Origin of the sequence: Nostoc favosum CHAB5714 (assembly GCF_020829495.1) — a bacterium.
GTDB classification, from domain to species: Bacteria; Cyanobacteriota; Cyanobacteriia; order Cyanobacteriales; family Nostocaceae; genus Nostoc; species Nostoc favosum.
The window spans coordinates 1-52584 of sequence record NZ_JAIVFQ010000053.1; the positions used below are offsets into that span (position 1 = coordinate 1).

General features: G+C 42.0%; 43 protein-coding genes and 1 pseudogene. 21 read left to right on the forward strand and 23 right to left on the reverse strand.

Annotation, left to right across the window (positions count from 1 at the left end; translation table 11 throughout):
• A partial coding sequence (locus LC586_RS25950; RefSeq protein WP_229488116.1) for a transposase occupies positions 1 to 180 on the forward strand: 180 nt, incomplete at its 5' end.
• Positions 181 to 195: 15 nt separating this feature from the next.
• The gene (locus LC586_RS25955) at positions 196 to 408 is read left to right on the forward strand and encodes a type II toxin-antitoxin system HicB family antitoxin (RefSeq protein WP_229488153.1); all 213 of its coding nucleotides are present in this window, start codon (positions 196 to 198) and stop codon (positions 406 to 408) included.
• 210 nt (positions 409 to 618) lie between these two features.
• Here the strand turns inward: LC586_RS25955 and LC586_RS25960 are convergent, their stop codons facing one another.
• Entirely contained in the window at positions 619 to 2220 is a 1602-nt protein-coding gene (locus LC586_RS25960) for a peptide ligase PGM1-related protein (RefSeq protein WP_229488117.1), read from the reverse strand.
• Between the two features lie 867 nt (positions 2221 to 3087).
• On the opposite strand from LC586_RS25960, the gene LC586_RS25965 reads away from it, so the two are divergent.
• Both LC586_RS25965 and LC586_RS25970 read left to right on the forward strand, forming a co-directional pair.
• Positions 3088 to 3951, forward strand: coding sequence for an SDR family oxidoreductase (locus tag LC586_RS25965; RefSeq protein WP_229488118.1), 864 nt, complete (start codon positions 3088 to 3090; stop codon positions 3949 to 3951).
• A gap of 228 nt (positions 3952 to 4179) precedes the next feature.
• Positions 4180 to 4437: a hypothetical protein gene (locus LC586_RS25970; protein ID WP_229488119.1), complete on the forward strand. Its 258-nt coding sequence runs from the start codon at positions 4180 to 4182 to the stop codon at positions 4435 to 4437.
• A gap of 313 nt (positions 4438 to 4750) precedes the next feature.
• On the opposite strand, the gene LC586_RS25975 is transcribed toward LC586_RS25970, so the two are convergent.
• Both LC586_RS25975 and LC586_RS25980 read right to left on the reverse strand, forming a co-directional pair.
• Positions 4751 to 4936: a CBS domain-containing protein gene (locus tag LC586_RS25975; RefSeq protein ID WP_229488155.1), complete on the reverse strand. Its 186-nt coding sequence runs from the start codon at positions 4934 to 4936 to the stop codon at positions 4751 to 4753.
• 411 nt (positions 4937 to 5347) lie between these two features.
• Positions 5348 to 5891, reverse strand: a pseudogene (locus LC586_RS25980) (magnesium transporter MgtE N-terminal domain-containing protein); the annotation flags it as partial.
• Between the two features lie 1758 nt (positions 5892 to 7649).
• On the opposite strand from LC586_RS25980, the gene LC586_RS25985 reads away from it, so the two are divergent.
• A complete protein-coding gene (locus tag LC586_RS25985) occupies positions 7650 to 11108 on the forward strand; it encodes a PA14 domain-containing protein (protein ID WP_229488120.1) in 3459 nt (1152 codons plus the stop codon).
• A gap of 239 nt (positions 11109 to 11347) precedes the next feature.
• On the opposite strand, the gene LC586_RS25990 is transcribed toward LC586_RS25985, so the two are convergent.
• Positions 11348 to 12898, reverse strand: a complete 1551-nt coding sequence (locus LC586_RS25990) for a mercuric reductase (protein ID WP_229488121.1) — start codon at positions 12896 to 12898, stop codon at positions 11348 to 11350.
• 353 nt (positions 12899 to 13251) lie between these two features.
• Positions 13252 to 14361, reverse strand: a complete 1110-nt coding sequence (locus tag LC586_RS25995) for an S-(hydroxymethyl)glutathione dehydrogenase/class III alcohol dehydrogenase (RefSeq protein WP_229488122.1) — start codon at positions 14359 to 14361, stop codon at positions 13252 to 13254.
• Between the two features lie 425 nt (positions 14362 to 14786).
• On the opposite strand from LC586_RS25995, the gene LC586_RS26000 reads away from it, so the two are divergent.
• The 5 genes from LC586_RS26000 to LC586_RS26020 all read left to right on the forward strand — a co-directional run bounded on the left by LC586_RS26000 (position 14787) and on the right by LC586_RS26020 (position 18839).
• Positions 14787 to 16037 carry an RNA-guided endonuclease InsQ/TnpB family protein gene (locus tag LC586_RS26000; RefSeq protein ID WP_229488123.1) on the forward strand — a complete coding sequence of 417 codons (1251 nt, stop codon included), beginning with the start codon at positions 14787 to 14789 and terminating at the stop codon, positions 16035 to 16037.
• Between the two features lie 141 nt (positions 16038 to 16178).
• On the forward strand, positions 16179 to 17462 hold the full coding sequence (locus LC586_RS26005; protein WP_229488124.1) for a valine--pyruvate transaminase: 1284 nt from the start codon (positions 16179 to 16181) through the stop codon (positions 17460 to 17462).
• Positions 17463 to 17538: 76 nt separating this feature from the next.
• The gene (gene rimM, locus LC586_RS26010) at positions 17539 to 18105 is read left to right on the forward strand and encodes a ribosome maturation factor RimM (protein WP_229488125.1); all 567 of its coding nucleotides are present in this window, start codon (positions 17539 to 17541) and stop codon (positions 18103 to 18105) included.
• Positions 18106 to 18225: 120 nt separating this feature from the next.
• Complete coding sequence (locus tag LC586_RS26015) at positions 18226 to 18480, forward strand: hypothetical protein (RefSeq protein ID WP_229488126.1); 255 nt, start codon at positions 18226 to 18228, stop codon at positions 18478 to 18480.
• A complete protein-coding gene (locus tag LC586_RS26020; RefSeq protein ID WP_229488127.1) occupies positions 18480 to 18839 on the forward strand; it encodes a type II toxin-antitoxin system PemK/MazF family toxin in 360 nt (119 codons plus the stop codon). Before LC586_RS26015 ends, LC586_RS26020 begins: the two co-directional genes overlap by 1 nt.
• A gap of 18 nt (positions 18840 to 18857) precedes the next feature.
• Here LC586_RS26020 and LC586_RS26025 read toward each other — a convergent pair whose 3' ends face one another.
• Positions 18858 to 18998 carry a hypothetical protein gene (locus tag LC586_RS26025; protein WP_229488128.1) on the reverse strand — a complete coding sequence of 47 codons (141 nt, stop codon included), beginning with the start codon at positions 18996 to 18998 and terminating at the stop codon, positions 18858 to 18860.
• A 28-nt stretch (positions 18999 to 19026) separates the two neighbouring features.
• On the opposite strand from LC586_RS26025, the gene LC586_RS26030 reads away from it, so the two are divergent.
• A complete protein-coding gene (locus LC586_RS26030; RefSeq protein ID WP_229488129.1) occupies positions 19027 to 21408 on the forward strand; it encodes a phosphoketolase family protein in 2382 nt (793 codons plus the stop codon).
• Positions 21409 to 21738: 330 nt separating this feature from the next.
• Here LC586_RS26030 and LC586_RS26035 read toward each other — a convergent pair whose 3' ends face one another.
• Positions 21739 to 22035 (reverse strand): hypothetical protein, encoded by a 297-nt coding sequence (locus LC586_RS26035; RefSeq protein WP_229488130.1) that lies wholly within the window; start codon positions 22033 to 22035, stop codon positions 21739 to 21741.
• Between the two features lie 200 nt (positions 22036 to 22235).
• Here LC586_RS26035 and LC586_RS26040 point away from each other — a divergent pair, with 200 nt between their 5' ends.
• On the forward strand, positions 22236 to 23882 hold the full coding sequence (locus LC586_RS26040; RefSeq protein WP_229488131.1) for a DUF1565 domain-containing protein: 1647 nt from the start codon (positions 22236 to 22238) through the stop codon (positions 23880 to 23882).
• A gap of 281 nt (positions 23883 to 24163) precedes the next feature.
• Here LC586_RS26040 and LC586_RS26045 read toward each other — a convergent pair whose 3' ends face one another.
• The 8 genes from LC586_RS26045 to LC586_RS26080 all read right to left on the reverse strand — a co-directional run bounded on the left by LC586_RS26045 (position 24164) and on the right by LC586_RS26080 (position 34449).
• Positions 24164 to 24940: a Uma2 family endonuclease gene (locus tag LC586_RS26045; RefSeq protein WP_229488132.1), complete on the reverse strand. Its 777-nt coding sequence runs from the start codon at positions 24938 to 24940 to the stop codon at positions 24164 to 24166.
• Positions 24941 to 25329: 389 nt separating this feature from the next.
• Entirely contained in the window at positions 25330 to 27780 is a 2451-nt protein-coding gene (locus LC586_RS26050; protein WP_229488133.1) for a hypothetical protein, read from the reverse strand.
• Between the two features lie 715 nt (positions 27781 to 28495).
• Positions 28496 to 29233, reverse strand: coding sequence for an SDR family oxidoreductase (locus LC586_RS26055; protein ID WP_229488134.1), 738 nt, complete (start codon positions 29231 to 29233; stop codon positions 28496 to 28498).
• Positions 29234 to 30108: 875 nt separating this feature from the next.
• The gene (gene fghA / locus LC586_RS26060) at positions 30109 to 30951 is read right to left on the reverse strand and encodes an S-formylglutathione hydrolase (RefSeq protein ID WP_229488135.1); all 843 of its coding nucleotides are present in this window, start codon (positions 30949 to 30951) and stop codon (positions 30109 to 30111) included.
• Between the two features lie 74 nt (positions 30952 to 31025).
• Positions 31026 to 31592 (reverse strand): SCO6045 C-terminal-like domain-containing protein, encoded by a 567-nt coding sequence (locus LC586_RS26065; RefSeq protein ID WP_229488136.1) that lies wholly within the window; start codon positions 31590 to 31592, stop codon positions 31026 to 31028.
• Positions 31583 to 32416 carry an MbnB/TglH/ChrH family RiPP precursor modification enzyme gene (locus tag LC586_RS26070; RefSeq protein ID WP_229488137.1) on the reverse strand — a complete coding sequence of 278 codons (834 nt, stop codon included), beginning with the start codon at positions 32414 to 32416 and terminating at the stop codon, positions 31583 to 31585. The genes LC586_RS26065 and LC586_RS26070 overlap by 10 nt, the downstream gene beginning before the upstream one ends.
• Before the next feature lie 5 nt (positions 32417 to 32421).
• The gene (locus tag LC586_RS26075) at positions 32422 to 33489 is read right to left on the reverse strand and encodes a TIGR04222 domain-containing membrane protein (protein ID WP_229488138.1); all 1068 of its coding nucleotides are present in this window, start codon (positions 33487 to 33489) and stop codon (positions 32422 to 32424) included.
• Between the two features lie 159 nt (positions 33490 to 33648).
• On the reverse strand, positions 33649 to 34449 hold the full coding sequence (locus tag LC586_RS26080) for an ion transporter (protein WP_229488139.1): 801 nt from the start codon (positions 34447 to 34449) through the stop codon (positions 33649 to 33651).
• Between the two features lie 266 nt (positions 34450 to 34715).
• On the opposite strand from LC586_RS26080, the gene LC586_RS26085 reads away from it, so the two are divergent.
• Positions 34716 to 35111: a nucleoside deaminase gene (locus LC586_RS26085; RefSeq protein ID WP_229488140.1), complete on the forward strand. Its 396-nt coding sequence runs from the start codon at positions 34716 to 34718 to the stop codon at positions 35109 to 35111.
• A 207-nt stretch (positions 35112 to 35318) separates the two neighbouring features.
• Here LC586_RS26085 and LC586_RS26090 read toward each other — a convergent pair whose 3' ends face one another.
• A complete protein-coding gene (locus tag LC586_RS26090; protein WP_229465944.1) occupies positions 35319 to 35981 on the reverse strand; it encodes a response regulator in 663 nt (220 codons plus the stop codon).
• A complete protein-coding gene (locus LC586_RS26095) occupies positions 35981 to 37246 on the reverse strand; it encodes a sensor histidine kinase (protein ID WP_229488141.1) in 1266 nt (421 codons plus the stop codon). Before LC586_RS26095 ends, LC586_RS26090 begins: the two co-directional genes overlap by 1 nt.
• Before the next feature lie 399 nt (positions 37247 to 37645).
• On the opposite strand from LC586_RS26095, the gene LC586_RS26100 reads away from it, so the two are divergent.
• The 3 genes from LC586_RS26100 (at position 37646) to LC586_RS26110 (ending at position 39184) form a co-directional block, all read left to right on the forward strand.
• Entirely contained in the window at positions 37646 to 38122 is a 477-nt protein-coding gene (locus tag LC586_RS26100; protein WP_229488154.1) for a Spy/CpxP family protein refolding chaperone, read from the forward strand.
• A 204-nt stretch (positions 38123 to 38326) separates the two neighbouring features.
• Complete coding sequence (gene sipA / locus LC586_RS26105; RefSeq protein ID WP_100900296.1) at positions 38327 to 38569, forward strand: regulatory protein SipA; 243 nt, start codon at positions 38327 to 38329, stop codon at positions 38567 to 38569.
• A 57-nt stretch (positions 38570 to 38626) separates the two neighbouring features.
• Positions 38627 to 39184, forward strand: coding sequence for a peroxiredoxin (locus LC586_RS26110; RefSeq protein WP_229488142.1), 558 nt, complete (start codon positions 38627 to 38629; stop codon positions 39182 to 39184).
• Between the two features lie 367 nt (positions 39185 to 39551).
• On the opposite strand, the gene modA is transcribed toward LC586_RS26110, so the two are convergent.
• Complete coding sequence (gene modA / locus LC586_RS26115) at positions 39552 to 40346, reverse strand: molybdate ABC transporter substrate-binding protein (RefSeq protein WP_229488143.1); 795 nt, start codon at positions 40344 to 40346, stop codon at positions 39552 to 39554.
• A 304-nt stretch (positions 40347 to 40650) separates the two neighbouring features.
• On the opposite strand from modA, the gene LC586_RS26120 reads away from it, so the two are divergent.
• The gene (locus LC586_RS26120; protein WP_229488144.1) at positions 40651 to 42306 is read left to right on the forward strand and encodes a B12-binding domain-containing radical SAM protein; all 1656 of its coding nucleotides are present in this window, start codon (positions 40651 to 40653) and stop codon (positions 42304 to 42306) included.
• A 304-nt stretch (positions 42307 to 42610) separates the two neighbouring features.
• Here LC586_RS26120 and LC586_RS26125 read toward each other — a convergent pair whose 3' ends face one another.
• The 3 genes from LC586_RS26125 to LC586_RS26130 all read right to left on the reverse strand — a co-directional run bounded on the left by LC586_RS26125 (position 42611) and on the right by LC586_RS26130 (position 44141).
• A complete protein-coding gene (locus LC586_RS26125) occupies positions 42611 to 43066 on the reverse strand; it encodes a cupin domain-containing protein (RefSeq protein ID WP_229488145.1) in 456 nt (151 codons plus the stop codon).
• A 147-nt stretch (positions 43067 to 43213) separates the two neighbouring features.
• Positions 43214 to 43342, reverse strand: coding sequence for a hypothetical protein (locus tag LC586_RS40830; protein ID WP_267921730.1), 129 nt, complete (start codon positions 43340 to 43342; stop codon positions 43214 to 43216).
• Between the two features lie 4 nt (positions 43343 to 43346).
• On the reverse strand, positions 43347 to 44141 hold the full coding sequence (locus LC586_RS26130; RefSeq protein WP_229488146.1) for a cysteine hydrolase family protein: 795 nt from the start codon (positions 44139 to 44141) through the stop codon (positions 43347 to 43349).
• An 81-nt stretch (positions 44142 to 44222) separates the two neighbouring features.
• On the opposite strand from LC586_RS26130, the gene LC586_RS26135 reads away from it, so the two are divergent.
• The 3 genes from LC586_RS26135 to LC586_RS26145 all read left to right on the forward strand — a co-directional run bounded on the left by LC586_RS26135 (position 44223) and on the right by LC586_RS26145 (position 47857).
• A complete protein-coding gene (locus LC586_RS26135; RefSeq protein ID WP_229488147.1) occupies positions 44223 to 45623 on the forward strand; it encodes an amidohydrolase in 1401 nt (466 codons plus the stop codon).
• Between the two features lie 377 nt (positions 45624 to 46000).
• Positions 46001 to 46351: a hypothetical protein gene (locus tag LC586_RS26140; RefSeq protein ID WP_229488148.1), complete on the forward strand. Its 351-nt coding sequence runs from the start codon at positions 46001 to 46003 to the stop codon at positions 46349 to 46351.
• Between the two features lie 297 nt (positions 46352 to 46648).
• Positions 46649 to 47857, forward strand: coding sequence for a NupC/NupG family nucleoside CNT transporter (locus LC586_RS26145; RefSeq protein ID WP_229488149.1), 1209 nt, complete (start codon positions 46649 to 46651; stop codon positions 47855 to 47857).
• Between the two features lie 419 nt (positions 47858 to 48276).
• On the opposite strand, the gene LC586_RS26150 is transcribed toward LC586_RS26145, so the two are convergent.
• Positions 48277 to 48444, reverse strand: a complete 168-nt coding sequence (locus LC586_RS26150) for a hypothetical protein (RefSeq protein WP_229488150.1) — start codon at positions 48442 to 48444, stop codon at positions 48277 to 48279.
• 729 nt (positions 48445 to 49173) lie between these two features.
• Here LC586_RS26150 and LC586_RS26155 point away from each other — a divergent pair.
• Entirely contained in the window at positions 49174 to 50892 is a 1719-nt protein-coding gene (locus LC586_RS26155; RefSeq protein ID WP_229488151.1) for a fasciclin domain-containing protein, read from the forward strand.
• 499 nt (positions 50893 to 51391) lie between these two features.
• Here LC586_RS26155 and LC586_RS26160 read toward each other — a convergent pair whose 3' ends face one another.
• Positions 51392 to 52057 (reverse strand): class I SAM-dependent methyltransferase, encoded by a 666-nt coding sequence (locus LC586_RS26160; RefSeq protein ID WP_229488152.1) that lies wholly within the window; start codon positions 52055 to 52057, stop codon positions 51392 to 51394.
• Positions 52058 to 52584: the final 527 nt, after the last annotated feature.

Consider the following 52584-nt stretch of genomic DNA (forward strand, 5'->3'; position numbering starts at 1 on the left):
TCCATCTCTCAAATAGTTAATGCTTTGAAAGGTGTTTCCAGTCGTAGATATGGACAAGCCGGATATAAAAAACCCCAGAAAGAAGCTTTATGGAGTCCTAGTTATTTTGCTGTGTCCGTAGGGGGCGCGCCAATAGAAGTCTTGAAGGAGTACATCAGAAATCAAGAAAAGCCGTCGTAGAACGACGGGGCTTGTATCCCATTCTTTTGGTCAGAGGACGATCAACTCTTCCTAGTGCATTTGCCTGAGTTCCCCTGGCTGGAGTTTCATACACATGGCAAAACCTACGAAGAAGCCGCTAAAAATGGACAAGAAGTGATTGAGGCGTTTGTTGAGATGCTCCAAGAAGAGGGTAAGCCACTACCAGAACCCAGGATGCTTCCTACACGACCATTACAGGTTGCTTAGTCAATTGTCAAATTATACAATCTGTCTATTACATAGGAGTAAAAATGACGTAGGCACAATTCATGAATTGTACCTACCAAGGATTTAGGGCAACGCATAATCAATTTGACCAGATGTTTAGTGGCGATCGCTATCGACTTAAGTGGAAATTATTCGGCTAATGCCTGAGGACTTGGATGGCGATCGCTAGTTGATTTAACTCTAGTTGATTTAACTATATTCATCCCAAGCCACGGGAAAAGAGTAATCTGAAAACTCCGATAAATCACGATTTTCGCTGCGGGTTTCTTCATCCAGAACTTTGACGACTTTGTTATAAATATCTTGTGCTTGTTGCGGGGAATCACCGATGCTGGTTAATCCCAACTTGCCAAACTGCGAAAGGCAACCCATAAGATGAAACACTGTACCCGTTTCTGTACCACTGTCAAAGTGCAGTCTGTGATGAGCGATGATATCCATCAAATCATTAGGTAATAATCCTTGATAGCGCTCTTTTTGCAGATTATCAGTGGCAATGTAATATTTTGGACGACCTTGCTGACTATAAAATAAACCCGTGGAAAGGTCATAGCGACCATTCGTTAATAATTTCAAGGTCATGAATGGATGAGTTGTACCGCCTTTACGCAGGTTAATTTCGATCGCCTGAATATCCCACTCACCGTTACCCTTGTCAACGGCGATAAAATCTACGCCAAATCGCTCTAAAGTGCCTTTTTCTGCTAACTTTCTGCCAACTTGTAGCCCCAATTGCTGTAATTGCAATCGATATCTTTCATCAGCCGGAAAGCTACAACCAAGATAAATCTGACCGTCTGGGCCTCCAAGAATTTGGTCGTGGGTTGAAAGGATTTCCACTTCGCCTGTGGGTGTGATCCGTCCTTGGACGCTGGGCGATCGCTTAATTTCCCCTTCCACAAATGCTTCAACAATTGCCCCCAACTCAGGGATTCTTCCCGAAAAATTGTCCCAAGTTTCTTGTTTGGCTTGAAAGCGCATTGTTGAAAAGCGATCGCTAATTGCTGTTACCCTTTCGGCATGAGTCCCTTTACCCGGTGCTACATTCTCAATCGGTCTAAAATCTAGCAGCGCATTTCCCTCTCCCGAAATGCCTTCATTGAGTTTTACCACTACCCGTTTTAAAGTCGGTTGTCGTTCCCATAAATCACTGGTAGCTTCTGCCAAATCTGTGTGGTTCCAAATTTTTTCGCTGCCATCTGGATGCGGTACTCCGCTTTCCTTGAAGATTTGCCGACTGCCACTTTTTGTCCCCCAAATCTGTAAATCTGGTGCAGCAGCATAGAGTGGTACACCCAATTTTACAGACAATTCGCCTTCCCAGTGCGAAGAGTTGTAGCAGATCATAAATGATTTGTCTAGCCTCAAAGCTTGATGAATCCGCTTTAGCAGGCGGGGGCGTTCTAAAATCTTTTGACTCAGGGGCTTAAGCGAGGAATCGTAAGTAGAAAGTAGCAGCAAACGGTTGCGAGCATGAGAAAAGGGAATTCCTGGCAACAGTTGCAGATAATAATCAATGATACTAGGATGCAACGGTACTGATGTTACATAAACCAGCCGAGTCCGGGGATTCTGCAACCGAATTAAGGAAAATAGTAATCTTTCTTCATAATGCTCACAGCCTTCAATCTTTCGGAGTTCGCGCTGGTCGAGACTCAGGGAGGGAATAATTAAAATATCCGCTTCATTATTGTCAAATGACTCGCTCGTTTTCCAGCGATCGCTCAGGGTTAATTGTAAGTGGTGAAACTTTTCAACCTGCTCTGACTCAGAAATATTTAGTATTGCCATAACCCCTACCCTCTAATGATCTCAATGTAGCGCACCACGCAGGCTTTTGGGTTATTATGCAAACTAGTCTTCAGATACTTGTGCAAGGAATTTAGTCTGCAAGAAGGCAACTATGCAGATATCAGCCTAAATAAATATTAACATTAACAAAAATCAATGGTATTGAAGTAAGTATTTTTGCAACCACGAAGTGAGAAAGTAGAAATCTTGATTTTCATTTAGCGAAAATTGCTCAATTATTGAGGCACAGCAAATGATTATAGACTAATTTAGTAACTCTAATTTATTTAATTTATTTTACGTCTTAAGGTTGAGTAAATTTCAGCTTGTTTTACCTCTATGGAGCGATAAAGTACAGCGACATAATAGCTAATTTAAAAGCAGATGAGAACGAGAAATCCTTTATTGCATGAGAGTTATCTACTTATTTTTCGTGGTCAGGTAAAGAGCGTGTGTCAGGTGTAAGGAGAAATAATGTGACCAAATAATTACTAATTCGTAATTCGTAATTCGTAATTTATGGTTTCAAGCCCCTTAATTTATTAATGGAGAAACGAAAATGCGTAGCACCATATTTAAAGCCCCCGATTAAAATCTGGGGGTAACAATTACGAATTACGAATTATCAATTACGAATTGCAGCTACGCTGCTTAACCCGCGTACAATTGCCAGTCATAAGTACGTTTGGTAAGCATCGAGGGTATAAACGCCTAAAGTTGCAAATGGCTAGTGGGAGCCAAAGCAAAAAATAAACCTTGGGTTGAAGTTTCGATCCAAGGTTTACTTTTGAAATGGGCACTAGAGACTGGAAACGGCTTTTTCCAACATCCAATTACATTCAATATTAAATTACCGAGACAAAACCTATGGCTGAATCAAAAGAGCAACAATTACAACCGCCACAGCAGCAACAACCACCAGGTGTTGAATCAGAAATGACGCCAAAACCCAAGGCAGATGATGCCCAATATCGTGGTAGTGGCAAGTTACAAGATAAAGTAGCATTGATTACGGGTGCAGATAGTGGTATAGGTCGTGCTGTAGCGATCGCATTTGCTAAAGAAGGTGCAGATGTGGCGATTCTTTATCTCAATGAACACGACGATGCCAAAGAAACAAAACAATTGGTAGAAAAACAAGGGCGTCGTGCAGTAACCATTGCAGGTGATATTGGGGATGAAACTTTTTGTCAGCAAGCTATCCAACAAACGGTTGGTGAGTTTGGCAAACTCGATATTCTCATCAACAACGCCGCCGAACAACATCCGAAAGAAAGTATCGAAGAAATCACCGAAGAACAACTAGAGCGGACTTTCCGCACTAACATATTCTCGATGTTTTTCATGACTAAGGCTGCACTCAAGCATTTGCAAGCAGGTAGTTCTATCGTCAATACCACATCGGTAACAGCTTATAAAGGTAGCCCACAGTTACTAGATTATTCCTCTACAAAAGGTGCGATCGTTGCTTTTACTCGCTCCTTATCAAAAAATTTAGTATCCAAAGGAATTCGCGTTAATGCTGTCGCGCCAGGGCCAATTTGGACGCCTTTAATTCCCTCAACTTTTCCCGAAGAGAAAGTTGAAACTTTTGGTAAACAAGTACCAATGGAACGAGCCGGACAACCAGAAGAAGTTGCTCCTAGCTACGTATATTTAGCCTCTGATGATGCTTCTTATGTCTCTGGACAAGTGTTACATGTCAATGGTGGAGATGTTGTTAATGGTTAAGTGAAATAGTTAGGAGTAGAGACGCGATTAATCGCGTCTGTGCAGGAGTTAGGAGTTAGCAGTTAGGAGTTATAACCGATATATTCTTAATTTATAACTGTTAACTTTTAACTCCTAACTCTCAACTTCTAACTCTACCCTGATGGTCTTCCATTGGAGGGATGAGTAAATATGGTAATATTGATAGTCTATCTAGCAGCAAACATTTAAGAAGTAATAAGTACGTCTATGGCATCTCCTACACCACTGAATGGCACGGAACTAGTAGATTGTGCTAGAGCAAATGCCAAGGAAGGAATTGAAACTGCTGCTTATCAATGTGGCTATGGTCAAGACCTCAACAAATTTGCACGAGAACTCAGACAAGCTTGTGAAGACATGAATTTACAAGTAAAAGAACTTAGTGGATTGATTACTGAGCAAGACTTGATCCTGCAATTGGGTACTGGCGAAATTGTTGCTCCAGATACGGAATCAGAATTGTAAAAGTTAGTCATTTGGACTTTATTCTTCACTAATGACCAAATAATTACTAATTCGTAATTCGTAATTCGTAATTCGTAAATTTTGAATTCATTAAGGAGAAATTAATAATTAATTCATTAAGGATACAGAGCAACTTAATTTATTAATGGAATCAATAAATTCATTCCTTATTCAGAGCAAGCGACTGAAGTCGGTTGCTCTGAATTACGAATTACTGTCTTCGCAACGTTAGCGAGTCCTCGAGCGTCATTATCAATTACGAATTATGTTGACTAATGACTAATGACTAATGACTAATGACTAATGACTCTTTTCATAACTTTAAAATTACCCGATCACGCGTCATAATTTCGCCAATAATTTGCTCAGGCTGAGATGTCACCAACTCCCGCAACGATACAATCCCCGTTAAGCGCCTTTCCGCATCCATGACATAAAGATAATAAACAGTAAACCACAAACTTTTAAAAACCAACGTAAAAATCAGGGTTTCAGCCATTGTGAATCTGGAGTATTCACCATTCGTTTTAGAGGGATCTTAGAGCGATCGCTTAAAGGTAACTTGAGGTATCGTCTGAAATGCTCAACAAAACGTTGTTTTGTGATCTCGCTGGATTTAGCTGAAATGTTTGCTTGGTAAAGCTTCTAAAAAACTTTTTGGTTTACTGATAAATCATCTCACTGGCATTAGCTAAGGGACTTCCAAATAAAAAAATACCCAATAAATTTACGAAAAAGCTCTCTCTCCTCATTCCTCTGTGTTCTCTGTGTCTGGAGTGGTAGCCTGCGGCAAGCCCTCCGGCTTGGTGCAGTCGCTCATGGGGGAAACCCCCATGCGCTAAAGCGTCTCCCCTTGGGAGAAGACCGCGCTGCTTCACCGCTTTGCGTCTACGTTTATTTGGGTAATTTATTTCTTGGAAGTCCCTAAGTTGCGAATTCGCTCTAGGGCTTGAGATACTATAAAGTTTTCTTTCAGCGAAATTAACTCTAGCGTCATGATTCGCCCAGCAGTATCAGCTTCATAACCCAATAGTTGGGCTGTAGCTTGGCGTTCTGCTGGACTCAGTTGTTCTAGCAGACGATTAACGACTTTTGCAGGTAATTCATCAAATAACCTAGCTCGGTCATCTGACAACATTTGATCGACAATATCGCGGACTTCCTGGCTTTTAAGTTCCTCGATTAACCGCTCTTGAACACTGTAGTCGAGATATTCATAAACCTCGATAGCCTCATCCTTAGAAAGCAAGCGAAAAGCCAAAGCGTGCATCGCTTCTGGCAAACCCTCAATCGCCTCGGCAATATCCGCAGGCTGCACAGGTACGAGAATAGCTTTTGCTAGAGAGCAAGTCTCCTGTTTCTAGGAGCATTTGCAGCTGAGTCCGCACTAAATCTCGCAATTCCCTGCGTGAGACATTCTGGATGGTAGAGTTTAAATTGTTTGTCTCAGTCAAAGTCCACTTTTCTCAGCCAGTTTGAACAAGGTTGCTGCCCTTAGTCTAGGGGAAAGTGGGAATGTGCAGCGTTAAACTTGTGATTTTGTAAATTGAAAAGTTTTGTAAATAAATAAATAATCAGGGTTTCGGACGCTGATTATTCCTTGTTGTTCAGCGCACCCCATAGGGGATCTCGCTACGCAAAGCGTCTCTAAGAGTTGCTCTAGCAAAGCGATTCGCTCGACAGTCCACCGACAACAGGTTTACTCGAAAAGTAGGATAATCTCTTAATTCCAGCAGATTGTGTTCTCTAGCTTAAATACATGACTGGTGAGACTTTTGCAAAACTTTTCGCTTCACTGACTTGCTTGTTAGTACTATACAGCAGTTTTCTTTTGCATGAAGTACAAAGCTATGGGTTTTGAGACAGGAGGCAGAAGTTAGAAACTATTTATGTCTGATTTTAATTCTTGCATTTTATACCTTAGTTACTTCCAAACTGCTGTATATCTGCTGGGTCTTATAACAAAGATATGAATTGACACTCAAGATGAAGTATAGATAAATAATACTTTTTCAAATCTTTAAAGAGTAAAAAACTTCTTTATTCAATTTTCATATAATTAATAACTATGTAAAGACAAAACATAAAGGACATCCGCTATATTAGTAATTATTATTTAAAAATCATCAAAACTTTTATATTCCTTTAAAAAAGCATATATCAATGTGAATCTTTAAACAAAGTTCCATAAAGAAGATAGACATAACACCCTGATCTATTGTCAAATGGGAAATTGATTGATACTATAAGGGTACTTAAGGGTAATATGTGAAAATGTAACTTTAACTAATTAAGTATGTACCTGCCCCGATTGGGATTGCTTCACCTCAACTTCATGCACCTGCACATAAGTGAGATTAGAAGCTATCAAGAGAGGTGATTTATAATTTTTGATCAAATTCACCAAACTTAATTTATATTCATCAAAACTCAAAAATTTGTCGAAAGAAAACAAAGATTTCTAAGAGGTTGTTTGAAAAGTGGTTGGCTGTGATTTTAGGTACTTATTGATCCCCCCTAACCCCCCGATAAATTGGGGGGAACCGGAATCAAAGTCCCCCTTATTAAGGAGGATTTAGGGGGATCTAGAACGTTTCACTACCGAGAAGAGGACTTTTCAAACATCCTCTAAGGACTAATATGCCCTTAAGGTAATCTCTAGTATTTCTTGTTTACACATTTTTCTATATACCTGCTTTTAGGGAAGATAAAGCAAGGTATATCACTTCATACTGTTTGATTTTAAGGTTGATACAAATAAACAGCATAGATAGTAGTAAAGCAAATTAGCAAAGGAGTAGACAGAAAAAATGTATTAGTTAGTAATTCAGTGAAAAATATCAACATTAACAGACATGCTAATCAGCTAATTATTATTTGTCTGTTAATACCCCTCTTCGGCCACTCTCCGAAAAATTTTGCAATTTCTGAATTCTAGAGCTTTTGTATACGGAGCGATCGCTTTGCCCGCCGCAGGCATTGCAAGATTTTTTTCTAATAACAAATACAACAACCAAGTTTTTGTAACAGCATAGCTGGTATTGATTGACTGATAAAGCTTCTAGAGATTTACCTCTCGGATAGTGGCAGAACAGGGGTCTATTGACAGCCAAAATTATTACGAGTTTTTTTGAAAATATTCAATATAAAACCGAATTCTGGAACATTGATTGTGGAATTACTTTTAGCACTATTATGAGGCATATATCTCAATGACTGATTCAAAAAATCAACAGTTGTCAACATCTCCAAGTCCAATAATTAATGCTCAATCATCTCTACAAAGCATTGATCTGGCACAACCCAGTATTTCTGCTAGCGCCAGCTTGCTATCTCAAGGAGATGGACTCAAAGGCGAATACTACGACAACATCGACTTCACCAACTTGAAGCAAACTCGCACAGATCCGACAGTCAACTTTAACTGGGAGCGTAGTACTCCAGATCCATCCATTGATCCAGAGACCTTCTCAGTGCGTTGGACAGGTCAGGTAGAAGCCAAGTACAGCGAGAATTACAACTTCTACACCACTACTGATGATGGTGTGCGGTTGTGGGTCAACGATCAACTACTCATTGATAAGTTTGTCAATCAAGCGGCCAAAGAATACAGTGGGGCGATCGCACTGGTTGCAGGTCAAAAATACAATATTAAACTTGAGTATTACGAAAATAAATCCGATGCCGTTTCTCAACTGGCTTGGTCAAGTTCCTCCCAAACCAAGGAAATCATTCCCCAGTCCCAACTTTATAGTGTAGCTAGTAATGGCAACGGACTCAAAGCAGAGTACTACGACAACATCGACTTCACCAACTTAAAGCAAACTCGCATAGATCCGACAGTCAACTTTAACTGGGGTCGTAGTACTCCAGATCCATCCATTGATCCAGAGACCTTCTCAGTGCGTTGGACAGGTAAGGTAGAAGCCAAGTACAGCGAGAATTACAACTTCTATACCACTACTGATGATGGTGTGCGGTTGTGGGTCAACGATCAACTACTAATTGATAAGTTTGTCGATCAACCTGCCAGAGAATACAGTGGGGCGATCGCACTGGTTGCAGGTCAAAAATACGATATTAAACTTGAGTATTACGACAATTTGAGGAGTGCCGTTTCTCAACTGGCTTGGTCAAGTTCCTCCCAAACCAAGGAAATCATTCCCCAGTCCCAACTTTATAGTGTAGCTAGTAATGGCAACGGACTCAAAGGCGAATACTACGACAACATCGACTTCACCAACTTGAAGCAAACTCGCACAGATCCGACAGTCAACTTTAACTGGGAGCGTAGTACTCCAGATCCATCCATTGATCCAGAGACTTTCTCAGTGCGTTGGACAGGTCAGGTAGAAGCTAAGTACAGCGAGAATTACAACTTCTACACCACTACTGATGATGGTGTGCGGTTGTGGGTTAACGATCAACTACTCATTGATAAGTTTGTCGATCAACCTGCCAGAGAATACAGTGGCGCAATCGCACTGGTTGCAGGTCAAAAATACGATATTAAACTTGAGTATTACGACAATAAATTGGATGCCGTTTCTCAACTGGCTTGGTCAAGCTTTTCTCAAATCAAGGAAATCATTCCTCAATCCCAACTATATTCACCAGATATTCAGACCGCTATCACCTTAGGATCATCTTCCACGACTGTGAACGAAGGTGCTGGTAGTGTGACCATAACGTTGTTGAAAACTGGTGATTTAAGCAGCACATCTTCAATCAAGTATGCAACCATAGCTGGTACTGCCACAGCAGGAGTTGACTACGGAAGTGAAGGCACCGAAAGCGCTGGAACACTTATTTTTGCGCCAGGACAAAGCAGCAGAGAGATATCCATTCCGATCAATGACGATTCCTTAGCAGAAGCAGATGAAACCTTTAGTTTCGTTATTGATCAGGCAGGGGGGGCAACACTAGGACTCCAAAGAACTATCGGAATTACGATTCAAGATAACGATCGCTCAAGCCTCGATTTTACTCAGCCAGTAGTTAATGAGGGTGACGGTACTGCTACGGTGACAGTTACACGGGGTAACATTTCGGATGCTGCTAGCCTGGACTACATAACCGTGGATGGGACTGCTCAAGCTGGATCTGACTACCAGGCTGTATCTGGAACCTTAGCCTTTGCAGCCGGACAAGCCAGCAAGACCATTTCTATCGCCCTTAAGAATGACACCGTTGGAGAGGTAAATGAAATATTTACTTTGAAGTTTAGTAACGCAGTTGGAGTGCAGCTAAATACTCAAGAGACAACTATCACTATTATTGATGATGACAATGGTAACTTTGCTTTAGAGAGGGTAGCTTCTGGTTTGAATCAACCCACAGCTTTTGACTGGACATCTGACAGTAAGAGCATGTTCATTGCCCAGAAAAATGGGGTAGTGCGAGTATTGAACAACGGCACTTTATTATCAACACCATTTATCGATATTTCTAGCGAAGTTAATAATACGCGCGATCGCGGTCTTTTAGGCATTGCCGTACATCCAGATTTTGGCAAAGCCACAAATCCCAAAAACTACGTTTACCTGTTGTATACCTACGATCCACCAGAAACCAATCCAAACAACCCTAAAAACAATCCCAATAGCACATTAGACAATCCCGATCAGAATGGGAATCGGACTGCACGGCTAATTAGGGTAGAAGCTGATCCCAACACTAATTACACTACTGCTATTGCAGGCAGTGAAGTTGTGCTGCTGGGTACTAATGGCACTTGGGAGAATATTAGCCGCCCAGATGGAAATAGCACAAATGTCTCACTTGGCTACGCACCATCAGGAATTCTTAACAAAGATACTGGTAAACCGTTTACCAGCTTAGAGGATTATCTCAATAATCTTGATAAAGTCCAAAATCTCGAAAATTTTATAGCTAACGATAGTGAATCTCACTCAGTTGGTTCTGTGCGCTTTGGCACCGATGGTTCTCTGTTTGTGAGCTTAGGAGATGGCACTTCCTACAACGGAATAGATCCGCGATCAATTCGCGTCCAGGATGTCAATAATCTGTCCGGCAAGATGCTGCGGATTGATGCGATTACCGGTCAAGGCTTATCAAGTAATCCTTTTTACAACGGTGATCCTAATAGCAATAGTTCCAAAGTTTATAACTTAGGTTTGCGTAACCCCTTCCGTTTCACAATTGATAAAAACACCAATACCCCCGTAATTGGTGATGTTGGCTACTATCTTTACGAAGAGGTAAATATCGGAAAACCAGGAGCTAACTTTGGCTGGCCGTTCTATGAAGGTGGCCTTGATGCAAATGGCAATATCGTCAGCCTGAAACAGCGAAGCTATTCTAACCTAGATGCAGCAAAAGACTTCTATAGTAGTGGCACAACTGTTACAGCACCAGCTTACACTTACAAGCATACTGGTTCTAATTCGATTACTATGGGTGACTTTTACACAGGCAGTACTTTCCCCTCAATCTATCAAGGTGCCTTATTCGTTGGTGATTTCAGTTTAGGAACTATCGATGCTTTGACATTCGATAGTCAGGGCCAACTTGTCTCAGTTAAGCGGTTTACTTCCCAGGAAGACAGACCAAATTTAGGAGTGCCTGTACAAATCACCACTGGAAAGGATGGTAATCTGTACTACGCAAACTTGACCGGGGGTGAGATTGATCGCTTCCGACCTATTTAGATAACAATTATTAGTTATCAGTTTAGGACTTACGCATTGACAAGAAATAAAAAATATGCATTAAGGTTAAAAACCATATCTTTCGTAAGGGCACAGCATGGTCTATTTACGATCGCAGGATAATTAAGAAAAGCCTGAAAACTTCCTCAAGATAGGTAATGCACATCACGATGCATTTGTACAGTGCGTAAGTCCTACAGTTATCAGTGAACAGTCAGACAACTGTTCACTGATTTTGGTTAAGATAACTTTGTTAAAAATCCCAACAATTTTTTGGTATTTGATGTCAGGAGGGTTCGACGATAAGCATCAGCTGCTTTTTTAATAGCTTCGGCTTGAGTGGGATAAGGATGAATTACATTGCTTAACTTGCTCAAACCGATTTTATTCACCATTGCCGTAGTTACAACTGATATCATCTCACCCGCGTGACTGGCGACAATCGTTGCACCGATAATTTCATCAGACCCCTTTTTATGGTGGATTTTGAGAAATCCTGATTCTTCACCATCTGCGATCGCTCGGTCTACACTACTAAAAGGTATGTTGATGGTCGTCACCTCAATACCCAATTTCTGCGCCTCGTGTTCGTACAACCCTACATGGGCAATTTCTGGGTCAGTATAAGTTACCCACGGCATCACCAGACTACTGAGTTTCGAGCGTCCTATGCCAAAGGGAGAAAACAGCGTATTCTTAATCACAATCCGCGCCGCAGCATCAGCAGCATGGGTAAACTTCCAGTTCATGCAGATATCACCAGCTGCATAAATTTTGGAATTCGTCGTCTGGAGATAATCATTTACCTTCACACCTTGGCGCAAGTCATATTCTACACCCACTGCTTCTAAATTCAAACTTTCGACATTTGGCGATCGCCCCGCACCGACTAAAATTTCATCTACTGTCACCGAATCTCGATGACCATTGGAGGAAAAGTAAAGCCGTTTCCCCTCGGTAACAGTTACCACTTCTTCCAACTTGGAATTCAGCACCACCCGAATTCCTTCGCTAATCAAAACCTTTTGCAGAATTTTGGCAGCCTCAGCATCTTCTTTATTCAAAAGATGAGAACCGCTATGGAAAAGTACCACCTCAGAACCCAAACGCCGGAAAGCTTGCGCCAATTCGCAACCAATGGGGCCGCCACCAATCACCGCTAAACGTTCCGGTCGTTGAATCAGAGAAAAAACCGTCTCATTAGTTAGATAACCCGCCTTTTCAATTCCCGGAATCGACAATTGTGCAGCTCTTGTGCCTGTAGCAATTACAGCTTTTTTAAACCGGAGGGTTTTGTCGCCAACTTCCACGGTATTTTTAGTTGCAAATCGACCGCTACCCAAAAAGACATCTACACCCAAGTTTTGAAACCGCTCCGCCGAGTCGTTATGGCTGATACCAGCTCTTACCCGCCGCATCCTTGCCATGACTTTGGGAAAATCAACATCAATATTAGGTTGGGGAATATTAACTCCCAAGTTTTGAGCATCCCAGATTTCGCCAACAACGCGAGCAGACCGAATAATAGTTTTAGATGGTACACAACCAAGATTTAAGCAATCTCCACCCATGAGATGCTTTTCAATCAACGCCACTTTTAAACCCAAATCCAAACCCGCAGCACCCGCAGCCACCACTAATCCCGCCGTACCAGCACCAATTACTACCAAATCGTAAACATCGGCAGGTTGAGGATTAACCCAATTTGGCGGATGGACGTAAGACACCAACTTTTGGTTATACTCATCCATTGGGCGAACCGTAACTCTCTCTAAATCTGAATTGGTCATTGGCGAAACCTCTTTTAAGAATTGAAAATACTAAATTCACTTGAGCTAACTTTTCACTCTTATCTAGAAAACCTCATCCCCAACTCCTCTCCCCTTTTTAAGCTATGCATTAGTCACATCTTTCTTAATATTGCTGTAAATAAGTCAGGAAAAGGATTGTACAACAAGGTGATATGCAGAGACTTGACAAAACCAGAAGAATGTGAATAAGAAAAATTTTCTAGGCGATCGCTAACTACAAACTAGAGAATTTGAGTGGAGTAGTTTCTAGCTTGCGGGGGATCTAAAAGTGCCTAGAGTCACAGTGAAAAACTTTTCAAACAACCTCTCAGGTACAAATTACGGATTACGAATTAGAAAGTCACCACACTCCGAATTGATTCACCTTTGTGCATCAATTCAAAAGCATCATTAATTTGCTCAATGGGCATTACATGGGTAATCAAATCATCAATATTTATCTTACCTTCCATATACCAATCAACAATTTTCGGCACATCTGTACGTCCTCTAGCGCCACCGAATGCTGAACCTTTCCAAACGCGCCCAGTTACTAGTTGAAAAGGACGAGTACTGATTTCTTGTCCAGCACCAGCAACACCAATAATCACACTGACGCCCCAACCTTTATGGCAGCATTCTAATGCTTGACGCATAATTTTGACATGACCGATACATTCAAAACTGTAATCAGCGCCGCCTTTTGTTAAATCAACCAGATAGGGAACTAAATCACCCTCTACTTCCTGGGGATTGACAAAATGCGTCATGCCAAACTTTTGGCCTAAAGCGCGTTTGTTGGGATTAATATCCACCCCGACAATCATATTTGCCCCTACCATCCGTGCTGCTTGGATGACATTTAAACCAATACCACCCAAGCCGAAAACCACAACATTTGCTCCCGGTTCTACTTTGGCAGTATTGATGACTGCACCAACACCAGTAGTCACCCCACAGCCAATGTAACAAACCTTATCAAATGGCGCGTCTTCCCGAATTTTTGCCAAGGCGATTTCTGGCAGCACCGTATAGTTGGCAAAAGTGGATGTACCCATATAATGATGAATCATTTGCCCATCAATGCTAAAGCGACTAGTGCCATCGGGCATGACACCGCGTCCTTGAGTTAAGCGAATGGCTTGACAAAGATTAGTTTTGAAACTTAGACAATATTCGCACTGGCGGCATTCGGGAGTGTATAGGGGAATTACATGATCCCCTGGTTTGAGACTGGTGACACCAGCGCCTACCTCCACTACCACACCAGCGCCTTCATGCCCCAAAATTGCCGGAAACAAACCTTCGGGATCGTCACCAGATAGGGTAAAGGCGTCGGTATGGCAAACCCCGCTTGCTTTCACCTCAACTAACACTTCGCCAGCTTGTGGCCCCGATAGTTGAACGGTTTCAATTGTCAACGGCTTACCTGCGCTGTAAGCTACTGCTGCTTTAATTTGCAACTTCAGCCCTCCTATATAGTTTTGTCAATGGGCTTATTTGAGTTTATATCGGGGAGTGCTTTAAGAGCATGGGGCATTGATTATTCCTCTTGTCCCCAGGCTCCTCATAGCATTGAGGGCATGATACACTTTTGTATCACTTAATCGTATTCAGGACTGACGCAAAAATCGCCAAAAGCTTAATTTATCGAACCGCCTTCTGGTGCGTTGGCTTCCGCCAACGCGCAGCGTCTCGTTGGCGTAGCCTCTCGTAGAGAAGAGACAGGAAAAAGATGTACGATAGATAGCGCCACAAAGAGCGAGTCAGACGCTCAAGGATTCGCTACCGCTACGCTATCGAGCGTCGCAGTAGCCAAACATTTTATTTATGCTGTTACTGCAATATATATATAATAGTAATAGGTCGATGTTTGGGAGAAGTATAGATGAGACGGCAAGCCGTAAAGGTCAGGATATACCCCACTGATGAGCAGGTTAAAATACTTGCAGAACATTTTGGTTGTGCACGTTGGTGGTGGAATCATGGTTTGAATAAATGTATCGAAACCTATAAAGCAACTGGTAAAAGCTTGTCTCAGTCTGGTCTAAATTCTTTATTGCCAGCGCTCAAAAAAGATAAGGAGACTGAATGGTTGGGTGAATGTTATTCACAGATTTTGCAATCTGTGAGTCTTAATCTGAGCCGTGCGTATCAAAACTTTTTTGATGGTAAAGCAAAATATCCAAGATTCAAATCAAAGCATCATCGTCAATCAATTCAGTATCCGCAGAAAGTGAAGCAGGTTGATGAATGCTTGAAGTTCCCCGGTAAATTGAGTATAGTCAAAGCCAAAATACACCGACCTCTTGATGGAACTATCAAAACTGTCACTGTTAGTAAATGCCCATCGGGTAAGTACTATGCTTCTGTGTTGATGGAATATGAAAGCGAAGTAGCGTCTTTGACAGGAGAGGGTGAGCATCCAATATCAAATGCCAATGGCAAGGTTATTGGAATTGATTTGGGCATCAAAGATTTTGCAATTACTTATGATGGCAAGAAAGTTTCTAAGTATCCAAACCCCAAACACTTAGCCAAATATGAGAAGAAATTAGCCAAAAAACAAAGCATTGCTGCACGTAAAGTAAAAGGCAGTAATCGACGTAAAAAGATAAACAAAATTGTCGCTAGGGTATATGAACAAGTTAGCAATGTCCGCCAAGATTACTTACACAAACTGTCTAGAAAGATAGTTGATAACAACCAAGTGGTAGTAGTCGAGAACTTAAATGTCTTGGGCATGGTTCGTAACCACAAACTAGCAAAAGCAATTTCTGATATAGGATGGGGAACCTTCGTCAATTTCTTAGGTTACAAATTAGAACGTGACGGCGGGAAGTTGGTAGAAATAAATCGATGGTTCCCCAGTTCCAAACTTTGCTCTAATTGTCATTATCAAATATCGGAACTACCGCTAGATGTAAGGACTTGGATTTGCCCAAGTTGTGGGACTCATCATGATAGAGATGGCAATGCTGCAATAAATATTAGAGCAGAAGGTATCAGAATGCTGTCCTCCTCTGGAACGGGGGAGGCTAACGCCAATGGAGAGGAAGTAAGACCAATTCGAGGACGCAAGTCTAAGATGCGGCATTCCTCCGTGAAGTTGGAAGCCCCAGCCTCTAGCAATGCTTAGGTGGGGTAGTTCACAATATCATTCTCTAGCTAGATTGGTTAAAGGCGGCAACAGCTGTTTTGACAACGATGTAAACTGGATATCAGCAGCAATCCCCAAATAATTTGTCCACCCCTCGATTAATACACTTTGTCACAGCTTATGAACCCTGCCCTAACTCAAATTGGCGCTCAAATGTCCAACCTGACTGGCGTCAGAGCAATCATGAAGGATATTATCGAAACATTACGAGCGGGTGCAGGGCAGCAGTTTATTAATTTGAGTGCTGGTAATCCGTTGATTTTGCCAGAGGTAGAACAATTATGGCGGGATTGTACTGCACAGCTTTTGGCTAGCCCCGAATATGGTGAGGTAGTTTGTCGCTACGGCTCAAGTCAGGGCTATGCACCATTAGTTGAAGCGATCGCCAACGACTTCAACAAACGTTACGGGTTAAACTTAAGCGAACGCAATATCCTCATCACCCCCGGTAGTCAAACCCTCTACTTCTACGCTGTGAATAGCTTCGGTGGCTACACCCCTAGCGGCGAGTTAAAACAAATCGTTTTGCCCCTCAGCCCTGACTACACAGGTTACGGCGGCCTCTCCTTAGTTCCAAAAGCCTTAACTGCCTACAAACCGACTCTCGATATTGATGAAGCCGCCCACCGATTTAAATATCGCCCCGACTTCAGCCAACTGGAGATTACAGAAAATACGGGTTGTATCCTCTTCTCTCGCCCTTGTAATCCCACTGGTAATGTCCTCACTGAGGATGAGGTGAAAAAGATTGCTGCCCTAGCTGCACCTTACAATCTGCCCGTGTTAATTGACTCGGCTTATGCGCCTCCCTTCCCAGCATTGAACTTTACCGAAATGACACCAGTGTTTGGTGATAACATCCTCCACTGCATGAGTTTATCGAAAGCGGGATTACCAGGAGAAAGGGTTGGTATTGCCATTGGCGATGAAAAGTGGATTGAAGTGCTGGAGTGTTTCCAAGCAAATATTGGTCTCCATTCTTCACGTTACGGCCAAGCGATCGCAGCTCTTGCAATCAACTCTGGCGCTTTAGTGGAAATTTCTCACACTGTCATCCGTCCTTTTTACCAAAATAAGTTTACCGTTTTAGAAACCAGCCTAGAACAAGCGATGCCCAAGGATTTACCTTGGTTTCTCCATCGCGGTGAAGGAGCAATTTTTGCTTGGTTGTGGTTACAGGATTTACCCATCAGTGATTGGGAAGTTTACCAGCAACTTAAGCAAGTAGGTGTGATTATTGTCCCAGGAAGTAGCTTCTTCCCCGGTTTAGAGGAAGAATGGCCGCACAAGCATCAATGCTTCCGCATCAGCCTTACAGGTACGGATGAAGAGATAGCCACTGCTATGCAACGTTTAGCAAAAGTGGCTGAAGAAGCTTATAAAGGTGCGGCGGTAACTGCCTGATTAATCGCGTCTGTACAGGAGTTAGGAGTTATAAGAACGCTTTCCCCAATACCCAATGACAAATGACAAATGACAAATGACAAATGACAAATCAGATAATTGGCTAGAAATTGGTAAGATTGTTTCCCCTCAAGGATTGTCTGGAGAATTACGGGTTTATCCTGTATCAGACTTCCCCGAAAGGTTTGAGGTGCCGGGAAAACGTTGGTTGTTGCGTTCAGGTGACACAGAACCGCAACCAATCGAATTATTAACAGGACGTTATATCAGTAATAAAAACTTGTATGTGATCAAATTAGCTGGCGTAGAAAATTGCGATCAGGCGGAGGCGTTGCGCGGTTGTAAGTTAATGGTTCCAGCAAGCGATCGCCCCCAGTTAGGCGAAGATGAATATCATGTCCTCGATTTGATTGGCTTGGAAGTCTTCATGCAAGCATCTGGCGAACTCGTCGGTACAGTGGTAGATATCATCCCGGCTGGCAATGATTTGTTAGAAGTCAAGTTGCATGAATCATTTGCTACTGACAAAAAGCAAAAGACTGTTTTGATTCCATTTGTGGAAGCGATCGCACCAGTAGTAGACTTGATATCTAATCGCATTGAAATCACGCCACCGCCTGGGTTGTTGGAAATTAATAATTAGATCGTTAATTGATCTGCCTGTAGCTATTTTTGCTGTACTGGATACTTCAAGGGAAAGCAAAGCTTAAGGCATGAGAAAATTAGACTACACACTCTATCTATCAATCCAGGAAATGTGGCAATGCCAGAAAAACCAACAGCAACTATTCACAGGCAACTGCTAGAAATATTGTCCCAATTGCCCAAGTCTAGTCAAGAAGAAGTATTAGATTTTGCTATCTCTCTCCAGAAAAAAAAACTAACTCAGCATTGGGATGCTATTTCTGATGTCGATGCTGCTGCACTGAAAACTGAGTTTGCTAATGAAGATTTAGCTTTTGCAGAATCCGTTTTAACTGATTATCTCTCCCAGCTTCAGCAAGAGGACGCAATTTGATGCGAGGAGATGTTTATTTAGCTGATTTGAATCCGAGTAGAGGCTCAGAGCAAGCAGGTATCCGACCAGTTATCATTGTTCAGCGAGATCGACTAGCTCAGTTTACAACAACATCTGTAGTAGTTCCTTTAACCACTAATCTGCGACGCGCTATTATACCAGGTACAATTGTCATACCTTCAGGTGAAGGCGGTTTAACGCAAGAGTCAGTGGTACTTTCTTATCAAATAGTTGTTATCGATAGGCAGCGATTAATCCGAAAATTAGGAACTCTTTCTACTAATTATTTATTAATGCTAAAAGTGGCATTAGATTACACTTTACAACTAGATAATTATGACGAAGAAAATGCCGATTGATAGTATTAATCAATAGCTTTAGATGTAGCCCATAGTAGACATCACTTTCCATCCTGTGCCCAAAACCAAGGAATTTAGCCACAAAGGCTGAAAAAATTTATCATCGGTTAGATGGCCATCATCTGGAAAACAGGTACAATTGCTTACTGATGAATCCATCAAAATCCTTTTGTAATGGAGTGTCGAAATGACATTAGCAACGACTCCACAAACAAAGCCTTTAACAGATGAAGAATTACGTAAGATAAATGCCTACTGGCGTGCAGCTAACTATCTTTCGGTTGGGCAGATATATCTACTCGACAATCCGCTACTGAGAGAACCGCTAAAGCTGGAACACGTCAAACCCAGACTTTTAGGGCACTGGGGAACAACGCCAGGGCTGAACTTTATCTATGTTCACCTGAATCGGCTCATCAAAAAATATGATCTAAACACGATCTATATTGCTGGCCCTGGTCATGGAGGCCCAGGACTGGTAGCCAATACCTACCTAGAAGGCACTTACACCGAGTATTATCACAACATCTCCCAGGATGCTGAAGGAATCCAGAAACTCTTCAAGCAATTCTCTTTCCCCGGTGGTATTCCCAGCCACGTTGCACCGGAAACCCCTGGTTCGATCCACGAAGGCGGGGAACTAGGTTATGCCCTCGTCCACGCTTTCGGTGCTGCCTTTGATAACCCTGACTTGATCGTTGCTGCTGTTGTGGGTGACGGCGAAGCGGAAACAGGTGCTTTAGCAACTAGCTGGCATTCCAATAAGTTTCTTAACCCCGTGCATGATGGGGCTGTACTTCCGATCCTGCACCTGAATGGATATAAAATTGCTAACCCAACAGTACTGGCACGCATCAGCCATGAGGAATTAGAAAGCTTATTTGTAGGCTATGGCTACAAGCCATACTTCGTCGAAGGTGATGATCCCGCAGATGTCCACCAGCAGATGGCGGCGACTCTAGATATAGCGATCGCCGAAATTCAAAGCATCCAAAGAGAAGCCCGCGTACATGGTTTCAGCGAACGTCCCCAGTGGCCAATGATTGTCTTGAAAACCCCCAAAGGTTGGACAGGCCCCAAGGAAGTCGATGGCAAAAAAACAGAAGGTTCTTGGCGATCGCACCAAGTTCCCTTTGGCAACATAGCCAAACAGCCAGAACATCTGAAACTCCTAGAAGATTGGATGAAGAGTTACAAACCAGAAGAACTCTTCGACGCTAACGGCACACTGATTCCCGAACTAGCAGAACTGGCTCCCAAAGGTCATCGACGCATGGGTGACAATCCCCACGCTAACGGCGGTCTTTTGCTGCGCGACCTGAAGATGCCCGACTTTCAAAAGTATGCCGTAGATGTTCTCAAACCAGGGCAAGCGATCGCTGAAGCTACCCAAGTTGCAGGAAAATTCCTGCGGGATATCATGCAACTTAACCAAGAAAGCCGCAACTTCCGCATCGTTGGCCCTGATGAAACGGTATCAAATCGCTTAGGCGCTGTGCTAGAAGTCACAGACCGGGATTGGGCAGCACAGATCCTCCCAGAAGATGACCACCTTTCCCCCGACGGTCGGGTGATGGAAATTCTCAGCGAAACTAATTGTCAAGGATGGTTAGAAGGCTACCTCCTCACAGGACGCCACGGGTTTTTCTCTTGCTACGAGGCGTTTATCCACATCATTGACTCGATGTTCAATCAGCACGCCAAATGGCTGAAAACGACCAGACATATTCCCTGGCGTAAACCAATAGCTTCCCTCAATTATCTACTCACCTCCCACGTTTGGCGGCAAGACCACAACGGTTTCTCTCACCAAGACCCCGGTTTTATTGACCATGTAATCAACAAAAAAGCAGAAATCGTTCGCGTGTATTTGCCCCCCGATGCCAACACTCTGCTATCGGTAACTGACCATTGTTTAAGAAGCCGCAACTATGTCAACGTCATCGTTGCCGGAAAGCAACCAGCATTGCAATACCTAAATATGGATGCTGCTATCAAGCACTGCACCAAAGGCATCGGTATTTGGGAATGGGCAAGCAACGACCAAGGCGGCGATCCAGATGTAGTGATGGCTTGTGCTGGGGATATTCCCACCTTAGAAACTTTAGCGGCTGTGGACATTCTGCGCCAGCACTTCCCTGAGTTAAAGGTGCGGGTAGTGAACGTAGTCGATTTGATGACACTACAGCCAAAAAGCGAACATCCGCACGGTTTGAGCGAAAAAGACTTTGACACGATTTTCACCACCGATAAACACATTATCTTCGCCTTTCATGGCTATCCCTGGTTGATTCATCGCTTAACCTATCGCCACACTAACCACAATCAACTGCATGTGCGTGGTTACAAGGAAGAAGGAACTACCACTACCCCCTTTGATATGGTTGTGCTTAACGAGCTTGATCGCTTCCATCTAGTAATGGACGTAATTGATCGTGTACCAAAGCTAGGATATAGGGCAGCTTATGTCAAACAGCAGTTGCAAGATAAGCTGATCGAACACAAACATTACATTGAGAAGTACGGCGACGATATGCCGGAAATTCGTGATTGGAAGTGGCCCTATTAACTAATTACTAATTCGTAATTCGTAATTCGTAGTGAAGAATTCAATTACGAATTACGAATTATTTTAACCTCTTCTCTCTGTGTTCTCTGTGTCTCTGTGGTTGAAATAATTACTGTTTAACCGCAGAGGCAGAGAGAACGCTGAGAAAAACAATCTTATTTTACATTCCTAACTCAGGCGTAGGTTGGGTTGAGGAACGTAGACCCAAAGGGGCTTCCCGCAGGGTAACCCAACATTATCAAGCCTTTGTTGGGTAACGCTTATGCTCACCCCAACCTACTATTCTTCTTAACCCAAGCGTATTGGCTTATATGGGCCAATATACTTAGGTTAATGGAATTTATCTGTTAAGGTAGGCTGTTCTTGAGTAAGAGGAGAAGTTAAAATCTTGTGTATCCACCTCAAATACTCATTCATCCACCTCAGATACTCATTCATCCACCTCAGATACTCATTCATCCACCTCAAATACTCATTCATCCACCTCAAATACTCATTCATCCACCTCAGATACTCATTCATCCACCTCAGATACTCATTCATCCACCTCAAATACTCATTCATCCACCTCAGATACTCATTCATCCACCTCAAATACTCATTCATCCACCTCAGATACTCATTCATCCACCTCAGAACTCCTCACTCTTAATTCCTAACTCAGCACTCAGCAATTTTGGGTTGGTCGAGTACTAGTGAACCCTAAAAGCATTTGCATAAATTTTTAACCTTCCAGTGAAAAATACCTTAAGTTACTTAATGCATCAAACGCTACCCACTTTTATGGTTAGCGCTAAGATAGCTATGTATTTTTTGGAAGTATAAATATGGCTCAGACTTTTTATGTAAATCCAGTATCAGGCAAAGATACCAACCTTGGTAGCCAACAAGCCCCATTCAAAACTATTACGCAAGCCCTTAAGGTATCTACAGATAACACCAAGATTCAACTAGCAGAAGGTAATTACAATGCTGCTAGCGGTGAAGTCTTTCCGCTAACGGTTCCATCTGGCGTGACTGTGGTTGGTAATGAAACCAATAAAGGCAATGGTATTTTGATTGAAGGGAGTGGTAGCTACCTGAGCCGTACTTTTGCTGGTCAGAATGTAACATTTGTGCTACTGGATAAAGCCGAAGTGCGGGGGGTGACTGTAACAAATTTGGCTAGCCGTGGTAGTGGTGTTTGGATTGAATCAACTGCCCCTACTGTTGCTAATAGCACCTTCACAAAGTGTAAGCGGGAGGGAGTTTTTACTACAGGCGATGCTAATCCAGTTATTCTAGGTAATGTGTTTAGTGAGAATGCAGCCAATGGAATTGCGATCGCTAAAAATTCTAAAGGTCAAATTATAGATAATACCTGCTTAAAAACAGGTTTTGGCATTGCCATTAGTGATACTGCATCACCCACCCTTCGAGATAACAGAACTTACGAAAACCGTTCTGGAATTGTCATCTCTGGCAGCGCTCGTCCTGTATTGCGTAACAATGTCTGCGAAAATAACACTGACGATGGTATCACAGTAATCGGAACTGCCCTACCAGATATCGGCAGTGCCAATAACTTAGGAGGCAATACTTTACGCAATAACGGTAAATTTAATTTGCAAAATGCCAGTTCCAACAAGCTGGTTTCTGTGGGGAATAAAATAGATACGTCTAAAGTCACAGGAAACGTAGAGTTTGCAGATAGTTCGGTTCCAACACCGACACCTACTCCCACCCCAACACCCACGCCTACTCCCACCCCAACACCGACACCTACTCCCACTCCAATACCGACACCCACTCCCACTCCAACACCGACACCCACTCCCACCCCAATACCGACACCTACTCCCACCCCAACACCGACACCTACTCCCACTCCAACACCGACACCCACTCCCACGCCCACTATAGAATTAACGGATATTGCGAATCATTGGGCAGGTGGGTTTATTCGGGAATTAGTCAAATTGGGGATAGTTAATGGTTTTCCCGATCGCACATTTAAACCGGATGCTACGATGACACGGGCGCAATACGCTGCATTACTGGTAAAAGCTTTCAACCCACCGCCAAAGCGCCCCGTGATCAAATTCAAAGATGTACCAGCAGACTTCTGGGCATCCAAGGTAATTCAGCAGGCATATCAAGGTTCATTTCTCTCTGGTTTTCCTGACAATACCTTCGCCCCCAACAAAAATATCCAGCGCGTGCAAGTGATTGTCTCCCTGGTGAACGGATTGGGGTTATCTGCTGATGGTACAGCATCTATCAAAGCTTTTGATGACCAAGCAAAGATTCCTGAATATGCCAAGGATGAGGTAGTAAAAGCTATAGACAAGGGGATTATTGTCAATCACCCGAACGTCAAACAACTCAATCCTACCCGCGATGCTACACGCGCTGAGGTAACGGTGATGGTATACCAAGCCTTGGTAGACGCTGGTCGTGTAGCTGCGATTGACTCGCCTTATATTGTTACTTAATATCATGTTCGCATAATTAGTTATGATTTCCACAGTCGTTGCACCCCACCCCTTAATCCCCTCCCCGCAAGCGGGGAGGGGAGACGAAGCGTAGCTTTGGCGGGGTGGGGTTCTTCGGGTTTAACAAGTAATCAAGCGAACATGATATAATTGGTAAAATAATTTGTTTTGCAAAATTGCATGATTTCTGTAGGGGCAATTAATGAATTGCCCTTACAAAAAGGGTTCTAAATTAAGCAGAGCAAATTCATACTTAATTTCAAAAAGGTGGTTTTTAATTACTACTCGAACGGAGGCAAATTATTCGGGTCAATACCCTGAGATTGCAAATAAGCAATCAGTCGTTCTTTTTGCTGGCGTTCTTGTTCGGCGCGTTGACGTTCTTGTTCGGCGCGTTGGCGTTCTTGTTCAATCTGTTCCACAGCCCACGGTAATAAATTACCAGCTTGATCCCACCAGCGCAACCAATAGCCAGTGCGAGCTTCTTTTGTTCCTTGCCAAGTTCCCAAAAATAAGCCCATTACATCAATCCAATGACGACCATTTTCGTCAGGTTGCTTTAACTCATAACGTTTATTTTCCAGTTGATAATATTCTAATAAACCGCCATCTGGTTCAAAAATTATGTAGATGGGAATCTGCAAAATTTGCTCGTAGAAATACCATTTTCCTGGTGGATAAGTTCGCTTTACCGAATATTCTCCACCTTCAGTATCCGATAGAAATTCGATGGCGATCGCTGGAATATCTCCTTCTAAATTAGGTGTATAGCTTTTGCGATTACCCACAACTTGATTAACCGATGGTACATAAACCCAGTCAGGTGCTTTAGCAATAAATTGCCCGTTGACTGTCGCACAAAGACCAAAGTTGGAAGCTATCAACATTTGGGGTTGGATGAATCCACTGATTTCTAAGCTTTCACGCAAAGCACCAGCCAAAAGTGGCTGACCTGTATTCTCCACTGGTTCATCCTCTAGTTTAAAATCCTTGGGTAAGGCTTCCCAAGAGATTACCAGTTCAGTTTGGGATTTGGCTTCACTGAGTTGGGTTGCCATAAACACAGTATGAATTTATTTTTGATCTTATCGCTTCTAGGATGCTATGAAGGCGATACCAGTCTGTCGGTGATAAAGTGGCAAAATGTGCATCCTAATATTAAGTTTCTGGAAAAGCTCTCACTTGCCGACAATGGCGAAGTCGTAGATTGGGTTGACGTAAGGAAACCCAACATCCATTGCTTTGTACTCAATAGACCTCTTGCAAAAGTCCCTAACACCCCACCCCCAACCCCTCCCCGCAAGCGGGGAGGGGAGCGTTTGCGTCAGCAAATGCGGGGTGGGGTTCTTTATTTTTGATTTATGCAAGAGGTCTAATGATTGCGCCCTTACTCAAGTCGCCTGTGATTTGATTGTCGATCCCCTCAAGCAGCAACTCCCCGTTTCTCCTATTCCTTGGTAGCAAACCATTGTAGTGGCAAAAATTTCATAACATTTGTTACAGTTTTTAAAGTTTTTAATTCTGGTATATCTGGTTTTAATTGTTCTGCGATCGCTAATTTTTGTTCAGCTTGTGCAGGTTGAAAATTATACAAATAAACAACAGCTAAATAAAGCCATGCGTAAGGATTTTTAGCATCATATTTAGTTAATTCTATTAAATTTTGGATTAATTCTGGGGCTTGGCGCTGTAAAAGTTGTGATAAGACTAGAGTGTAACGCAAATTTAAGTTATTTGGCTCTGTTTGCAGATGATAATTAGCCGCAAATTCAATTTGTTTTAAATAATCTTGAGTAGGATCATATTGATTGAAACTATCTATCTGCACAAATATATTATTTAATTTACCCTGTTGTAACTCTTCTGCTAGTTGTGAAGTTCGGGTAACTAAATCTAAAGCTGGCGATTTTCCTACTGTTCCTACATTTGTCACATTTACAGTAATATCTGGAATATTTAAAGATGTGATTTTGTTGTTTCTTCTATCTAAATATGCTGCTGATAGTTGATATCTGCCTAGTGGTAGTGTTTTAGGAATAAATGTAGCTAAGGCTTCTTTTACTCGGAAACTTCCTTCCGGATGACATTTGATGCCACAGTATAAATTACCCAAGCCAATTGCATGATCGTGATACCAATATGATTGGCTATTTTGCCATTTTAATAGCAATATACCATTTTGCAAATCATCCCATGAACCTGTTATTTCATAGTTTACAGGGTTGTTTTTATCTAAAACTAATTGCTGAGAAATTGCAACTTTTTCTAGACTAATTACAGACTTACTATTACTTATTTTTTCAACAACTACATGAGGATTTTTGCAGTGATATAATCGCATTTTATCTCCATGAGGTAATATCCAATCGCCCTGTAATTTCAAATCAGTAGAAGATTCGACTAAAGATTTTAATTTCCGTTTTGTGTCTCCACTTTCTCCCGGTTCCTCCCGTTCATTATCTCTAGTGATATACCAACAAAAATATTGTAAATCTTCCTCTACCTGAGATAATTTGGTTGTTAATTTTCTGCCGTATACGCGAAAATCTGCTAATGTCCCAAAATAATCTAAAGTAAACTCATTTATCTGAGGTGTAGAAACGGGAATTACCCCTAAATTTGACCTTAAATATAAATTTGTTTCGTTGATTTTATTTATCAGTTTCTCCAGAGGATATTTTTTAGCATCATCATTAGGTAAATGTTTACCACCCCATGCTTGAATTAGGGGGAATGGAAACAAATTATTCAGTAAAACTATGCTACTTAATACTAAAGTGGCTAATCTCAGCCTATCAAAATATATATTTTCAATTAAGTTGAATAAATCCGCCAATATTAAACTAATTATAGGAAAGCATGGCAGAATAAATCTAATGTCTTTATTTGTGCCCAAAGAACAAATTATATAGCTACTTACTAAGGTAACTAATAACCAAATTCGAGCCGATTTATGAAGATTTACTAAAATTAAATTAGGAGAAAATCGATATTTAATCAGATAAACAAATAAAATGCCAATACTCACAGATAATATTGGTAACCCGACGTTTTCTGGGATAATCTGTGGATAGTATAACCATCCAGCAATAGTTGTGGGAGAAGGATCACCCTCACCTTTTCCGACTTGGTTAGCGTTTAATGCCGATGTAATAATTGTTAACCAATTTAAGCCATACCAAAAACTACAAATTAACCAAGCTATTACCAAAGATGAGCAAGTTTGAATTAGCTTGATGAATTTACGTTTTATAATAAAACTAATTAATGCCCAAATACTAGGAACTAAAATAAAAATAAACCCTGTAGGTTTAGTCAAAAGGATTAAACCTATTCCTACGCCCAATATGATAGTTAAAACCCATGAGAAAAACCCAATATAACTATCTTTCCAAATCGTCAGGATTGTGAAAGTTACTGTAACAATTGCTGTCAAACCATAATCTAATAAATAATCTGTCCGCATAATTCCCAAAATAGGAAATAACAGACAAAATATGCTGGCAGTTATGCTGATTTTTCGGTTTTTAAATAAAAAATTACCTAAATGATATACTGAAAGTATAATCATCGCAGTATATAATAAGTTGACCAAACTTGCTTGGTCATAACCACGTCCAAACAATATCAAAAATGGTACGGTGCAAATATATAGAAAAGGAGCGCGATAAGTTGGAGTTAATTGCCACAGAGATAACCACCAATTTCCTGAGAAAATATTAAAGTTTTGAAAAATTCTATAATGATGTAATGCTGTCGTTAAATGTGCGCTTTGATCATAGGCTGGAATCGATTCATCTAATAAAAACCAAGCTCTATCTATAACTAATGCTATCAGCCAAATTATTAAGAGGATGATATAGTCTTTTCGATGCTTATAATGGTCAAAATAATTCATATTTATTTGCTCACAAACAAAGTTTAACCAATTATATATCTGTCATGTATCGCCGTTTGATATCATGTTCGCATAATTAGTTATGATTTCCACAGTCATTGCACCCCACACGCCAGATGCTCCACTTGGGGAGACCCCAAGACCGCACTGGCTCCCCTTAATCCCCTCCCCGCAAGCGGGGAGGGGAGACGAAGCGTAGCTTTGGCGGGGTGGGGTTCTTCGGGTTTAATAAGTAATCAAGCGAACATGATATGACTAATACCAAAATAAATATAGGAATCGTATTTGATTGTTAATGCGTGGGCGGCCTTGTTAATGCGTCGGCTTGCATTGTTAATGCGTGGGCGGCCTTGTTAATGCGTCGGCTTGCATTGTTAATGCGTGGGCGGCCTTGTTAATGCGCCGGCTTGCATTGTTAATGCGTGGGCGGCCTTGTTAATGCGTGGGCGGCCTTGTTAATGCGTCGGCTTGCATTGCATTGTTAATGCATCTCAATGCAATGCCAATGCGTTCCCCTGCATTGGAAACGCTACGCTTTTACGCAAAACTGTACTAAGCAAAACTGGACTTATTAATTCTGACACTGACAACGGGAGCAACTTAGCAAGTCATTGGTCTAAATCTCCTGGTGCTAGGGATACCTTGATGTTTGAGATTAACTAACTCCCTGCAAAGCTTGGTTTAATGGTGTCTTACATATTTTGTCAGCCTAAATCTAAAGTTCTTGACGTGTCGGACGGATGATGATTTCATTCACATCAACATCACTGGGCTGCTCAATGGCATAGGCGATCGCCCGGGCAATAGCATCTGCATCAATGGCGATCGCATAAAGTTGATTAATTCCCTCTGCTGTGTCTTTATCGGTAATCGTGGTAGTCAGCTCAGTAGCAACGGCTCCTGGTGAGATATTAGTCGAACGGATTTCACCATTTGACTCTAATCGCAGCCCTTCAGAGATCGCTCGCACTGCGTACTTAGTAGCACAGTAAACCGCTGCTCCCGGAAACACCTTATGTCCAGCCACGGACGATAGGTTAATGACGTGACCAGACTTTTGCTGACGCATAATCGGCAACACGGCAGCAATTCCATAGAGAACGCCCTTGATGTTGACATCGATCATCTGATCCCATTCCTCCACCTTTACTTGGTCGAGCGGAGAGAGCGGCATCAAACCGGCATTATTGATTAGCACATCGATCCGGCTGTATGTACTCAAAGTTTCCTTCGCCAAGGTTTCCACCTGTACGCGATCTGCCACATCCGTCACTCGGTAGGTTGCAGTTCCTCCTGATTGGGCGATCGCTGCAACCAATTCTTTCAACCGATCTTCGCGGCGGGCGGCCAGCATCAGTTTCGCTCCACTAGCGGCAAGTCGCTTTGCGGTCGCCTCACCTAATCCACTGCTGGCTCCGGTGATGATTACCACTTTGTTTTGAATAAGAGACATATTGATTAATGCGGGTTATTGAGTATGGGTAATATCATGTCCGTTCAAATAACCGTCATTGCGACCGTTCGCGCAGCGTCTCCCTTAGGAGAAGGGAAGCAATCCCAAAAACGCAAGTCATATCATGTCCGACTTAATACTTATGTCATTGCGAGCGGAGCGTGGCAATCCCAAACCTTTGCGATTGCTTCATTTCACTTCGTTGCATTCGCAATGACATATCGTAAGTGATTTGCCGAACTTGATATCAATTGCGTCGTTTCACTTCGTTCCACTCGCAATGACATATTTTGGGTGATTTGCCGGACATCATATAATGAAACATTAGGTGATGTTTAAGCTGAACTCAGCATTATTCAACCATATAGCAATCCTGAATCATTCGTGAAAATCTCTCTTTATTCTCTCTGCGTCCAATACCGTTCGGATAAGCAGGGGAGGCAGGGGAGGCAGGGGAGGCTCTTGAGGAAAGAAGGTTATTGTTCAGCAATTCTTCTCTCAAGAACAGCTTCTCTTCTCCCCCTGCTCCCCCTGCCTGCCTCAACCAAAAAATTCCTTAACCGAACGGTATTGTCTCTGCGTCTCTCTTGCCTCTGCGGTAGCCTGCGGCAAGCCGATGCAGCGTCTACGTTATAAAAAATTATTTTTCACAAATCAAATAAGGGACTTCCAAATAAAAAAATATCCCAAAACTGACACAAAACCCTCTCTATTTCTCCTCTCTCTGTGTCGCGCCAGTTGCTTCAAGTCGGGGAACCCGCCCAACGCACTGGCTTCTCTGCGTCTCTGTGGTTCATTTATTGAGATAATTTATTTCTTGAAAATCCCTAAAAATTAAAAAAAGTGTCAAATCTGAATTCCTTTTTCCGGTCTGATTATTTAAAAGCGATCGCATGGTGGCGGATATGATCTTCAATAAAACTGGCGATGAAATAATAACTGTGGTCATAGCCTTCTTGGTAACGCAAGTTTAGCGGCTGGCTAACATCTGCACAAGCTTGCTCAAACACTTCAGGCATTAATTGTTCAGCTAAAAATTTATCAGCACTCCCTTGGTCAATGAAAATCGAACTGTGATATCCTACTTCCTTGACTAATTCACTAGCATCATAAGCACGCCAACTTTCTTGATTGTTGCCAAGATAACTACTGAAAGCCTTTTGACCCCAAGGACAACGCATAGGTGCAGTGATAGGTGCAAGAGCTGATACTGATTTGTAAAGTTCTGGGTTTCTCATTGCACAGACAAGCGCCCCATGTCCCCCCATCGAATGACCAAAAATACCTTGTTTTTCAGGTTGCGTGGGGAAGTTTGCAGTGATTAAAGCAGGTAATTCCTGGACGACATAACTATACATTTGATAGTTTTTACGCCACGGTTCTTCTGTAGAATCAACATAAAAGCCCGCACCTGTGCCAAAGTCCCAGTCATCATCCTCACCTGCAATGCCAGTATTACGCGGACTCGTATCTGGTGCAACCAATATCAAACCGTACTCAGCTGCAAAGCGCTGTACTCCCGCCTTAACCATAAAATTCTCTTCCGTGCAACTTAACCCAGAGAGGAAATAGAGAATCGGCACAGGTTTTTGAATTGCTTGTGGTGGTTGATAGACAGCAAAGCGCATTTCACCGTTACAGGTTGAGGAAAAATGACTGTAAAAACCGAGTTTGCCACCAAAGCTTTTATATTCGGAAAGGAGGTTGAGGTTAGACATTGGTTGTATTTTCAATCCTTGAGCGATCGCCAGAGAAAGATTATTTTACCGTGAACTACCTGGTAATTAGCACGCTATAGCGAGCGCACAATATGCCGCAGTTGCGATTGCTTTGAGAACCGAAACCAAATTGCGATCGTTGCTTGGCGCTTCATCCCCTCTGCACTCGCTATGCCAACAGGATAACGAAACCAACACACAATTAAGCGGCTAGTAGGTTCATAAGCCAACAGCCATGTTTTTTCGTATAGCACCAAATCACTAATCCAAGGTGGATCTATGTTTTCCTCTTCAGCAACTCTAGCGATGAAATTAGCAAAAGCGATCGCATCTTCTTTGTGTTTTTTGATTCCTTTTGGTAAATGGGTTTGAGCATATCGCCAAAATAAGGCAGTAAAATTTTTACCCAACGCCCGTGCAGTGCGTGGAAGTAGTTCGCGTACTTCTCCCAACCGTTTCCACTTCAAAGAATTCGCAAAGATATTTACCTCTTTTGCTGAAAGTTGAGCTAACTTTTGTGCTTCATCGCAACTCAGCCCCAACTCTGCGCCAACGGTTTCTGGGTTAGCAAAGAAACGCTCTCTCAAATCGGTATTGGTGTAAAGTTGGGCTAAAACTTCCTGGGTTTGTGCTAACCCCATCTGCCATAACTCCTGTTAATCTCCCGTGCTTTTTGCAGTTCTTTTGTCAATTCTGCAAAGGGTGGCAAGTTTTCATCCCGTTCTAGGATAATCCCTTTAACTGGAACACGGGCAACAACTTCCTCCATCAGTTGCCATACTTCCAGTGGTGTAGACTGCGAATGGCTGTCAATTAATACACCATCATGCCAATGTCCACCAACAAAATGTAATTGTACGATGCGATCGCACGGTAATTGTTGCAAAAACTCATGGATATCATAGCCGTAGTTCACAGCATTAGTGTGGAGATTCGTTACATCTAATAACAGTCCACAATCAGAACGTTCTACCACCTCGGCTAGAAACTGGGCTTCAGTCATTTCTGCACCTGGAAGCTTTACCATGTAAGTGATATTTTCCAGAATCAGTGGTACATCAATCCAGCGACGCAATAAAGCAATGTTGCGACAAAGTACTTCCACAGCTTCTTGAGTATAAGGTAGCGGGGACAAATGCCCGATATCAACTCCACCCGCTTTTGTAAAGCAGATATGCTCACTCCACCAAGGCGGGTTAAGTTGCTTAATTAATGCTGCAAGTTTGCGTAAATAATCTGTATCTAAGCCTTCAGCACTGCCTAACGAAAGATTAATCGCGTGGGGAATTATCGGGAAATGAGCAGCAAGCAGTTCTAACTCCTGCTGTTTTTGCCAAGATGCATCTAAATAGTGTTCAGCAACAATTTCCAAAAAGTCAACCTGCTGACGGTTGAGAAACAGATCACTTTTAAACGGTTGTCGAAAACCCAACCCCACGCCTAAACTAGGGAGATGAGAAAGCATTGCTCTTAACCTCCTCCACAACCACCACCGCAACCACCACCGCATGAGGAGCTACTGCATGAGGAGCCACTGTCAGAACTACTACTGCATGAGGAGCCACTGTCAGAACTACTATTGCATGAGGAGCTACAGCCAGAACTAGTACTGCATGAGGAGCTAGTGTCAGAACTACTACTACGAGAACTACTACTGTATGAGGGGCTACCGCATGAAAAGCTACCGCATAAGCTACTAGACGAACTCTCTACTGTAGTAACTCTTCTAGAAAATGTAGGCGGAAAAAACGCTTTGTAGTAAGAGTCATAAGAGGTTCCAGCCAGCGCCTCAACGCCAAATAGTGCCACCAGTAAGTTGTAGTCAAATACAGAAGGGATGTCATACTTTGCCTTCTGCTGCAATCGGGTAAATGTTTCTTGAAGTTGTTGCAGATACATTTTTCCTCGATGACTGAGATGTGTACGTCTACTGACAAACCACAGCAAAAAGATAATCGATAATACACCAATTGTGATTAATAAACCTGCGTTATAGCGCCCCTTACCCAAGGCGATGAGCAGCTTATAGCTCCCCAAGCTGAAAATAATCATCGCCCCAATCAAGCCAACTTGGATATTCCGTTCTTGCCACTCGGAAGCATACAACAATTGCTCATTTTGTAGTTTTTCTTCATAGGCATTGCTGTATGACTGGATACTCTCGGTTGCCAACCAAACAGATGTTTGAGCAGTGGAAGAAGAAGAGAATTTATCAAATACCTCACGTTCTATAGGCTGTAGCTGAGATACATCAGGATGATTTGGTACTTGGCTGATGGATTGTTCACTGACTTGCAAATAATCCCGAACAATCAAGTCAAATAACGCTACATTGGCGATTCCTGTTTCTTGGGAACGCAAATAAGCGATTTCGTAGGGATCTGGTTCAGCAGGAATTAACGGCAGAGGCTGGTTTTTGGTTGGATCTTGCACTAGCTCCCGGCAAACTACCAAAGTTATCCCAATGACAAAGCAATAAAACAGTAAAAAATCTGGCCCATACATATCTGCAATTTGATTATGCAGTAATGCATTCATTGGCTTTACTCCTTTTTAGGGAATTACTGAAAGTAAGAGAAATTAAATGACTCAATGTTTGCAGCGTTTTTTAGAACATTTGGCTTTCTCAGGTTTGTCATTTACTTTACCACAAGATTGTAGCACACCCTAAAATTTATGCTTCGTCAGTCCCCCAACTTAACTCTCTGAATCAACCCTGCGACTAGGTAACTTAGTCCCGCACCTTTTACAAAACCCAGCATCTACATCATGGAAAGCCAAACCACAACCTGAACAAGCTGTTTCTACCTGATTAGCAGTTTTCACAACTCGCTTAATTAAATCTCCCACTTGCCAAGGAATCAGCGCAATTCCTGTAAAAATCATCAGGACTGTTAGCAAGCGCCCTAATTCCGAAATTGGAATAACATCGCCAAATCCTACAGTTGTCATTGTGACAACAGAGAAATAGAATGCATCCAAAAACGTACCATAATTTTGAGGATTAACCGGATGCTCGACTTGATAAATTAACCCAGAATAAATAAAAACAATTGCAAATAATGTAAATAAGATCCGCGCAAAAATCATTCCATCTTCGGTGCTGATACTGGCGAATAAAAATTTCCTATCGATAAATCTGATTAATCGTAAAATCCGAAACCATCGCAATAAGCGGATAAAGCTAATATCCACCATTCCTAAAAAGAAAGGCAAAATCGCCATTAAGTCAATAATCGAATAAAAGCTAAAAATATACTTAATTTTGTTTTCCGCACTCCACAGACGAAGTGAATATTCCACCGCGAAGATAATGACGATCGCAGTATCGGCTACATTCAACTGAAACCGCACAGAATCAGGAATATTATAAGTTTCTGCCACAAAAATTCCTGATGATACTAGCACCATAGCGGCAAGCGTTAAATTAATCGCTTTACCTAATGGTGTTTCCAAGTCTTTTAAGTAGAATTCTGTTTCTTGTCTGCTCAGTAACATATTCGACCATTAACTAATTTTAATTCCAGGGCTATTTCATTCTCATCTAGCCCGCCTCAGAATGAATTCTGAGTCTAATAGCGAAAGTCATCTAAAGATGACTGAGAAAAGGTTATAGTCCGTTTTAACGGACTTTAGCTAAAAGCCAAAGAACTTTAGTTCTGGGCGGTTTATGTATAGAATGAAATAGCCCTATCTTAATTCCCATTTATAGCATTAGAAATACGATATTATTAATCATTATCCTTATGTTAACCCCAGCTTATATGAACCCAGAATATTTTATGCGTTTAGCATTGGCAGAAGCAAAAGAAGGAGATGCGCCTTATGGTGCTGTGATTGTTAAAGAAAACGAAGTCGTTGCCGTAGCTCATAACACTGTTAACAGAGACAACGATCCATCAGCCCATGCGGAAATTAACGTTATTCGTAGTTTAACAGCTAAACTTAAAAACCCTTCTTTAGAAGGTTATAGCATATATACGACTGGCGAACCTTGTCCCATGTGTGCAACTGCTTGTGTTTGGAGCGGTGTATCAGAAATTGTATATGGTGCTTCAATTCAAGATTTAATCTCAGTAAATCAATCACAAATTAATATATCTTGCGAAGAAGTGATCGCTAAGTCATTTAGAAATATCAAGCTCACAAAAGACGTTTAAAAAAATGAATGTTTAGAATTATTTAAATAAGCTATAAAAAATCTAACTTTTTCAGATGTAGGGTGTGTTACGGCTTCCGTAACGCACCGATAATCCCAAAATTGTGTTGTACTTTCAGCGATAATATACCCTAAAGCTAATCTAGACGTTAAAATTACGAATTACGAATTACGTTAGCGTAGCGGGGCGAAGCCCATTACGAATTATTTAACTTGGTTCATTCAAATAAGATAAATAGGTATTTGCCCAAATTGCAGCTTGAGTGCGATCGCGCAGATTTAATCTGTTTAAAATATTCGTAACATGATTTTTTACAGTCCCCTCAGAAATGTAGAGTTCCTGAGCAATTTCTCGGTTACTAGCGCCTGTAGCTATTAACCGCAAAACCTCTTTTTCTCTAGGAGTGAGTTCAGCTAAAGTAGACGGTACAGGCGGTGATTGGGTTGGTGTACCATTAGAAAACTGAGTTAACAGCTTTTTAACTATACCTGGGCCTAATTGAGTATATCCTTTATAAACGGCACGAATAGCAACAGCTAATTCTTCTGAGGGTGTATCTTTCAATAAATAACCCATTGCCCCATTTTGCAACGCTGCTGATACATATTCATCATCATCAAAAGTCGTCAGTACTAAAATTTTAGTTTTGGCAAAGCGTTTTTGAATTTCTCGCGTGGCTGCAACTCCATCCATAATGGGCATTCTGATATCCAGCAATACTACATCTGGCTGAAATTCAGCAACTAAATTAATCGCCTGTTCACCGTTTTCTGCTTCTCCTACTATCTCTAAATCTGGTTCTAATTCTAATAACGCTCTTAATCCTTGACGAATTAAACCTTGGTCATCTACTAGCAGCACTTTAATCATTATGTCAACCTCGTTAAGGGAATATTAACTGTAATTTTGCAACCAGAACCAGGAGCGCTATTAATATTAAACTCACCTCCAAGTGCTAAAGTGCGATCGCGCATACTATGAAGTCCAAAACCTGTAGTATTTTGCCCTAAATCAAAACCTCTACCATTATCTTGAATTATCAATCGCAAATTGCCTCTAGTCGTATTGAGTTCCAGTTTAACCTCTGTGGCGTAAGCATATTTAGATATATTTGTCAAAGATTCTTGAGTAATGCGGTAAATAGCGGTGTTGATTTCAGGTGGTAGAGGATATTGCAGGTTGATTTGATAAATTGGTAAAATACCATTTGAGCGATGGAAATTTTCTGAAAGACTTGCGATCGCACGTTCTAAAGATTGTTCTTGTAAAGGATTTGAACGCATAGTAGAAACAGATTGGCGGACATCTTTTAGTGCTTTTGAGCCTAATTCCTTTGCTGTTGCTAGAAATGTTTCAGCTTTACCTGGGTTAGATTGCCATAGTTTTAAAGCGGTTTCTAATTGCAGATTTAAAGCAGTTAGAGAATGCCCTAATGAATCATGAATTTCACGAGCAATACGGTTGCGTTCTTCTAAAGTAGCTTGGTTTTCAATTTGCATAGCATATTGGCGCAGTTTTTCATTAGCGATCGCTAGCTTTTCTCGACTTTGCCGTTCAGACAATACTGCATTCATCATCAACAACACAAAAACCAAACTTAAGCCAAATACCAACGACGAATTCAAAATCAAAAATCGATATCGCTCTTGTGCCTGTGGCGATGCTTGAAAATTGAACAATTGATATTTTAGTTGTGTAGTAACTAAAAATAAGGCAAATGACAAAGTTGTGACGAACAAACGTCCATTTAACTGAAAAATAAGACAACTACGAGTAACTAAAATTATGTAGAGAAAGGGAAACAGCCGAGCAAATCTCTCTCCAAAAAGTCCAACTATTAAAATTAATAAAATTTCAATAACTGTGTAGATTACCTTATTTGTCTGGTTATTCCTGGGTAATCTTAAGCCCATTGCTGCAAAAATAATCAGACTATAAATTGATAGTTCTGGCAATATGCTACAAACTGACAAGTCTGGAAATGCACCACAAATTGATAGTTCTGGAGGCTTAGGACGAAAACGCCGTAACGGAGGTGGTATAAAGGCTGTCAATGCAGTGATCGCCAGTAATGTCCACTCCAGATAAAGCAGAGACGGAAAAGGATGTTTCTTAATTTGAATTAGACCATTCATCAGCCGCTTCGCTCCAGTTATAAATGAGTTAGGAGTTAGGAGTTAGGAGTTAGGAGTTAGGAGTTAGTAGTTTTGGATATTTTAGCGATACTTTCCGCCATTTGAAATTTTCGCTTAGTGAAGAGTTAAGAGTAAATGTAGTGTGTAAAAAGATTATGTAATAAGCTAAAAAAACATTTATAAATTAATCATAATCAAAAAAAATATTATTCCTAACTTCTAACTCCTAACTCCTAACTCCTAACTCCTAACTCCTAACTATTTATTGTCAATCATCTTTGTCCAAATTCAATCATGACTAAAGTCATGGGTAAAACCATGACTTTCTCCTCATGTGATTACTAAAGATAAGTTCTTATGATAGTGGCATCCAACCAGGAAAAACCCACCACACAAGTAATGAAACTCAAAGCATTATCGCTAGTCGCTGGAGCGATCGCTCTAACTTTAACTGCTACCTCTTTTGCTGTTGATGCCCAAACAGCCTCTCCTTCACCCGTGTTACTTGCACAAACTCCACAAAAAGAAAGGGGCCCTTGGAAAGAATTGGGTCTAACAGATGCCCAAAAAAACCAAATTCAGGCAATTAAGCGCGATAGCCGCACCAAAATGGAGGCTGTTTTGACCCCAGAACAAAAAGCCAAGTTAGAGGCGGCGAAACAAGCACGTCAGGCTCAACGGCAAGCTGGTCAACGTCGAGGAAAGGGTGGTTATGCTGACTTAAATCTGAGTGAAACACAGAAAACCCAAATGCGACAAATCCGGGAGTCTGAAAAACAACAGATTCAAGCAGTCTTGACCCCCGAACAGCGCCAAAAATTAGAGCAATTCCGTCAAAATGCTCCTTCGCGCCCTCAACAAGGCAATCCCCAATAATAATTTTTCAAAAAATAGCTAACTTGACTAATGTCTAAGCATTGTTTTCCATAGTCAAAAATTAATAGACTTCTTGCAGAAGATGCGGAAAGGGGATGAAATTTTTCCCCTTTCCCTTTCCCTATTTATTCCCATGCCCCATTTAGTAGACTTTCAAGCTAGTTATGAGTTATGAGTTAATTCAAAACTCCTAGCTTGATTAAGATGTCTAAAGAATTCGCAATTGGTAGTAAAGTCCGGGTTGTGGCACTACCGCCCTACGTCAAAACTGCTGAACCCATGCCCATGCTGCGCCCGCCCGATGTAATTCACATTGGCGAAGAGGGTATAGTCATTGACCGCAGACCTGGTGGATATTGGGGTATTCGCTTTACTAGGGGAGCCTTTCTCTTAGATAGCCAATACATCGAAAGCACTGATACCCCACCCGAATCTCATTTAGAGTGAGATTAACAGCAACCAAGAATTGTAAACTTGTGTAAAGTTGTAATTCTGGTTTGCACCATGATTTCCCGCCGCACTTTTTTAAGCATATTATTTGCCAGCTGTATTTCTTTTATCAGCTGGCTGAATTTTACCCCTGCTGCTGATGCTCTTGGTGGTAAACTTCCTGCAATTAATCAACCCGCACCAGAGTTTACTTTGCCAACCAATACAGGTAATGGCAAAATTTCCCTCTCTGACTTGCGCGGTAAGTGGCTAGTTCTCTACTTTTATCCTAAAGACTTCACCTCTGGTTGTACTATAGAGGCTCGCCGTTTTCAGCAAGACTTACCCCAATACCTCGAAAAAAATGCTCAGATTATTGGCGTAAGTGCTGATGATATTGATTCTCACGCCGAATTTTGTGATTCAGAGGGACTAAAATTCCCTCTGTTGGCTGACACTGATGGTTCAGTGAGTAAAGCTTACGGTTCGTGGCTTGGCTTCTTATCTATGCGTCACAGTTTTATCATCGATCCTCAGGGCGTCTTGCGCGAGACTTTTGTCAAAGTCAACCCAAACATTCATAGTTCAGAAGTGCTGGCACGATTAGAAAAATTACAGTCCGCAGCTTCTTAGACCTCAATGAAGAGGCCTACAGTGTACACACAAGTCGAAAAATCCTCTAACCACATTTTTGTCAGAGTGAAACTGTCACACTCACCGACATCCCGCCCAGAACTGAAGTTCAGGGCTGATAGCGAAAGTCCACTTAAGTGGACTTCAGCTATGAGACTCGGAATTCATTCCGAGGCGGAATAGAAACGCAGCGCGAGATTTATTAATAAAGATACGCGGCAAGACTTGTGTGTACACCGTAGATGAAGAGACAGGGGGACAAGGGGAAAGACTTGTTACAAGTTCTCACTCAAGTTACCTTGTCACCTTGTCTCCCCTGCCCCCTTGCCTACAAGTTACTCAAGGCCCTTGTTATCTGCATTCATCTTTACCGCACAATAAACCCATATTTTCTGAGTACAGTCTTAGCTTGACTGCCAGATAAAAACTGAACAAATTGTTTGGCAGCAGAAATATTTTTACTACCTTTAATTATTGCCACTGGATAGACAATCGGTGAGTGAAGCTTTTCCTCAGCAGTGATTACGACTTTTACCTTGTTGGAAGTTTTGGCATCAGTGGCATAAACTATGCCCGCTTGGGCATTACCACTTTCTACTGCTGCCAAAACTTGACGCACATTGTTACCCAAGACAAATTTAGACTTAACCTGATCATAAAGTTTCAAATTGTTTAAGACTTCCTCTGCATATTGCCCTGCGGGTACACTTCTGGGTTCACCGATCGCTATTTTCTTAATCTTGCTATCTGTTAAATTGTTGAAACTAGTGATGCCAACAACATCTTGAGCCACAATCAAGACTAGACGGTTATTTGCCAGGTTAGTACGGCTACCTGATAGCAACAATCCTTTTGTTTCTAAGGCATCCACTTGCTTTGTGGCAGCAGAAATAAAGATATCGGCTGGCGCACCTTGCTCAATCTGTTGCTGCAAAGCACCAGAAGCCCCAAAGTTATAACTAATGTTGATATTTGATTTACTTTGTTGGTATAGAATCTTAATGTCTTGTAGCGCATCTCTTAAGCTGGAGGCTGCGGACACTACTATGCTGGTGTTTGACTGTGCTATTACAGGAGAAGGAGTAACCAATGGTAAACCAATTGCCAGGAGCAAGCCTGCAACTGCTATACCCAGAAAGCCAAGAATTTGTCTTCTTTTCATAGAAAAGGTGCAATATAGGTTTTTCCGAAAATTGATGCTAGGTAAAATCCTACCAATAATACCAACATCTAACCAACTTTATCGGTAAAATGCCTAAAAAATAACAAGGGCTAGCAATTAGCTAAATATTTGCTAACAACCACTTATATATGCTTATATGCTCATGAATGATCCTATAGTGGGTAAGTTTTCTATCTTACAGTTAAAAACTTCTGAAATATCACGGTAAGCTAGTTGGAATTACAACTGATTGTGTCAATAAATTGTCAAATTAGCTGCTCAGTTTTTCGGGGTGAAATTTGCGATGACTGTGAATCTGAAGTCTTTAGAAAACCCAACCCATATAGCGGCCGATTCAAAAACCGCTCCTACCACTAAGAGAACCAGCTACGTTCCCTCGCAACATCGACGTATCCTTTGCATCTTCCCTAAGTACAGCCGCTCCTTTGGTACTTTTCATCACGCCTACCCACTCATGGGTAATGTCCGGGCTTTTATGCCACCCCAAGGTATTTTAATTGTGGCTGCCTACTTACCTAAAGAATGGGAAGTGCGGTTTATTGATGAGAATGTAAAATCAGCAACTAGGGCTGATTACCAATGGTGTGATGTGGTGATTGTGAGTGGAATGCATATCCAAAAACCACAGATTAATCAAATTAATGAACTTGCCCATCGAGCGGGTAAAATTACAGTTGTCGGTGGCCCCTCGGTATCTGGGTGTCCAGAATATTATCCTGAATTTGATATTTTACATTTGGGTGAATTGGGGGATGCAAGCGATCGCATGATCGAGTATCTAGACCAAAACCTGGAACGTCCCCAAGCGCAAATTCGCTTTGAAACCAAGGAACGTTTACCCTTAACAGAGTTTCCCACTCCAGCTTATCATTTGCTGAATATCAATGATTATTTTCTGGCAAATGTGCAGTTTTCTAGTGGTTGCCCTTATCGCTGTGAGTTTTGTGATATTCCAGAACTCTATGGCAACAGTCCCCGGATGAAAACACCAGAGCAAGTGGTCGCGGAGTTAGATGCAATGCGACAATCTGGCAATCTGGGGGCAGTGTATTTTGTTGATGATAACTTTGTTGGCGATCGCCGCGCCGCTATGAAGTTGCTTCCTCATCTGATTGACTGGCAAAAACGCAATGGCTACCCCATCCAGTTTGCCTGTGAAGCAACGCTCAACTTAGCTCAAAGTCCAAAACTGCTGGAAATGATGCGCGAAGCCTATTTTTGCACAATCTTTTGCGGTATCGAAACACCAGAACCAAATGCTCTCCACGCCATTTCCAAAGACCAAAATCTGAGTATGCCAATCTTAAAAGCAATTCAGGTTTTAAATAGCTATGGCATGGAAGTAGTATCAGGAATCATCATCGGGTTAGATACAGATACACCAGAAACCGCAGATCGAATTATCGAATTTATTCGGGCATCCCAAATTCCCATGTTGACAATTAATTTACTTCATGCATTACCGAGAACTCCTTTATGGCGGAGGTTAGAAGCAGAAGGACGACTTGTCTTTGATGAAAGCCGCGAATCAAATGTTGAGTTTTTGATGCCCTATGAGCAAGTTCTTGAAATGTGGCGGCGCTGTATCACAACTGCTTATGAGCCAGAATTTTTATATCAACGGTTTGCCTACAACATGGAACACACCTATCCAAACCGCATCGAAGTACCTAACAGCCCAGCTCGCACCTCTGGGGCTAATATTCGCAAAGGTTTAACTTATTTAGCCAATATTTTGCTGCGAGTAGGCATATTTAGTAACTATCGTCAAACTTTTTGGAAAATGGCCAAGCCAGCATTAAAAGCAGGTGATATTGAAAACTTGATTCACGTTGGAATTGTCGGACATCATTTGATTAAGTTTGCCCAAGATTGTGCCAAAAACGAAGAATCGGCTTCGTTTTATTCCCAAAAAATCCTGACTAAAGTTCGTAGTTAATAAGCTAAAAGTTTTTTAACGATAAATTATTCGTAATTCGTAATATTCCCTCGTTCCCGTATTTCACATGGAAACGAGGAATCCCCAATAAATTACGAATTATATCATGTCCGCTTGATTACTTATTAAACCCCAAGAACCCCACCCCTTAATCCCCTCCCCGCTTGCTCTTAGGGGAGACAAAGCGTAGCTTTGGCGGGGTGGGGTGGAATGACTGTGGGAATCATAACTAATTATGCGGACATGATATTACGAATTACGTTAGCGCAGCGTTAGCGACGTAGGAGCGTCATTACGAATTATTTTAACAGGGCATCAAAGCATCGAATCTCCCCAGTACTGCCATATCTTCTGCATCTAACTCCGCCGGAATACCACTGCGAATCAATTCCGAAAAGTCTTCATTGGGAACCATAACAGTCAATGTATACAAGCGAGTAGAACCAGTATTTTTAATCAAATGAGTACCAGTGGGAGGCACTAATAAACTGTCTCCAGCTTTGATTGTGGCACTCTTGCCGTCACAGATGGCGATCCCTTCGCCTTTGAGGACGAAAAACATTTCCACCGCCCACTGATGGCGATTTGGGGGTGTTTGTCCACCAACATCAAAAATTTCTATGCAGCAAGTCAAGGAAGTATTAGCATTTGTCGAATCGAAGATAATTGCTAATCGATTCGAGGCGTCGGGGCTGATGCGATATACTTGGTAATCTTTGCTAGATTTGATAACCGGAATTACACAACGAGTAGCGTACATTTATTTATCCCCTCTGAAGTTACCGATGGGCATGAAAATTCCTAAAATCCAAGTCCTGAATATTGATTGAGTCGTTAGTTGTATCTCTAAATCACAAAACCGCTAATTACTCCAAACTCCTAACTCCTAACTCCTAACTCCTAACTCCTAACTCCTGACTCCAAACTCCAAACTCCAAACTCCAAACTCCAAACTCCAAACTCCAAACTCCAAACTCCAAACTCCAAACTCCTCACTCCAAACTCCAAACTCCAAACTCCAAACTCCAAACTCCAAACTCCTAACTCCTAACTCCAAACTCCTCACCCTTTTGCAGCGCTGTTAAAATCTCTTGGGAGTCAGTGACAAAACCGAAGCATTGTTTGACATTGTACAATGTCGCCAGCCAACAATATTCAGGAGAAGTGGTAGCGGTACAGTCTTTAACTAACACGCAATCATATCCTAAGAAGTTGGCATCACATAAGGTAGTTAGCACACATTGATCAGCATTAACACCAGCAAAAAATAATGTTGTCTTTCCCAAATTCCGCAAGATACTATCTAATGGCGTATCCCAAAATCCACTCATGCGGTATTTGTCCACACAAATATCTTCGGGAATTTTTTCTAGTTCGTCTACTACTGCTGCGGCCCAACTACCTGCCATGAGTACTCTAGCACCATTGCTTGGCAGTGGATCGCCCAATCCCACACCCTCCCCTGTGGGATTATAGACGTGGCGTGAAGCAGCACTAATATTTAGCAAGTCGGGACGATTTCCCCAATTTATCCAAATGACTGGAACACCAGCCTCACGCAGTTCTGGAAGTAATTTGTTCAAAGGTTCAATAGGCTGACGCGCCGGAGTTACGTCCACGCCGATATGCGCTAACCAGCCATCAGGGTGACAGAAGTCGTTTTGCATATCAATGACGAGGATAGCAGCTTTTGCCAAGTCTAGGCGCAGGGTTTTAGTTTCTGTTGATAAAATAACGGGTTGTGGGGTCTTTTGAGGACGAGTGATATCTGCGATCGCATCATTCACTGTCCACGCATTTGGTGGAACTCCCAATGTCCGTAATGGTAAATTCATAAAATTGCAATACCCAACGCCATTTTCTATTTTGTAACTTGAAATTCACTTGAGAATACAATTACTTAATCAAGGTTAAATATGCTAGATTTCACCATCCAAAATGTTTTGATTGCCGCCGATGATGATTATGCAACGGTAGATGTACAGATTATAGATGGTGCGATTGCAGCCATTGCCCCCAATCTACAAATAATCGGCACACCTATAGATGGCAAAAATAAGCTATTGCTACCTGGCTTTTTCAACGCCCACACCCACTCATCAGAGATGTGGCAACGGGGAATCATGTCAGTTTTCCCTTTAGAATTATGGTTGGCGGAACTGTATGATTTTGCCCCCCTCGATCCCGAACAGGTTTATCTCAGCGCCTTGGGTACTGCGGTGGAAACTCTACTTTCCGGTGGGACGAGTGTAGTAGATCATCTGGTGTTAATTCCGGGACTTGAGTTAGAAACGATCGCCATTGCAACTCGCGCTTACAGAGAAGTGGGAATTCGTGCCTTTATCGCCCCCTTAATTCAAGATGAATCCCTCACCGCAGGTATCCCATCTGGGGAATCAGCCCAAAAGCATGAACCTTATTTTCGCTCAACTGCGGCAACGCTGGAAATTATCGAAGAGGCGGTGAGACAATTTCATCGCCCGGATGAGGGGATAAATATTTTAGTTGCACCAACAGGGATACAATTGTGTACTGATGCTTTATTTGCGGGATGTACTGAGTTAAGCGATCGCTATAATCTTTGTCGTCACTCCCATTTACTCGAAACCAGGGCACAGGAAAAACTCGCCCAAGAAAAGTACGGTTGTACTGCTGTGGAACATTTGAAAAGAATCGGATATTTGAGCGATCGTACAACACTTGCCCATTGCGTTTGGTTAAATGATGCTGATATCGCCATTCTCGCCGAAACTCAATCTACAGTTGTTCATAATCCCTTAAGTAATTTGCGTTTAGGCAGTGGCATCGCTCCGATTTTAAAATATCGCCAAGCTGGAGTAAATGTAACATTTGGTTGCGATGGTGCTTCTAGTAATGACTCTCAAGATTTGCTAGAAGCAATCAAAATGGGTTCTATTTTACATAATATTACAGACTCAAATTATCAACACTGGATTACACCCAGACAAGCTGTGGAAATGGCATCATTGGGAGGTGCAAAGGGACTGAATATAGCAGATAAACTCGGTTCCTTAACTGTCGGTAAACAAGCTGATTTGGTACTTTATGACCTCACCAATTTATCATTACTACCTCGTACAGATCCTATTGGCTTATTAGTCTTAGGTCGTCCTACCAATGTTGTTGATAGTGCTTGGGTAAATGGCAAACAAATTGTTGCTGATGGTAAAGTGACAACAATTAACGTTGAGCAATTGCGACAAGAATTATTTAATCGTAGTCAATGGGAGACAAAGCGTAAGTCTGAAACTGTCGCGCAAATTGAAGCACATTATCGCAAGGTTATGGGGTTGTGAAAGACAAGAAAATACAGAACTGCGGCAGAAAATTCGTGCTTTAGTAATTGAGACAAAATGTGGTCATATCAGTGATGTGGTTCAAGCGAGTAATTATGGAAAAACATCAATCGATTTGACTAAATATTTTCATGTTACGGATTTTGGTCAAAAATTTGTATTCAGGAGGCAGGAGAAGGTACGTAAGCTGACAATTACCTTTGTTTGTGCTTGAGAGATTATACCGAAAAGTTTTTAATTTATTTGAGCGTCGGCTTTGAAAGTATATCTGTGATTTTTAATTGCCAGGTATATTTGCTGATTACTTTATCAAAAGGCCTAATTGCTTTATCAAAATACCTGTTTACTTTCTCAAAATACTGAAATGCTTTATCAAAATGGCATTTGACTTACTCAAAATGCCTTATGACTTACTCATTTTGGTGTTTTCCGCAAGCCAAATCAGCTTTTGCTTTCTCAAACCCCAGTTTACTTATTCATTTTGGTGTTTTCCGCAAGCCAAATCAGCTTTTGCTTTCTCAAACCCCAGTTTACTTATTCATTTTGGTGTTTTCCGCAAGCCAAATCAGCTTTTGCTTTCTCAAACCCCAGTTTACTTACTCATTTTGGTGTTTTCCGCAAGCCAAATCAGCTTTTGCTTTCTCAAACCCCAGTTTACTTACTCATTTTGGCGTGGTAAGCAAAATGACGTTTTATATCAATACTGCGTAGGTTTTGAAGATTTGTAGGTTGGGTTGAACATTCGTGTTACCCAACAAAGAGAAAGAAAATGTTGGGTTTCGTTCCTCAACCCAACCTACATTGGAGTTATTTTTTACGCAAAACCTACGCAGTATTGCGTTTTATATCATGTCCGCTATAAAGGGGATTCAACAAAGATTAGATGATTTTGAGGCAGGACGGTTCCGGTCTTTTCATGAGTTTGCCCAATAACATAGTAATTGACTACAAACCCATAAAAATACGCGGATTTTTGTGTATGCTTTGTGGCCAAGTGCCTTTGCCATACATTTTCGGGAGTAAACATGGAACGCGCTATTTCTGCGTTGGGGATTTTAGTTTTTATCGGTATATCCTACGCCTTCTCGGTTAATCGTCGTGCGGTGCGTTGGCGAATAGTAGCTTGGGGTTTGGGATTGGAGTTTGCATTGGCGATAGTGATTCTTAAAACTCCTTGGGGTTTGACTGTGTTTAAATCTCTGGGAGATATTGTCAGCCAATTTTTAGCATTTTCTGACGTTGGTGCTAAATTTGTCTTTGGAGAAAATTTTAAGGATCATTTCTTTGCCTTCCAAGTGCTGCCGACAATTATCTTTTTCTCTGCCTTCATCAGCGTCTTGTATTACTACGGCATTTTACAGCGAGTCGTAAATGTGATGGCGTGGGTAATGATGAAGACGATGAAAACATCGGGTTCTGAATCTTTATCTTGTGCAGGTAACATCTTTTTGGGGCCAACAGAGTCGGCGCTGATGGTTAAACCTTACATAGCGAAGATGACGCAATCAGAACTTCATGCCCTGATGACGGGTGGTTTTGCCACAATTGCGGGTGGAGTATTAGGGGCATATCTCTCCTTTGGGATACCAGCAGAACACCTGATTGCTGCTTTTTTTATGACTGCTCCCACGTCGTTGGTGGTATCAAAATTGCTGTACCCAGAAACAGAAGTATCAGAGACGGCTGGTAAGGCAAAAGCGGATGTAGAAACCAATTATGTAAATGTAATTGATGCTGCTACGACGGGAGCTATTGATGGTGTGAAGTTAGCAGTTAATGTTGGGGTGATGATTATTGCCTTTTTAGGATTATTAGCTGCCCTGAATGCACTGTTGGGATGGTTGGGGGCATTTGTGGGTTTACAGCAACTGTCATTACAATGGATTTTATCTTTTATTATGGCTCCCGTAGCTTGGCTGATGGGCGTACCTTGGGCTGATTGTCGGCAAGTGGGGGCTTTATTGGGTACAAAGACAATTCTGAATGAGTTTATTGCTTTTTTGGATTTGAAGGCACTAATTGAAAGTGGTAAAATTTCCCAACGTGCAGTAATTATTGCGACTTATGCTTTATGTAATTTTGCAAATATAGGTTCAATTGGAATTACCATTGGCGGCATTACTGGAATAGCACCTAATCGCCAGCATGATTTAGCTCGCATGGGTGTAAGGTCAATGATTGGCGGATTGTTAGCGGGTTTTATTACCGCTTGTATTGCTGGAATGTTGATTTGAAGGGGGCAGGGGGAAAGAGGGTTTTCCGATTTTTGCACAGATGTGGTAACTGCAACAAATTAGCTGGACATGATATCAGAATTCAGTACCCAGTGAGACTCATACCAATTCACGAAAATCCTGATACATATAGATTTCTCGTAGGGGCATGGCAATGCCATGCCCCAAAAGAGCGTATTTGTATCATTATTAAAGTGAAATGGTATCATATCATGTTCGCTTGATTACTTATTAAACCCGAAGAACCCCACCCCGCCAAAGCTGCGCTTCGTCTCCCCTCCCCGCAAGCGGGGAGGGGATTAAGGGGTGGGGTGCAATCACTGTGGAAATCATAACTAATTATGCGAACATGATATCACCCAGCGATCGCTGCCCGCAAAACAGGTAAATCTTGCTTGAATCTGGTGTGCGGCGGATGGCTACAACCTGATTAACGTACTCAGAGGAATGCCAAAGGAAGAGGAGGGGAAATTCCTGCGATCGCCCTTACCGCCTATGCTGGAGAAAGCGATGCGATCGAGTCTTAGCAGATGGGTTTCAAAAACACGTTGCCAAACCTGTACAACCAACTCAATTACTAATCTCAATTGCAGATTTGCCCTAGCAAATCTATAACTAAAACTTTTTTATAGTCATGCTTCTGACTAGCTCAAAACGCGAGAATACTTTGCACTTATGTGAAAACACTGGGTTCAAGGGTGGAGTAAAACTGGATTTATTGCCCTACCTCCAGAGGAGTTATGAGCAAAATTGTTACATATTAGACACCTTTCAAAAATCCTAGTTTATCCGTGGGTTCATTTTTATAAAATTGTATTTTGCAAAAAAATAATTCCTAGCCAAAAATCTTGGCGCAATCATGCCCAAAATTTTTGATTGCGATCGCTAATTTTCAGTCAAACATTTGAAAATTTACCATCACAGACAACTATCTAAAGAGTGAAAGTTATTCCTCGAAATCCAGCCATTAGTTAGTTGTATAATTTTGCTCAAAGAATAATAATACATGATATCGCCAAGACAAATTTTATTTCTTAAATGTTGCTAAAGATCATGATGCATTTAGCTTGACGGCATTAACGCTCATCTGCAATTATAAAGAGACGGCTATTAAAAGCTAATTATACTAGTGATTGGCTGCGATTTTATAACTGAATAAAATCGCCTACTTGCGCGTAAGTGACTTTATTTTTGCAACATACCATATACCACAATATGGTTGCTTATGCTTATTAGTGTTATATGCGGTTTTTCAGAAACCAAATATAAATTTTGTACTATGTGTGGTGAACATTTAGATAATAGAGGATATTTCCATGTTTAGTTTCTTTCGTTGGCCATCAGCAAGGGTTGCTTTAGTAGTTCTGGGAATGACAGCTGCTACAATAACTCCCCTAGTAATTTCTGCCCCAGCTTCATCTCAAAATACTGTCCCATCTGCAACACCATCACCTGAAACACAATCACCTGCGACACCCTCGCCTACTTCAACAGTAAACTTGTCTGATGTTTCCTCAGATTATTGGGCGCGTCCCTTCATTCAAGCTTTAGCTGACAATAACGTGATTACTGGCTTTCCTGATGGCAGCTTTAGGCCGAATCAAGGTGTGACTCGTGCTGAGTTTGCCGCCCTAATTCAAAAAGCTTTCCCTAACCAAAATCGAGTTCGGCAATTAAGCGCAGGTGGATTTAAGGATGTTCCTGCTGGCTATTGGGCGGCTTCTGCAATTCAGAACGCCTACGAAACTGGATTTCTGGCAGGCTATCCTGGGAACGTGTTTAGACCAACTGAACAAATACCGAAGGTACAGGCGATCGTTGCTTTAACGAATGGTTTGGGTTTAACTGCTAGTAGCACTGGAGCCAGTAGTGACCTCAGCACCTACTACACCGACGCCTCAGCTATCCCGAACTATGCTGTTAGTAGTGTGACAATAGCAACACAATCTAATATTGTTGTTAATTATCCAGATATAAAACAACTCAATCCGCAACAGCCCCTGACTCGTGCTGAAGCTGCGGCACTCTTATATCAAGCTTTGGCTAGACAGGGAAGGGTGCAACCCATTGCTAGCAATCTTCCAGCTAGTCAATATATTGTCGGTGGAACTGCTGGCGGCACTCAAACTGGTAATGATATTGTTTCTCTTGCTGCATCCAGTACTTCTTTGACAACTCTGACTTCTTTATTAAAGACAGCTGGTTTAACAGATATTCTTCAACAGCCTGGCCCTTATACAGTCTTCGCTCCCACCGATCAAGCATTTGCTGCTTTGCCTGCTGCTACCCTAGAGCAGTTACAGCAACCAGAAAATAGAGAAGCATTGATTAAGATTTTGAGATATCATGTGGTTCCTGGTGCAGTAACTTCTAGTCAACTCTCGGCTGGAGAACTGAGAACCTCTGAAGAAAGCCCTGTAAATATTCAAATAGATCGGACTAATAATCAAGTCACGGTGAATAATGCCCAAGTTATCCAGGCGGATGTCCAAGCTAGCAATGGTGTTATCCATGCAATTAACCAAGTCCTCGTCCCGCCTGATATTAACATCAGTCAGTTAAATCAGCCGCCAACAGGAACCACAGATGGTACAACGCCTGAGGTAACGCCAGGTAGAACTACTCTTGGTGGGCCTAGCTATATTGGTGTTGCTGGTAACATTGGTTTGAGTGGCAGCGATACAGCTCTGAGCGACGGTAACTTTGCAGCAATCAGCAAAATTGGTCTGACACGCAATATATCAGTGCGACCATCGGTGATCTTTGGAGATGATACACTGTTTATGGTTCCCTTGACTTTGGATTTTTCTCCCCGCACAGCAGGGTCGGTGGGCGAAAGAACCTTCGCTATATCTCCTTATATTGGTGCTGGTGTCGCCATTGAAGTTAATCTCGATACTGATTTTGGATTACTGCTAACTGGTGGTGTAGACCTTCCTATTGGTTCTCGATTTACGGTGACAGGTGCTGTAAATGCTGCTTTTCTGGATGAAACTGATGTAGGGCTACTATTAGGACTTGGCTACAATTTCTAAGTAAATAGAAGTAAAACACGCGGTAGGGTAGGACAGATGTGCATTGGTGTCAACTTAATGTGAAACCCTTGTAAAGACTTGATATTGAGTTCACTCACTTAGCATCATGATCCGCGTTACCCCACCCCAGTTTTGGCTTTAGACAAAACTTCCCCTCCCCGCTCTTCGGGAGGGGATTAAGGGGAGCCAGTGCGGTCTTGGGGTTCACCTGCGTGGAGCATCTGGCGTGTGGGGTAAAACGCCAGTGGGATAAGCGTTTGAGCTTAAGTTTACACGTATGATATCATGTCCGCATAAATAGTTACGCTAACCACAGTCATTACACCCCACCCCCAACCCCTCCCCGCTCTTCGGGAGGGGAGACAAAGCATAGCTTTGGCGGGGTGGGGTTCTTCGGGTTTCATAAGTAATCAAGCGGACATGATATGACAAATCTGCGCCCCTACTGTATTGCACCAAATTGAAAACAGCTATAATAGTAACTTGGCATCAAAGTGTATTAAGGTCGCTTGATGGCTAAAGTAAGCCCATCAGCGATGGGGACAAGAGAGAGCGTTATTCGTTCGTCATGATGTAACTTATCGTTGAGCGCCCGGATAGCTTGGGTGCTTTCATCTTGATTTTGCTCTTCAGCAACTTGTCCTGACCACAAAACATTATCAATAGCAATCAATCCACCTGGACGCACCAATTGCAGCGATCGCTCATAATATCCATCATAATTTTCTTTATCAGCATCAATAAAAGCAAAATCAAATGTCTCGGCTTGGCCAGTTGCTAATAGATGATCTAAAGTTTCTAAAGCTGGTGCCAATCGCAGATCGATTTTATCGGCAACCCCGGCTTGCTGCCAATACCGCCGGGCGATCGCAGTAAATTCTTCACTCACATCAGCAGCGATAATCTTCCCATCAGCAGGTAGTGCCAAAGCTACAGAAAGTGAGCTATAACCTGTAAATACTCCAACTTCCAGGGTTTTCTTGGCTCCAATGAGCTGCACCAAAAGTCTCATAAACTGCCCTTGTTCTGGTGAAATCTGCATTCCACTTCGGGGATGGCTGGCGGTTTCTTGGCGCAACTTCAAAAGAATCTCCGGTTCTCGCAGCGAGACGGACAAAAGATAATTATATAGTTGGTTATCAAGACCTATAGACTGTTTTGGCATGGTAGATGAGAGAATTGAAAGAATCTACAGTTATACTATTGCCCAAGAGTGGTTTATCAGGAATCCCAAGTGAGCAAACAATTTACTGCTATTAGGTGTTACTCCTAGTCATGTCCGCAAGCTCACTAGGTATCAAAGCAACAAAGGGTTTTGTCAGTATATACCACTTCGCAGTGAACAAGAAGCGGCAATTGCTGTTTACCAAGCTAATGAGCATTTAATATCGTGTGCGAATAATTAGTTATGATTCCCACAGTCATTGCACCCCACTCCTTATTCCCCTCCTCGCTTGCTCTTAGGGGAGACGAAGCGACGATTGTCGGGGTGGGGTTCTTCGGGTTTAATAAGTAATCAAGCAGACATGATATCAGAGATATGTTAAGTGAACTACCCAACACCTATCTGAGTACAGATAGGGTGTGGGCTTCCGGTTTCAACGACAACAGCCTTTCCACCTTGCGGTTTATTGGTCTTACGTTGCCTCGACACAGCAAGAACGGGGTTCCCTCCGTCCATAAATAATATCC

Bases quoted from the DNA above. Each gene is read 5' to 3' on its own strand.
- LC586_RS25960 (WP_229488117.1), bottom strand. From the start codon at position 2,220: ATGGCAATACTAAATATTTCTGAGTCAGAGCAGGTTGAAAAGTTTCAC.
- LC586_RS25965 (WP_229488118.1), top strand. From the start codon at position 3,088: ATGGCTGAATCAAAAGAGCAACAATTACAACCGCCACAGCAGCAACAA.
- LC586_RS25970 (WP_229488119.1), top strand. From the start codon at position 4,180: ATGGCATCTCCTACACCACTGAATGGCACGGAACTAGTAGATTGTGCT.
- LC586_RS25975 (WP_229488155.1), bottom strand. From the start codon at position 4,936: ATGGCTGAAACCCTGATTTTTACGTTGGTTTTTAAAAGTTTGTGGTTT.
- LC586_RS25985 (WP_229488120.1), top strand. From the start codon at position 7,650: ATGACTGATTCAAAAAATCAACAGTTGTCAACATCTCCAAGTCCAATA.
- LC586_RS25990 (WP_229488121.1), bottom strand. From the start codon at position 12,898: ATGACCAATTCAGATTTAGAGAGAGTTACGGTTCGCCCAATGGATGAG.
- LC586_RS26000 (WP_229488123.1), top strand. From the start codon at position 14,787: ATGAGACGGCAAGCCGTAAAGGTCAGGATATACCCCACTGATGAGCAG.
- LC586_RS26005 (WP_229488124.1), top strand. From the start codon at position 16,179: ATGAACCCTGCCCTAACTCAAATTGGCGCTCAAATGTCCAACCTGACT.
- rimM (WP_229488125.1), top strand. From the start codon at position 17,539: ATGACAAATGACAAATCAGATAATTGGCTAGAAATTGGTAAGATTGTT.
- LC586_RS26015 (WP_229488126.1), top strand. From the start codon at position 18,226: ATGCCAGAAAAACCAACAGCAACTATTCACAGGCAACTGCTAGAAATA.
- LC586_RS26020 (WP_229488127.1), top strand. From the start codon at position 18,480: ATGCGAGGAGATGTTTATTTAGCTGATTTGAATCCGAGTAGAGGCTCA.
- LC586_RS26025 (WP_229488128.1), bottom strand. From the start codon at position 18,998: ATGGATTCATCAGTAAGCAATTGTACCTGTTTTCCAGATGATGGCCAT.
- LC586_RS26030 (WP_229488129.1), top strand. From the start codon at position 19,027: ATGACATTAGCAACGACTCCACAAACAAAGCCTTTAACAGATGAAGAA.
- LC586_RS26035 (WP_229488130.1), bottom strand. From the start codon at position 22,035: ATGAATGAGTATCTGAGGTGGATGAATGAGTATTTGAGGTGGATGAAT.
- LC586_RS26040 (WP_229488131.1), top strand. From the start codon at position 22,236: ATGGCTCAGACTTTTTATGTAAATCCAGTATCAGGCAAAGATACCAAC.
- LC586_RS26045 (WP_229488132.1), bottom strand. From the start codon at position 24,940: ATGGCAACCCAACTCAGTGAAGCCAAATCCCAAACTGAACTGGTAATC.
- LC586_RS26050 (WP_229488133.1), bottom strand. From the start codon at position 27,780: ATGAATTATTTTGACCATTATAAGCATCGAAAAGACTATATCATCCTC.
- LC586_RS26055 (WP_229488134.1), bottom strand. From the start codon at position 29,233: ATGTCTCTTATTCAAAACAAAGTGGTAATCATCACCGGAGCCAGCAGT.
- fghA (WP_229488135.1), bottom strand. From the start codon at position 30,951: ATGTCTAACCTCAACCTCCTTTCCGAATATAAAAGCTTTGGTGGCAAA.
- LC586_RS26065 (WP_229488136.1), bottom strand. From the start codon at position 31,592: ATGGGGTTAGCACAAACCCAGGAAGTTTTAGCCCAACTTTACACCAAT.
- LC586_RS26070 (WP_229488137.1), bottom strand. From the start codon at position 32,416: ATGCTTTCTCATCTCCCTAGTTTAGGCGTGGGGTTGGGTTTTCGACAA.
- LC586_RS26075 (WP_229488138.1), bottom strand. From the start codon at position 33,489: ATGAATGCATTACTGCATAATCAAATTGCAGATATGTATGGGCCAGAT.
- LC586_RS26080 (WP_229488139.1), bottom strand. From the start codon at position 34,449: ATGTTACTGAGCAGACAAGAAACAGAATTCTACTTAAAAGACTTGGAA.
- LC586_RS26085 (WP_229488140.1), top strand. From the start codon at position 34,716: ATGAACCCAGAATATTTTATGCGTTTAGCATTGGCAGAAGCAAAAGAA.
- LC586_RS26090 (WP_229465944.1), bottom strand. From the start codon at position 35,981: ATGATTAAAGTGCTGCTAGTAGATGACCAAGGTTTAATTCGTCAAGGA.
- LC586_RS26095 (WP_229488141.1), bottom strand. From the start codon at position 37,246: ATGAATGGTCTAATTCAAATTAAGAAACATCCTTTTCCGTCTCTGCTT.
- LC586_RS26100 (WP_229488154.1), top strand. From the start codon at position 37,646: ATGAAACTCAAAGCATTATCGCTAGTCGCTGGAGCGATCGCTCTAACT.
- sipA (WP_100900296.1), top strand. From the start codon at position 38,327: ATGTCTAAAGAATTCGCAATTGGTAGTAAAGTCCGGGTTGTGGCACTA.
- LC586_RS26110 (WP_229488142.1), top strand. From the start codon at position 38,627: ATGATTTCCCGCCGCACTTTTTTAAGCATATTATTTGCCAGCTGTATT.
- modA (WP_229488143.1), bottom strand. From the start codon at position 40,346: ATGAAAAGAAGACAAATTCTTGGCTTTCTGGGTATAGCAGTTGCAGGC.
- LC586_RS26120 (WP_229488144.1), top strand. From the start codon at position 40,651: ATGACTGTGAATCTGAAGTCTTTAGAAAACCCAACCCATATAGCGGCC.
- LC586_RS26125 (WP_229488145.1), bottom strand. From the start codon at position 43,066: ATGTACGCTACTCGTTGTGTAATTCCGGTTATCAAATCTAGCAAAGAT.
- LC586_RS26130 (WP_229488146.1), bottom strand. From the start codon at position 44,141: ATGAATTTACCATTACGGACATTGGGAGTTCCACCAAATGCGTGGACA.
- LC586_RS26135 (WP_229488147.1), top strand. From the start codon at position 44,223: ATGCTAGATTTCACCATCCAAAATGTTTTGATTGCCGCCGATGATGAT.
- LC586_RS26140 (WP_229488148.1), top strand. From the start codon at position 46,001: ATGGCATTTGACTTACTCAAAATGCCTTATGACTTACTCATTTTGGTG.
- LC586_RS26145 (WP_229488149.1), top strand. From the start codon at position 46,649: ATGGAACGCGCTATTTCTGCGTTGGGGATTTTAGTTTTTATCGGTATA.
- LC586_RS26155 (WP_229488151.1), top strand. From the start codon at position 49,174: ATGTTTAGTTTCTTTCGTTGGCCATCAGCAAGGGTTGCTTTAGTAGTT.
- LC586_RS26160 (WP_229488152.1), bottom strand. From the start codon at position 52,057: ATGCCAAAACAGTCTATAGGTCTTGATAACCAACTATATAATTATCTT.